Origin of the sequence: Cupriavidus basilensis, assembly GCF_029335485.1 — a bacterium.
Classification (GTDB): domain Bacteria; phylum Pseudomonadota; class Gammaproteobacteria; order Burkholderiales; family Burkholderiaceae; genus Cupriavidus; species Cupriavidus basilensis_E.
The window spans coordinates 1-54,961 of the sequence record NZ_JARJLM010000036.1; the positions used below are offsets into that span (position 1 = coordinate 1).

Here is a 54,961-nt window from a genome sequence, read left to right on the forward strand (position 1 = left end):
ACGATTGTGGCGCATGCCATGGCATGACCCTGCGTGGCGGCCTGGGGCCGCCGCTCGTCGCAGCGGCGCTGGCCGGCAAGCCACACGACGCCCTAGTGGCAACCGTGCTGCAAGGCCGCCCCGGCACCGCGATGCCCCCCTGGCAACCCTTCATGACGCAAGACGAAGCAGCATGGCTGATCGAACGACTTCAGGCGGGCGAAGCGCCCGCCGTACTACCTCCCGCAAGCACTGGACCGGCCCGCTGAAGCTGGCCGCCGCGCTCGCCCTGGCTGCCGCCGGCCTGGCTGGCTGCGCCGGCGGGGCGGACGGGATGATGCGCGGCACCGGTGACCTGGGCGTGGTGATCGAGCGCGCCGCCGGCCGCATCCAGGTCGTGGAAACCTCGGGCATGACCCGGCTGGCCACCGTGGCCGGGCTTGGCGACCTGTCGCACGCCAGCGTGGTGTTTTCGCGCGACGGCCGCTATGCCTATGTCTTCGGCCGCGACGGCGGCCTGTCGCGCGTGGACCTGCTGCGCGCGCGCGTGACGCATCGCGTGATGCAGGCCGGCAACAGTATCGGCGGCGCCATCCTGCAGGACGGCAGCGTGGTTGCAGCGCAGAACTATGCACCCGGCGGCATCCGCCTGTTCGATGCCGCCACGCTGGAGCCGCTGGCCGAGATCCCCGCCATCGGCCGCGACGGCCGCCGCTCCAAGGTGGTCGGACTGGCCGACCTGCCGGGGCGGCGCCTGGCCGCCAGCCTTTTCGAATCCGGCGAGATCTGGATTATCGACGCAGCCGATCCGCGCCATCCACAGGTCACCCGGCTCGACGCCGGCCGCGAGCCATACGACGGGCTGGTCACACCCGATGGCCGCTGGTACCTCGCTGGTCTCTTCGGCGAGGACGGGCTTGCGCTGGTGGACCTGTGGCAGACCCCGCCGGCGGCGCGCAAGGTGCTGGCGGGCTACGGCCGCGGCGAAACCCGGCTGCCCGTCTACAAGATGCCGCACCTGCGCGGCTGGGCGATGGCGCAAGGCCAGGCCTGGCTGCCGGCGGTAGGGCGCCACGAAGTCCTGGTGGCCGATCCGGCGCGCGGATGGCAGGAGAGCGGCCGCGTTGCGCTGGCCGGCCAGCCGGTCTTCGTGATGGCACGCCCGGACGGGCGGCAGGTCTGGGTCAATTTCGCCTTTCCCGACAACGACACCGTGCAGGTAATCGACACCGCCACGCGCCAGGTGGTGCGCACCATCAAGCCATGCCGGGGCGTGCTGCACATGGAATTCACGCCCAAGGGGGAAGCGGTATGGCTGTCATGCCGCGATGAAGACCGCGTCGAGGTCTACGACACCGCCAGTTTCGCCCGCCTCGCCACGCTGCCGGCCGACAACCCGAGCGGCATCTTTTTCACCGTGCGCGCGCAGCGCTTCGGCATGTAGATCCACACCGACCATGTACGACGAACGCCAACTCTACGACCACATCCAGCGGGATTTTCCGCTACAGCCGCGGCCCTTCCAATGCGTGGCCCAGGCGCACGGCCTGAGCGAACAGGCCGTGCTCGGCCTGCTGGCGCGCGATCTGGGCGCCGGACGCGTCAGCCGCATCGGCGCGGTCTTCGCCCCCAACACGATCGGCGTCAGTACGCTTGCCGCCCTCAAGGTGGAGCCGGCCTGGCTGGACCGGGTGGCGGCACGCATCAGCGCCAATGCCGCCGTCAGCCACAACTATGCGCGCCACGGGCACGCGTATAACCTGTGGTTTGTCGCCGGGGCGCGGCACCGCGCGGCGCTCGACGCGGCACTGGCAGCGATCGGCGCCGAAGCCGGCCAGGCGCCGCTGGACCTGCCGCTCGAGCGCGAATACCACATCGACCTGGGCTTCCCACTGTGCCGCGAGGTCCGCAAGCCATCGTGGCCGACGGTCAGGATGCCGCCCCTGCAGCGGCTGGACGACGACGACTGGCGCCTCGTGGCGGCGCTGGAAGCGGGCCTGCCGCTGACCCCGCGCCCTTATCACGCGCTGTCCCGGCAATGCGGCATGCCGCTGGATCGCGTTCTGGCACGGCTATCGCAGTGGCACGCCTGTGGCGTGATCCGGCGCTTCGGCGCGATCCTGCACCATCGGCGCTTTGGCTACAGCCATAACGCGATGTGCGTGTGGGATGTGCCGGACGGCCGGGTCGATGCGCTGGGCAAGCGCCTGGCGCGGCTCTGCGCGGTCAGCCTGTGCTACTGCCGCGCGCGGCGGCTGCCGCATTGGCCCTACAACCTGTTCGCCATGGTTCACACGCGCAGCGAGGATGAACTGCAGGCCGCGCTGGCGCTGTTCGACCAGCAATGCGGCCTGGCCGCCGCGCCGCGCGCGGTGTTGCTGGGCAGCCAGTGCTACAAGCAGCGCGGCACCCGTTATGCCGGCGCGCAGGTCAGCCTATGAGCGCAGCCCGCACTTTGGCCACCGGGGTATCGCCCGTAGTACTGGACGCGCTCGACCGCCGCATCATCAACGCCCTGCAAGGTGGCTTTCCGCTGACGCCGCGCCCCTATGCCGATGCAGCCAGCGCGCTCGGCACCGACGAGGCCACGCTGCTGGCGCGCCTGCAGGCGATGCTCGATGGCGGGATACTGACCCGCTTCGGTCCCCTGTACCAGATCGAACGGGCGGGGGGGCGCTTCGTGCTGTGCGCCTGCCACGCGCCGGCCGCGCGCACGGAAGCCGTGATCGCGGCCATCAATGCCCATCCAGAGGTTGCCCATCACTACGCGCGTACCCACCACCTCAACCTGTGGTTCGTGCTAGCGGTCGCGCACCCGGACGCCGTGGCGCAGACGCTCGCGCGCATCGAAGCCAGTGCCGGGGTGGCGGTGCTGGCCTTCCCCAAGGAGCGGGAGTTCTACGTCAATCTCTACCTGAGAGCATAAGCATTCATGCACGATAAGCTCCTCACGCAAGCATTGGATACCCCGTTCTCCGGCATTGCCGGCGCTGACGATGCCGCCTTGCCCGACGCGCTCGACCGCGCCTTGATGCGCGCCACGCAAGCCGGGCTGCCGTTGGTGGCAGCGCCCTATGCGGCGCTGGGCGCCGCGCTTGGCATCAGCGAGCGGGAGGTCATCGCCCGTTTCGAGGCGATGCGGGCCAGTGGCCTGATGCGCCGGCTGGGCGCGGTTCCCAATCACTACGCGCTGGGCTGGCGCGCCAACGGCATGACCGTATGGGACGTGGCCGACGAGCGCATCGAGGCGCTTGGCCAGCGGGTCGGCGCGCTGCCTTTCGTCAGCCACTGCTACCGGCGCCCGCGCCGGCTGCCGCAATGGCCCTACAACCTGTTCGCCATGGTCCACGCACGCACGCGCGCGCAGGCATTGCCGCTGGTGGCGCAGATCGGCGCCTTGCTGGGCGACGCCTGCCGGGCGAACGATGTGCTGTGGTCCACCCGCATCCTGAAGAAGACCGGGCTGCGCCTGCTGCAAGGAGACTAGATATGTTCCGCCTGTCCCGATTCATGGAAGCCCTGCGCGACGGCGGCCCGGTGCCGTCCCCGCGCAAGCCCGCCGGCCCGGTGGTCATCTGGAACCTGGTGCGGCGCTGCAATCTCAACTGCAGGCATTGCTATTCCACGTCGGCCGATACCGACTTCAAAGGAGAGTTGACCACGGCCGAAGCCCTTGCCGTGCTGGCGCAACTGAAGCAGGCACGCGTGCCGGCGCTGATCCTGTCGGGCGGCGAACCGCTGCTGCGGCCCGACCTGTACCAGTTGGCCGGGCGTGCGCGGGCGCTGGGTTTTCACCTGTCGCTGTCGTCCAACGGCACGCTGCTTGACGGCGCGCACGCGGCGCGGCTTGCCGGCGCGGGCTTTGACTACGTGGGCGTCAGCCTGGACGGGCTCGAAGCCACCCACGATCGTTTCCGGCGCTGTGCCGGCGCGTTCGCGCAGGCGCTGGCGGGCCTGCGGGCCGCCAGCGCCGCCGGCCTGCGCGTGGGCGTACGCATGACGCTCACCGAAGCCAACGCGGCGGAACTGCCCGCGCTGGTGGCGCTGACAGAGGCCGAGGGGATCGACAAGTTCTACCTGTCCCACTTCAACTATGCGGGCCGCGGCCGCGGCCACCAGGACGACGATGCCCGCCATGCCGGCACCCGCGCGGCACTGGACTGGCTGTTCGACCACGTATGGGCGCGCGCGCGGCAAGGCCGCGCCGGCGATTTCGTCACCGGCAACAACGATGCCGACGGCGTTTACCTGCTGCACTGGATCGCGCGGCGCTATCCCGCGCGCGTGGCCGACATGCGGAGGCGCCTGGTGGACTGGGGCGGCAACGCCACCGGCGTGAACGTGGCCAATATCGACAACCTCGGCAACGTCCACCCGGACACCATGTGGTGGCAGGTGACGCTGGGCAATGTGCGCGAACGGCCGTTCGGCGAGATCTGGGCCGATCGCAGCCATCCGCTGATGGCCGGCCTGGCCGCCCGGCCGCGCCCGCTGCAGGGCCGCTGCGCAAGCTGCGCGCAGCGCGCCATCTGCAACGGCAACACCCGTGCGCGCGCCTATGCCGTGAGCGGAAACCCCTGGGCCGAAGACCCGGGCTGTTACCTGACCGAGGCGGAGATCATGACGCCGCTGGCTGCGGAGGCCCTGGTGTGAACACTTCGATCCCGTCGTCGCGATGGTGCGCGCTGGCCGCCACGCTGATTGCCGTGCCCTATGCCGCCGCGGCGCTGGCCGCGACGCAGCCCCCGGATGCCGCCGCGCTCTACAGCCAGCACTGTGCCGCCTGCCATGGCCCCGAACGCCTGGGCGGCATGGGGCCCGCACTGCTGCCGGAGAGTCTGGAGCGCCTGCGGCCCCAGGAGTTGGCGGCGGTATTGCGCGAGGGCCGTCCCGCCACCCAGATGGCGGGCTTTGCTGGCAGCGTGGACGCGGCCGGGCTGGACGCGCTGGCGGCGTGGTTGCGCACTGCGCCGGCGGCGATGCCGGGTTGGACGGCGGCCGATATCGACGCGTCGCGCATCGTCTATCATGCGCCCGGCAGCCTGCCAGCGCGCCCGGTGTTCAGCGCCGATCCAGCCAACCTGTTCCTGGTGGTGGAGGCCGGCAGTCACCATATCAGCGTGCTGGACGGCGACAAGCTCGAACGCATTCACCGTTTCCGCAGCCGTTTCGCCCTGCACGGCGGCCCCAAGTTCAGCCCCGACGGACGCTATGTGTTCCTGGCCAGCCGCGATGGCTGGGTCAGCAAGTTCGACCTGTGGAACCTGACGCTCACTGCCGAAATCCGCGTCGGCATCAACACCCGCAACGTTGCGGTCAGCGACGACGGCAAATGGGTGCTGGCCGGCAACACGCTGCCGCAGACGCTGGTGCTGCTGCGCGCGGAGGACCTGGTGCCGGTGCGCGTGTACGACGTAAGGGGTGGCGATGGCACGGCCTCGCGCGTGTCGGCGGTGTACGATGCCGCGCCGCGCCAGAGCTTCATCGCCGCGCTCAGGGACATCCCGGCAGTGTGGGAGATCCCGTACGGCGGCGCCGTCGATGCCACATCATCCGCCGGCCAATTCACCCCCCGCGTGATCGCGCTGGACGAAGTGCTCGATGACTTCTTTTTCGACCAGGGCTACCTGCACATTCTTGGCGCCTCTCGCAACGGGCATGGCCAGGTGATTGATCTTGCGCAGGGGCGCAAGGTGGCCGACCTGGCTTTGTCCGGCATGCCGCACCTGGGCAGCGGCATCACGTGGGTGCGCCACGGCCGCGAGGTGATGGCTTCACCAAACCTGAAGCAAGGCCGCATCAGCGTGATCGACATGCGGACCTGGCAGACCGTCGGCAATATCGAGACCAACGGACCGGGGTTCTTCCTGCGCAGCCACGAGAACACGCCATATGCCTGGACCGACGCCATGATGAGTCCGCGCCGCGACACGTTGCAGGTCATCGACAAAGAGAGCTTGCAAGTGGTGGCCAGCGTCACGCCCAGTCCGGGCCGCACCGCGGCGCACGTGGAGTTCACCCGCGATGGCCGCTACGCGCTGGTCAGCGTGATGGAGCAGGACGGTGCCATCGTGGCCTACGATGCCACCACGCTGCGCGAGGTCCGGCGTATCCCCATGGACAAGCCGGTCGGCAAGTACAACGTATTCAACAAGACCACCCGTTCGTCGGGCACAAGCCATTGAGGAGCATGAGATGAACAGACCGCTGAAGCCGGGCAAGGTATGGCTGGTGGGGGTGGGGCCCGGCGATCCGGACCTGGCCACTGTCAGGGCTGCGCGGGTGCTCGGCCAGGTCCAGGTGTGGCTGGTGGATGATCTGGTGTCGTCCGACATGCGCCGTTATGCCAGGCCCGGCACGCAGATCATATCGGTGGGCAAGCGCGGCGGGCGTTGCTCGGTGAGCCAGGCCAGCATCCATGCGCTGACGCTGGCGCATGCACTGGCCGGCCGCGACGTGGCGCGCGTGAAGGGCGGCGATCCGCTGCTGTTTGGCCGCGGCGGCGAAGAGGCTGAATTCCTGCGCGCGCACGGTATCGCGGTGGAGGTGGTCAACGGCATCAGCAGCGGCATGGCCGCAGCGCAGGCGCTGGGCATCGCACTTACGCATCGCGCACACTGCCACGGCGTGACCTTCGTCACCGCGCATACCAGCGGCGACGGCGGCCCCGACTGGCGGGCACTGGCCGCCGGCGGCACCACACTGGTCATCTACATGGGCATGGGGCGGCTCTGCGCCATTCGCGACGCCTTGCTGGCCGCGGGCATGCGGCCCGACATGCCGGCCGGCGTGGTCATGCATGCCAGCGGCCCCGGCGAGCGCCGCTGGTCCGGCACGCTGGCCACGCTCGCCGAGGCGCTCGCGGCCGGCCTGGCCAGTCCGGCGGTGGTTCTGATCGGCGGCGTGGTGGAGCGGGCTGTGGCCACGCAAGCCGTGGCACGCATGAACGCCGCGTGACCGGGTCGCGATCGTCCGCGCCCGGCGCTCGCCCACCGTTGGCGGCGCGGCGGGCTGCACGCTACGGCGTGCGTATTCGCATGCTCTCCGGTATTCCCGGCGCAAGCCGTGGGCATTGGAAAAAACCACCGGATATGCCATACGCTTGCCCGTCGTCAATCAACATATAGTGTTTGACCGGTACGCTCTGTCCCACATCTAGTGTGAATATTGCCGGGAGAATGTATGGAGCACTGTACCGAAGCCGTTGTTGCCAGCCTGCCCAGGGAGGTCGTCAAGCGCGATGGCGAAAGAACCGCTTTCGCCATCGAGCGGATCCGGTCCGCGCTGCGCCGCGCCGGCGCCGCAACTGGCGAGTTCGCCGATGCGCAGGCAGGCGACCTCGCGGAGCAGGTGGCCAGGGTCCTGGCACACCGCTTCCATGACCAGACGCCGGGCGTCGAGCAGATCCAGGACGTGGCCGAGCAGGTGTTGGTTGCCGCCAACCACTGGAACACCGCGCGTGCGTTTATTGCCTATCGCGGCCAGCACGCCAGGCTGCGCCAGGACCGCAAGGCCCTGGTCGACGTGGAGGCGTCGATCAACGAATACCTGAGCAAGGCGGACTGGCGCGTGAATGCCAATGCCAACCAGGGCTATTCGCTGGGCGGACTGATCCTGAACGTGGCAGGCAAGGTCACCGCCAATTACTGGCTGTCCCATGTCTACGCGCCTGAAATCGGCGAGGCCCACCGCAACGGCGATATCCATATCCACGATCTCGATATGCTCAGCGGCTACTGTGCCGGCTGGTCGCTGCGCACGCTGCTGCATGAAGGCTTCAATGGCGTGCCGGGCAAGGTGGAGGCAGGCCCGCCCAAGCGCATGTCGTCCGCCGTGGGGCAGATCGTCAACTTTCTCGGCACGCTCCAGAACGAGTGGGCCGGTGCGCAGGCGTTCTCGTCGTTCGACACCTATATGGCGCCGTTCGTGCGCAAGGACGCCATGTCCTATGCCCAGGTGCGGCAGTGCATCCAGGAACTGATCTACAACCTGAACGTGCCGTCGCGCTGGGGTACGCAGACGCCCTTTACCAACCTGACTTTCGACTGGACCTGCCCCGAGGACCTGCGCGAGCAGGTGCCCGTCATCGGCGGCCAGGAAATGCCGTTCGCCTATGGCGAATTGCAGGAAGAGATGGACCTGATCAACCGCGCCTATATCGAGGTGATGACGGCGGGCGATGCCAAGGGCAGGGTGTTCACCTTCCCCATCCCAACCTACAACATCACGCGCGACTTCCCATGGGAGTCGGAGAATGCCACGCGGCTGTTCGAAATGACCGCCCGGTACGGGTTGCCGTACTTCCAGAATTTCATCAACTCGGAGCTGGAGCCGAATATGGTGCGCTCCATGTGCTGCCGGCTCCAGCTCGACCTGCGCGAGCTGCTCAAGCGCGGCAACGGCCTGTTCGGCAGTGCCGAGCAGACCGGCAGCGTAGGCGTGGTCACCGTCAATTGCGCACGCCTGGGCTACCTGCATGCGGGCGACGAAGCGGCGCTGCTGCGCGCACTGGACCGCCTGCTCGAACTGGGCAAGCAGAGCCTGGAGAACAAGCGCAAGCTGATCCAGCACCTGATGGACCAGGGCCTGTTCCCTTACTCGAAGCGCTATCTCGGCACCTTGCGCAATCATTTTTCGACGCTGGGCGTGAACGGCATCAACGAGATGATCCGCAACTTCACCGCGGACGCGCACGATATCACCTCGGAGTGGGGCCATGCGTTCGCGCTGCGCCTGCTGGAACACGTGCGCGAGCGCATCGTGGACTTCCAGCAGGAAACCGGCCATCTCTACAACCTCGAAGCCACGCCGGCCGAGGGTGCCACGTACCGCTTCGCTCGCGAAGACCGCAAACGCTGGCCGCAGATCCGCCAGGCCGGCACGGCCGCGCAACCCTACTACACAAACTCCTCGCAGCTGCCCGTCGGCTGGACCGACGACCCCTTCGAGGCACTGGCGCGGCAGCAGGTATTGCAGTCCCGGTACACCGGCGGCACGGTGCTGCACCTGTATATGGGCGAGCGCCTGTCCAGCGGCGAAGCCTGCCGCGAACTGGTGCGGCGCGCACTGACGCGCTTCCGCCTGCCGTACATCACGGTGACGCCGACGTTCTCGATCTGTCCCACGCACGGCTACCTCGCTGGCGAGCATCCGTTTTGCCCGCGCTGCGACGAGGAGATCCTGGCCCGCAAGCGGGTTCCGATCGCTGCCTGACGTGGATCATCCAGTTTTATCGTGCGCATTTTTTCAACCCACCCACAACGGAGTACACCCCATGACTGACCAATATCAATCCTCGCCAGCCATTCAAGCCGAACCTGGCGACGCCGTGCTGCGCGACGAGGAGCGCCAACCCTGCGAGATCTGGACCCGGGTGATGGGCTACCACCGGCCGGTCTCCAGTTTCAACACAGGCAAGCAGGGCGAGCACCGCGAGCGCCGCTTCTTCTCGGAGCCTCGTGGCATTGCGGCCTGACGCCTGCGCGGGGACGGCCAGGCATCGCCGCAACGCGGACCCGTTGCGCGTGGGCGGCATGACGGCGCTGACGACCATCGATTTTCCCGGTCGCCTCGCCGCAGTCGTGTTCTGCCAGGGCTGTCCCTGGCGCTGCGGCTATTGCCACAACCAGGCGTTGCTGGACACCGCCGCGCCGCCCGCCATCGCCTGGGCGGACGTGCTGGATTTCCTGCAGGCGCGGCAAGGCCTGCTCGACGGCGTGGTGTTTTCCGGGGGCGAGCCGACCCTGCAGGCGGGCCTGCCCGGTGCCATCGAGGACGTGCGGGCGCGAGGCTTCCAGGTCGCGCTGCACACCGCCGGCATGTACCCGGATCGCCTGGCCGCCATCTTGCCCCGACTGGACTGGATCGGCCTGGATCTCAAGGCACCCCTGCATCGCTATGACAGCGTTACGCGGGTACCGGGCAGCGGGGAGCGGGCGTGGGCATCGCTGCGCCGGTGGCTTGCCAGCGGCGTGGCGGGCGAGTGCCGCACCACCTGGCACGCCGGCCTGTTCGGTGTCGCCGAGCTGCACGCGCTGGCCGAACGGATCGCCGCGCTTGGCGTGACGCACTGGGCATTGCAGGAGTGCCGCGGCAGCGGCGCGGGCGCTTCGCTTGGCCGTCAGGATATCGACAGGCTGGCAGCGCATTTCAGCAGTTTCACCCTGCGCAAGGCATGACGGAAGCGCCGGCCTTGCGCTATGTCAACCGACCGGCGGTACGGGGCATGCAGGACGCGTGGCCCGTACTACCATGGACTGTGCGTAACAGGAACGCGAAAAGGAGGGAGCATGCTCACCAGGCAAGCATCGAACGGGAAAGGCAGGCTTGACTACCAGGGCCCCGAGGAATGGCGCATACCAATCATGGATGCCCTGCGCCGCGTGGTCGATCCGGAACTGGCGCTGGGCATCCTCGAGGTTGGCCTGATCTACGGCGTCACCGTATCCGACGGATCGGTGCGCGTTTCGATGACGATGACTTCGGCCGCATGCCCGGTGGCCGACATGATCCTGGACGACGTACAACTCGAGCTTGAGGGCGTGATGCCGTTGGGGTACCTGATCGAAGTGGAACTATGCTGGGAGCCCGCATGGACGCCGGAGCGCATGAGCGCCAGCGCGAAGCACGCCATGGGATGGTGAGCATGGCCGCGCGCCGCGCGCAAGGGCGCCGGCGCAAGACCTGGCCTCGGCTGGCAGTGCTGCTGCTGGCCGTATTCGCGTTGCTCGCGGGCATGCTCGGCGGCCTGTTGCGTGCGGGCGTGGCGTTGCCTGGGGCGGACGGCTATCGCCTGCTATGGCACGCGGTTTCATTCCACGGCGCGTTGATGACCGGCGGCTTCTTCGGCACGGTCATCGGCATCGAGCGCGCGGTGGCGCTTGGGCGTCCCGCCGCCTTCGCCGCGCCGGTGGCATCGGGGCTGGGTGCCTTGCTGATGGTGGCGGGATTCCCCGCCGCCGGCGCGTGGGCCTTGGCGGCCGGCGCGCTGGTGTTCGTGGGCGTCAGCGTGGCCGTGCTGCGGCGCCAGCCGGCTGCCCATACCGCCTTGCTGCTGGTCGCCTCCGTGGCCTGGCTGGCAGGAAACGCGGCGCTGGCTTCGGGCCGCTGGCTGGCCTCGGCCAACGCCTGGTATTTCATCTTCCTGGTAGTCACCGTTGCTGCCGAGCGGCTTGAAATGACGCGCCTGATGCGCCGCCGGCCCGGCGCGCAAACGGCCTTGCTTGCCATTCTGGCAGCGCTGATACTGGGTGCTGCCGCCTCGGCGCTGGCAGGGAACGCGGGCAGGACAGGTGGCGTCGTCTATGGCGTCTCGCTGGCGTTCCTTGGCGCCTGGCTGGCACTGTTCGACATTGCGCGCCGTACGGTGCGCAGCCGTGGACTGAGCCGCTATATGGCGGTCTGCCTGCTGCTGGGCTATGGCTGGCTGCTGGTGGCAGGCGTGGCATGGGCCGGCACCGCGGCCGGGCTGCCATGGCGTGACGCGGCGCTGCATGCGCTGGGACTGGGTTTCATCGTCAGCATGGTGATGGCGCATGCGCCTGTCATCCTGCCGGCGATCACGCGCGTCAAGCTGCAGTTCGGCAACAGCTTCTATGTGCCGCTTGCCTTGCTGCACTTCTCCCTGGCCGCGCGGCTGAGTTTCGGCCACCAGTTGCCGGCCGTCAAGGCCGCGGCGGCGATCGGCAACGTTGCTGCGATCCTGGTGTTTATTGCCGTGGTGGCCGCCGCAGCGCGGGCATGGCGGGTCCGCGCGGCGCCGCGTCTGCGGCAGTCCTGAACCTTCCGCCGGACGCGGCCGGCGCCGGGGCCGCATCGGCACCGGCGGCATGGGCCTCAGCTTTTGCCGGGATTCAGCACTGCCGCATGCGGCGGGGCCGAGCGCGTTCGCGCCAGCACGTCAGCGAGGGTATAGCTTTCAAGATGTTGCAGGAAGCTCCGGCGAGCGCCGTCCATGACGCAGCAAAGGGGCTCATCGCTCGCGAGCTTGCAGGCGCCACCGTCGGCCAGGCAGGCAAGCAGATCGAAATCGGGCTCCACGCTGCGAACCACGTCGCCAAGATTGATGCTCCCTGGCCCGGATGACAACTGGATGCCACCGCCTCTGCCGCGCACGGTTGCGATCCAGCCCTGGCGGCTCAGCTTGTGCGTCACCTTGACCAGGTGCGCCCTGGAGATGCCGTAGGCCTGCGCGATCTCGCTGTTGGTGCACAGCCGTTCAGGATGGCGCGCCACGTAGATCAGCAGCCGTAGCGCGTAGTCGGTCATGGTGGTCAGGCGCATCGTATGGCTGTGCGGTGGCAATACCGTCGACGGTTAAAAAAAGAAGCCTGCCCGTAGATCGTACGGACAGGCTTTCGGCAGGACAGCAACATCAAGGCCGCCGGGCGCCTTGCACCACAGCGCGGCGGCCTCATTGGTATCTTGCCCCAGGCCCGCCGGGACCGGCTTGTCCGCGGGCAAGCCAATCGCGGATCGTGCGGTTCGTGCGGTTCGAGGGCGCGCAGGTGATCTGGGTGCCGGATAACGGCAAGGTTCAGCCGCCGCTGCAGCCGCAGCCCGTGCCGTTTGCGCTGCCGCATCCTTGCGCGGTACCCGCTGGATGGACGGTGAAGTCGATCACCACGGCATCGTCCGCGCGCTGAACATAGGCAATGTGGAGTTGGTCTTGATAGCGCCGGCGCAGTTGTTCGATCAGGGGAAGGGGATCGTGGTCGTTGACGAAGCGCATCGACTCGCCTTCGCCCAGCGCTTCCAGCGCACCAAAAATCGCGGCATGGCGAAAGCGCTTGGCAATGCCGCGCGCGTCGAAGATGAAGGGGGAACTGGTCTGCATGGCAGGCTCCTTGGCATGGTGGTTACGCAGCAATGCTAACGAGGGATCGGCCTGCCGCGATTGACGCCGGTCAAGCAATTTCCGCTTCGGATTCCACGCCGGCAAACAGGACTCAAGCTCCGGCAAACCGGCGCTGAAGTGCCTGGACATCGTGGATCAGGACCTCTGGGCCAGCCACGCTGATCAAGGCGGCTTCGCTGAGCCGCTGCAGGGTGCGCGAAAGCGTTGCCGGCGACAGCCCCAGCTTGGAGGCGATGAGATTCTTGTTGACGGCGAAGCGCGTAAGGTTGCCCTCGCGCGGCCCGTTCAGAAGGTAGCCGATCACGCGCTGTTGCGAGTTGTGCAGGTTCACCGTCTCGATATCCTGCACCAGGGCGTGCAGGCGCATCGACAAGCCGGCAAGCATGCGCCGCGCAAAGGACGGGTCGCGATCGATGGCGGCGAATATATCCTTCTTGTCGAGCAGGATCAGCAGTGTGTCTTCGAGCGCTTGGGCATCCACCAGGTAAGGGCGGTCCAGAAACATGACAGCCTCCCCGAATGCTTCGCCGGGGCCGAAGAATTCGACGACCTTCTCCGGATTGCCGTTTATCGAAGGCAGTGCCAGCTTGATTTGGCCAACGGCAACAACATATAGTCCCGGCGCCGCGGCGCCACGCCGGAAGACATGGCTGTGCTTGGCGACCCTGACCTCATGGCAGGAACCGGCAAGCTCGGCCAGCTGCGCTGCGTCGAGGTTCCGGAACAGGGGCAGGCTGCCAAGCAGTCCGTCGAGATTGAGTTTGTGGCGCATGGCATGCCTCAGTGGCGATAGTTGCATCTGTTATCTGTCTGTCGAGGCAAGCCTCCAGGGCTTGCCGGCCGCGCGGGCCGGCACAGTGTGGCGTATCCGGAGCACGACGACAGGCTCGTAGCGCATAGGATTCCACGCCAGGCCCAGCCGGATCTTGTGGCAGATCAAGTCATCCTGCCTTAGCCTGCAAGCGTTGACGATCGGTGAAATGGAGCAGGGATGCCCGTGCTTGCTGCCACTAGCGTGCGCCTCTTCTTTGCGCCATGCGCAGGCCAATCCCGGCAAGGCGCTCGCGCGATAGCCGGACGGCGGCGGGATAAACTTCGTGCTCCTCCCGCAATGCGTGCTCGGGATAGCGGGTGGCGAACGCGCTGAGCTCTGGTGGAGCGGGGTGGCTTGCTCCCTGAGAGAGCGCCTCCAGCCACGGCTGCAGGCAGCACCACAATTCGGCCAGGTGCCCATGCTCGGCATCCAGCTCGTCGATACGCGCAGTCAGGCTGGCGTCACCCAGCTCCCGCAGCGCCGGGAACAGGTCTTCCTCCTCGTCGGCGTGGTGCAGCGGCGCCGCGATCTGGAAGTATCTCAGCACGCTGGCGGCGGCGGCTTGCGCGTCTTCATCCGCGCCGTGCAGCGTTGCGTGTTGCTCAAGCCTCTGGCACAAGCCAGCGAATCGCCGCACCTTCTCGTGGCAGGCCAGCAGCAGTTCAATCGGTGAATCGAAGCCAGGAAGGCTGGCGGCGGAAGAAAACATGATCGCGCTCCGGTTGGGCCAGGCCGTCTTCAATTGCCTGCTGCAGACTCGTCAAGTATCGCCCGAAGCGGGGTGTGCCCTTTTTGATATAGCGCAAAGGGGGCGCGGCGCCGGCTCACGGGTGGCTTCGCCAGTAGTGCAACCTTTTACCGCGATCAAAGACAAGACCGGTCTTCGCCGGCTAGCATGGCTGCGCCGGAATAGCGTGCAGGGGCAGGGGCATTTTCTGCCCGGCCCCGCTGGACCAAGTGCGGAGATTGACGCAATGCTGAGACGACTTCCCCCTTCCGATTTCTGCGAGGACGCCGGTGAGCCACCTCGCCTTTCCTGGTCGCGCCTTGCGGCATGGCAGGGCACATGAAAGCTGCGCAGCTGAAATACGAGAATGCTCCCCGGCCATCGGTGGTGCTTGGTTGCCTGTTGCCGGCGCCATGGCTTGGCGCCGCCGCGGGATTGCTGGTGGCATTCGGTCCCGCGGACGGCCTGCCATTCCGTTTTTCACCGACCGTGCTGGCGGCGGTTCATCTGCTCGCACTGGGGATGCTGGTTCCCGTCATGGTGGGGGCATTGTTCCAGATGATGCCAGTGGTCGCCGGGGTGCGGATACGCGGAACTGCCGGACTGGCGCCTTTGGTCGCGTTGATAGCGGGGAGCACGGCACTCGGGCTGGCAGGTGGATTCCTTACCGGCCGGCCACTCGGCTTTCGCGTGGCGATCATGCTGGGCGCGCCTTTCCTAAGCCTCGTCGGACTGGCATTGCTGTGGGCGGGAACACGCGTGGCTGCCATCGACGCCACCACGCGCACGCTGGCGTGCATAGGCGCTGCGCTGATTGCGACGGTTGCGACCGGCGCCGCGCTGGCAGGCGCGCTTGGCGGCCAATGGCAGGTATCACTGGGTCCGACGCTGCAATTGCATGTGGCCGTGGGGCTGGTTGGCTGGCTGGCCACGCTCGTTGCGGGTGTCGCGACCACGGTGGTGCCGATGTTCTGGCAAACCAGGCGTTTGCCGGCGAGCCTGGATCGGTTCCTGCCTTGGGGAATCTGGTTGCTTCTGCTGGGATACTGCGGTGTTGTGATCGACCTGCCACAGCTTGCAGGCGCAGGCGCGGTGCCGCTTCTGCTTTTCCTGGCGGCACTCGCCGTAGTTGGATTGCAGGGGGTATTGCGTGCGCGGCGCCGCCACGATCCAGGCTGGCGCCTTTGGGTTGCCGCCTGCTTGAGCGCCCTTGGCGCGGTGGCATTGTCGCTGGCGGCTCCCGCCTTGCCGGGGGCCGTCGCCTATCCCTGGTGGATCGGCACGGCGGTGCTGGTGGGGTGCGGGGTGCTGCCGGTAACGGCGATGATCGGCAAGATCGTGCCTTTCCTGATCTGGCTGCGTTTGCGCCGCCGGCTGCCATTGCCAGCCCGGATTCCCGCCATGCAGGCGATGATTTCGCCCGGCCAGCAGCGTTGGCAAGCCAACTTGCTGTTGCTCGCCTATGTCCTGCTGCTGGCGCTGCCCCTGGCGCCGCGATGGCTGGCTTTGCCGGGCGGAGCACTGTTTGCCGCCGCCAACGTCTGGCTTGGCCTGCAGTTGCTGCGGGCTGTGCGATGTTTTCGCCGCACCATGATCGCGGGCGGGCTGCCACCACGGCACCCGGAAGCGTGATCCCGCCCCCGGCGCATCACTCGCGCCTGGTTCAAGTTGCATCGACCGTTTCGAAGAATTCCTTTCAAACCATGAAGTCTGCAAGGCATAGCGACATAACGACACAGAACTTCGAGGCATTGTCGGAGTTCCGCTATCAACTTCGCCGCTTCCTCCGCTTCTCCGAGGAGGCCGCGCAGGCGGAGGGCATCACGCCTCTGCAGTATCTGCTGTTGCTGCACGTTAAAGGCATTCCTGGCCGCGATTGGGCGACCGTCGGGGAACTGGCCGAGCGCCTGCAAGCGGCTCCGAACGGTGTGGTTGGGCTGGTGTCTCGCTGCGAAGCAGCGGGCCTGGTGAAGCGCAGGCAGAACGATACCGACCATCGGCTGGTGGAGGTACATCTGCGCCAGCGCGGCGAACAATGCCTGATGCAACTGGCGGCGCTTCACAAGGCGCAGCTCAGCTCATTGCATTCCGCTTTCAATGTTTCCGAGCTAACGGCGCGATAGCCAAGCCTTATTCCACTCCATCTCGCGTACCGGGTGCTTCATGCGCCAGGGGATTCCTCAATGTGCGAAGCGAAGTTATATCACTATGTGATATATAATCGATCCATGCTTCAGCGTGGGATATGGGACATCATAGACGCCATGTTGATCACCGCGGTCTGGCGGAAGCTGCCGGCGCGTGCCTTGGCACGACATCTTGCTGCTGGTAGAAAGTACCGATGGCGTCGCCTTTCAAGGACGCCGGCGCGCGCCATGGATCTCTCGATGTGAGGAAGGGCGATGTCACTGTTCTCTCGGATTCTGCTGTGTTACGACGCGACACGGGAAGGGCGCCGGGCCTTGCGCTATGGCGCGGAACTGGCACAGCAACTTCACGCGGATACGCACCTGCTCGCAGTGCTGGAGAGTGCCCATTGGCTGCATGGCTTCGATGCCCTGGCGGCCGACGCGCTCTCGATTGAAGAGCGCGCCGCCAAGGAAATCCTGAGCGAGGGCGTCAGCAAGCTCAAGGCAAGCGGCGTGACAGCCACCGGCCACTTTGCGGTCGGCAGCCCGATAGACCAGATCGCTCGCGTGGCACATGCGTTAAAGGTGGACCTGATCGTGGTCGGCCATCGACGGTGTGGCCTGCTGGCGCGCTGGTGGGCAGGACCGGGTCATGGCTTGCTGCTGGACAGGGTTTCGTGCAGCATCCTGGTCGCGATCGATCCGTCCGATGCGGAGGTTCCCGAACTGGCGCAAAGCGAGGCAAGCAGCCAGGCTGACGCCGCCGGCCGTGCGCAGCACCAATGACATCCCGGCCTGGGATCATCGTGCTCAAGCTAGCCGCCCCCAATGCAAAGGCAGGCCGCCGCTGGTGTATCAAAGGCAATGACCGTGTCGAACCTGCTTCGTGAGCGGTACATTCAGTACCGCGGCTATCGCATCCTTGTGCGCAGCTTCCACTCCGGCTACCTGAACGAGAGCCGTTGGACCATTCAGGTCGACGTGGCCAAGGGCGAGGCCCCTCCCATGCTGCGGCATCGCGATGCGAACCATCGGTTCGCGTCGCTCGCCGAGGCAGAGCAGGCGGGCTTCGCGTGGGGCAGGGATAGGGTGGAAGAGATCCTTCTGTAGCGCTGCGGGTGCATCGCTGTCCACGCCGATTGCGTGGCCACCGGTCTGACAGGAAAGGACGGGGCGGATTCATTCGGGCGTCCGCCCCGATCGGGCCGATCAGGCGATCTTGGCCTGGTCGCCCACCGTGTCCTTGCCGGTTTCCATGCGGCCGGCGAAGCGACGGCTGTAGCCAGGCATGTTGTCCGCGAGGGCTCTTTGCAGGTCATGCAACCGGGCGCCATGCGCGCAGCAGTCCCACGGGTCACGAAAATCCCACGTGGACACCCGGCCCCAACTTCCGGAAATCAGTTGCCCAGCATGACGGAACGCAGACGGCTTTGCGCCTGGTTCACGCCTCTTGCATGCTCGTTCATCTCCTGCAGCAGCTTGTTGAGATCGGCCTGCACCGCCGGGCTCTGCACCTTTACCACAAGTCCGGAGATCTCGATCCGGGCCTTGTTTTCCTCCACGAAATCGACGATCTTCAGCCCGCTGGCGAACGCGGCATCGACTTGCGGGAATATTTCCTTGAAGGTGTTGGCCGGCAGCGTCACGGTCTTGTCGTATGCCTTGTCGTAGACCGCCTTCAAGTCGTCCGCTTGCTTCAATTGCGCATGCGCTGCGTCGGCCTTGGCCTGCTCGGCGTCCAGTGCGCCACGCATCCCGGACAGCATGTCGCGCGCGGCCTTCACCTCGTCGCGGTGCGCCACGATGTCGCCGAGGGAGCGCATGGCGCCTTTTTGCACGATGTTGCCTAGCGGTTTGACTGAATTGTTCATGCCTGCGTTGAAATCGGTGATCACTGCGTATTGCGCAGCGTAGTCGCCGAACGATGCCTTCTCCGCCGCGCTGAGTTGCGGCACGTGCACGCCTGGCTTGTCGACGATTCGCGTTTGCAGGAATTGCGTGAACGCCGCGCGCTGTTCGGGTTCCTTGTTGCCGCAGGCGGCGAGCACCAGCGGCAAGGCGGCGATAAGCACGGTGAGCGATCGGGATTGGAGCTTCATTGGCGGGGCTTCCTGGTTGGTATCTTCATCGATTGCTGCCCGCGAGCCGCGGATGCCATTGGCGCGGCAGGTGCGCGGCAGCGTGGCTCGGACGCTGCCACGGGGCATAGGCGGCCCCGGGCTGCGTCCTGTGGTCAAGACAGTTCCACATGCAGCCGCGCGAGCGTCTGCAGCAGCGTTTCATGATCGGGAGCGAGATCGCTGGCGGCGGCGAACGCCTCGCGCGCTTCGTTTTGCCGCTGCAATTGCCAAAGTACCTCGCCCTTATGGACCAGGCTCTCGACCCGGGCAGACAGGTTGCCTTCGGTGCCCTCGCCGAAGGCGGCCAGGGATTGATTGATATAGCCCAGCGCCTGCTCGGACTGGCCCAGGCGGAAGAGAGCCCAGCCCTTGCTGTCCAGGATATAGGGGTCATCCGGGGCATGGGCGAGGGCCTCGTCGATCAGGGGCAGGGCACGCTCGACCATCCAGTTCGCATCGGCCAGGGCGTAACCGACTCCGTTCAGCTGGTCCTGCTCAAGCGGTGCCAGGCCGAGGGCGAGATCCAGTTGCCTGCTGTCCCGGCTGGCGATCGACAGGTCGATCAGCTTGCGGCGGATGCGCGCCTGGAAATCCGCGCCGAGCGTTTCGCTGTCGGCCGCATAGCTGGCCAACATCTGCCGGAAGACGGCCGCCGGCCCGGCGTCGGCAGGCATGGCGGCGATGGTGTCGGCCTCGCGCTTGCACCAGGCGTAGTCGGCCGGCTCGAGCGCTCCCAGGGCGTAGTCCAGGCTGAGGGTGCGGGCCTCGTGGCTCTGCGCATAATAGGTGTCGCCCCGGCTGTCCGATTTGCTGCAGAACAGGTAGCCGTCCTTGAGGTCGAGCACATAGGGCATGCCTGGCAACGGTTGTCCGCGCAGCGAGTCGCGCATTGAGAACGCTTCGCCGAAATTGCCGTCGCCGACGATCGGGTTGAGGATCCACTTGCTCCTCGCGTAACGTTTCGGCAGACGGACCGAGACGGTATTGCCCCGCTTGTCGGTGATCCCGAAAATGACGCTGTCCTGCTCTTGCGACTGGGGTGCGATGCCGGCGATCCGGTGGCCCGGCAGGAACAGCCGGTAGCGCGTCTCCGGCATGACGTCTCCGCTGGCCGGATCGCGCAGCACGAAATGATGCACCTGCGCGCCTTTGCCGAGCGTGCCGGGTGCGCGGTAGTCGCGCGCCAGCGTCATTGCGGGAATGGCCGCCAAGGCCAACAGGACTGCGCCCTTCAGGTAAAGCGTTCTGCTTCTCATTGCCTTCGATGTCAAGATGGAGCGGGGTGATGCGCTGGCGGCTTCAAGCCTGCCAGATGAGCCGGTGATTTTAGCGTTTTTTTCATTTGTGGCAGGAATTGATCTGGGGGAGAGCTACCGGGAAGGCGTTTTTGCGCTGAGCTTGACCTCATCGGCATCTCATGCGGCGAGGCACGCCTTGCAAGTGGAAGGCGGGGTGAGCCTGGCGCAATGATTGGGGCCGCTGGTCCCTTATCATATTGTCGCCACGCCGGTGGAAGTCGATCCGTTCCGCCGCCCGGCGCAAGGGGAGTCGATTCCGTAGCGGAAGTCGCGGCAGGTATCGCCTGCGGAGTGGCTCAGCGCCTTCGTTGGTGAGGAGGCTGTCCGCGTGCTCCGTGCCTGAATTGACGGAAGCGCTGACGCATTGCGCAATCGGGCGATGCCGATCGTCCTGGCAAGAGTGGGCCTGCGAGCCAGACGAGCCTCCTCGCCACGGCCTGATCGTGTCTGCGCTTTGATCTTACAGGTGGCCAACGTTGCGAGCCGGAGCAAATGGCCCGGCACGGCGTGATCCTGGCCTCCTTTCCTGACAAACTCCGTCTTGCGGTTCGATGGCAGCCAGATCAGTCGTCCGGCTTGCCTGGCACTTCGCCCGCCTTCTCTGGGGGAGCGATGCCCCAGTCTCCGTATGCGAGCCAGTCCTCTCCAAGCAATTCAACCGGGTGCTGTGTGCGACTCGAGCCATTTCCACATCCCATCGAATCAACGGGACAATACTTGTCGCATCCCCAGCAAATTCGCTCGGGATGATTCGGATACAAAGGAAATTTCTTTGCCATCTTTCTGGGAATCCGTTACCTGAGACAGACCTTAGGCCGTTTTGAGGGATGCGCACGTGACCAGGATCAATGGGAGTGCAACTACACCTGCGGGCCCGAGCCGTGGCTGGAGGGTGCGCGCCGCAGCCCGGTCTACCAGATGGCAGTGGACTGGAAGGTGGCGCTTCCCATGCATCCGGAGTACCGCACCCTGCCAATGGTCTGGTACGCGCTGCCGCTCTCGCCAATCACGGCTGCGGCCAACGCGGGCGAGGTCGGCGTCAACGGCGAGATTCCCGACGTGAAGCCGTTACGCATCCCGGCTGGAGACCGAACTGCACGTACCCGAGCCGGGGGAGGAGGCGGGGCAAGGCGACGTAGCAACATCGCTACATCCGGCCGTCATGCAGTACGCCTCCGCTCAGGTCGACCATTTCGGGCTTGACCTCGGCGTAGCGCAGCAGTCTCCCGCCATGCTCGACGATGAAGGTGCGCGCGTCAGCTTCTTGTCGGAAGCTGGCGACGGTCGGCCCCATCGAGCCATGGCGCTTGCTGCCCAGCACGTAGAAGCCGGTCTTGGCGTCGAACCAATGCCCGCGCGGCTGTTCCCAGTCGGCCCGCCCCATGTCTTGCACGAACACCGCTTGAATGGCTTTGACCTGCTCGGGCTTGAGCAGGGTACTGAACATCTCGACTGTATCGCAGCACCAATGCGGCTTGGGATCGCCGGCGTAGTAGATCTGGGCCTTCGGCCCGGGGTAGTCGCCCAGCAACATGCCATCCAGGTCGCAGGTGCTGGCGGCGTCGATCTCGGCGGGGGTGATGGATGCGCTGGTTTGCCGGCCGCAGGCGGCCAGGCCCGACGCGCCAGCCAGCATGAACAGCAGCAGTCGGCGACGATTGAGTTTCATGTGCGGAACCTCCAGGTGGCCAGCGCCAGCGGCGCGACGATCCAGGCCAGCATCGCCCCACCCATCAGCCAGAGATTGGCCAGTGCGGGCGGCATGATGCTGGCGAGGCCGGGAAGGCCGCGCAGCTGATCCAGGGAAAAGACGTTAAGGATACGGAACACATCGGTCGGGTTGAGCAGCAGCAGATAGCCCAGCACGTCGCCGCCGAACTCGCCCCCGCCGGCAACCAGCAGGCCCAGCAGCAGCAGATCGAACACCAGCACGAAGCCGAACCACAGCGCAATGGACAAGCCCGAGGCGCGCGTGCGTTCCCGGCTCACCACCGAAACCAGCATGGCGAGACTCAGGAACGCCAGACCCAGCAAGGTCGAGCTGAGCATGAAGCCCAGGTACTGGTAGAGCCCGGGCCAGCCGAATTGCCGGTAAAGCAGCACGGCCATCAGCGCAAAGCCGGCCAGCGTAGAGAGCGTGAGCGCTGCCGCCAGGCCCAGATATTTGCCCAGCAACAGTTCCAGCCGGGTCAGCGGCAGGGCCAGCAGCAGCTCGAGCGAGCCGCGCTCGCGCTCGCCGACGATCGCATCGAAACCCAGCAGCAAAGCGATCAACGGAATCAGGTAGATCACCAGGCTGACCAGGCTGGTGATCACGAACTCGATGGAGCGCGGCCCCAGCGTGCCCTGCTCGGCACCGCCAAAGTAGCTGATCACCAGCGAGAACACGGTGAACACCAGGGCCACCGCCAGCACCCAGCGGTTGCGCATGCGGTCGCGGAACTCCTTGGCCGCAAGCGTGGCGATCTGCCGCCATTCGATAGGCATCATGCTCAGCTCCCCAGCCCGAAGAAGACGTCTTCCAGGGAGGGCTCGTGGATCTGCAGATCCAGCAGGCGGCCCCCCAATGGCTGCAGCGCGGCCAAAGCAGCCATCTTCAGCGGGCGTGGGCAACGCAGGGTCAGCGTTTGCGCCTGCATCCCGTCTTCGACCTGCGCACCCAGGGTTCGCAGGGACGCAAGCCGCTGCCGGAGTTCAGCCCGCGCGCCGGGCTCGACGCGTAGCGCCAGGGTCAAGGGCAGGTCTACTTGCTCGCGCAGCGCCGCTACACTGCCGATCGCCTGGATACGCCCGCCGGCCATGATGGCGAGGCGGTCGATGCGCTGCTGCAACTCGGCCAGGATGTGGGACGTGATCAGAATCGTGACGCCTTGCCCGCGCAATTCCTCCAGGACGGCGTAGAACGTGCGGATGGCCGCCGGATCCAGGCCGTTGCTGGGTTCGTCCAGGAAGAGCACGCGCGGTGCACCTAGCAGCGACTGGGCAAAGCCGAGGCGCTGGCGCATGCCCTTTGAATACTCGCGCACCGGCTTGGCCGCCGCATCCGCGAGGCCCACCCGCGCCAGCAGCGACCCACAGCTCGCCGGCTCTGCGCCCTTGAGCCTGGCGAAGAAACGCAGCGTCTCCAGTCCGTTGAGGTTGTCGTACAGCACCAGGTTCTCAGGCAGGTAGCCAACCATGCGGCGCGCGGCGCGGAAAGCGCGCCCGCGCACCGAAGCGCCCGCCACGCGAATCTCGCCGGCGCTGGCCGGAATCAGTCCAAGCATCATCTTGAACAAGGTGCTCTTGCCTGCGCCGTTGTGGCCGATCAGGCCAAACAGCTCGCCGGCACCCACATGCAGGTCCACGCCGTCGACGGCATGGACAGCGCCATAGTGCTTGCTGACACCGCGCAGTTCGATGGCGGCGTCAATGGCCGGGATGTTGCTTGTCACGCCAATTACTCCAGTTCTTGTTGGCCGGCCGCATGCGCGGATAGGCATCGACAATGCTGGGCACGCGCAGCACCGGGAATTGCCGGCTCACGAAGCGCAGCGCCTGTATTGCCGGGCTGGCCAGCAGCAGCTGCAGGCTCGGGTGGCGCCAGCTCAGCCGGTCCACCATGTCGTTTGCTTCATAGGGCAGGTCGCCGATGCCGTCGCCGTCGCGGTCCCAGCCGAGATAGTTGCTCCAGTAGTTGCCCGAGGCGCGCTCGGCGGCGTTGCGGCCGCCCCAGGCCTCGTCACGCGCGCCGACGTAGCGCACCTGCTCGCGGTTGGCGATGAAATCGTTGCCCTGTACGACGTTGCGGGTGGAGCCGGCCGAGAGATGCACGCCGACGCGGTTGTCGATGACCAGGTTGCCGCGCAGCGTCGTGTATTCGACGTCATAGATGAAGAATCCGCGGTTGTTGCCCGCAACAATATTGTTCTCCACGCGCGAGTCCTGCAGCGTGCGGAGCATGATGCCGTGGTCGGAATTGCCCCAGGTGCGGTTATTGCGCACGATCTGGTCGCGCACCTCCATCAGCGCCAGGCCACCGCGGTTGTCATGGCTGTCGTTGTCCTCCCATAGGTTGTAGTAGGAGTTCATGTAGTGCGTACCATAGCGGCTGTGGTGCAGGCGGTTGCTCCTGAAGACCGCGTGGTGCGAGACATCGACGTAGAGCGCATCGCGCACAAAGCTGATGTTGTTGCCGATGATGCGGGCCCCCTGGGTGTTGTAGAGCTCCACGCCGTTGCCGCGCTGCGCGGAGTTGTAGTCGCGCTTGCCGGTGATGGTGTTGTCTTCGATGCGAACGTTGTCAGCCTTCTCGATCCACAAGCCAAACAGGTTGTATGTGAGGTCGCAATGCCGCACCACGGCGCGGTGCGCGCCGGGCCAGATATAGATGCCGGCGTTCTGATCCTTCAAGCTGTCGCCGGAGTCGCGCACGATCAGATTCTCGATGACAACATCGGGGGCAGTCACACGCACGGTATCGCCATGCTGGCCGCCGCTGAGCGTGGGCCGGTCGAGCCCGCGCAAGGTCAGCGCCTTGCCGACGGTGAAATTTCCGACATAGATGCCGCGTTCGATTTCCAGTACATCGCCAGCGCGAGCGGCATCGATCGCCGCCTGAAGTGACTGACCGGGCCTGACAGGCAATGTAGCTGCCTGGGCAGAGGCCAGTGCACCAGCCAGCAGGAGCGGTATCAGAACACACTTCATGCGATCAATAGGCCCATGGCCTTCAACGTCAGGAACAGCGCCGCGCCGATCAGCAGATTCTTGAAACCCACATAGCTGAGCATGTCCATCAGGCTTGCGTGACGGTAGCGATCCTGCCACCAGGGACCGTTCTTGACATAGCGGCGTCCCGACAGCCGGATCAGCACCTCATAGACGCTCCACCCGAACCACCAGCCGATGATGGCACCCGACGACAGCCGGCCCATGGCGGCCAGTACCCAGGCCAGGCTTACCGCAAGCGCCAGCGAAATGCCGGCCACCTGCAATGCGCGTGCCGAGGTCCAGCCCTCGCGGCTCCAGGGCCAGAAGTGGTCGAGCAACCCAGGCACCAGCCGGCGCCAGCCACGCACGCCAGCCTGGTGCGGCGACGATACCGGATCGGTCGGCATGCGCGGGTCAGGGCCCTGCGCGACGCGCGAGTTCATGGGCACAGGCTGGATCGGGATGAAATAGCCGTCGCGGCCGATGGGCGTGATCTCCAGGCCGGCACGCTCACGGCGCTTGCGCTCCTTCGCCAGCGGCGGGCAGCCCTTCACGTCGGTATAGAGCACCATGCAATCCAGGCAGTGCAGGCATTCACGATGGTCGATGCGGCCGTTGGCATCGATCGCCAGCGAACCGCAGCCCACCGCGCACGCCTTGCAAGTGTTGCAATCCTGCTTGCGGCGCAGGCCAAACCAGCGGAACGTGCTGGGCATGGCGAGCGCCGCGCCAAGCGGACAGATGTATTTGCAATAGGGGCGTTCGACAAATAGCGACAGGCCCAGCAAGGTGCAGACAAACAAGCCATAGGGCCAGGCGCGGTGGCCGATGCCGACCAGGAAGGTGGTCTTGAACGGCTCGACTTCGGCCAGCTTCTCTGCCAGGCCCATCGAGAATACGGAGACCGCCAGCAGACCGAAGAAGATGCCGTACTTGAGCCACTTCAGCCGATCATGCCATGCGCGCGGCAGGTGGCGTTGCCAGCGCCTGAAGCCAATCCACCCGCCAACCTTGTAGATCGCCTCCGAAAGCGAGCCGAACGGACAGAGCCAGCCGCAGAACAGGCCACGTCCGAACAGGAACACGGTGAGGATGATGAAGATCCAGAAGCAGAAGATGAAAGGGTCGGTGAGGAACAGGGACCAGGTCCACTGGAACAGCAACGAGTGGAACCACGTCAGCACCTGGGTGATCGACGGCTGGGCCATCGCGCCAAAACCGACGAAACCGATGCTCAGGCCCCACGCGCTGTACTTGAATACGTTGACCGGCCATTTGTTCTTGTGCGTGGCGCGGCGGGTCAGACGCTCGCGCAGCGCATAGGCCACAGTCACCGCAAGCAACAGCGCAACAAACAGTGCAATCTGCGGCGCGCGCGTGCGCCATACCCGCTGCCATGGTGCGACGGCTTCCTCGACCTGCGGACGGCCGCCTTGCAACAGGGCATCGGGCAGCCAGTATGGCGCATCGAAGCTGACAAAGCTGCGCGTACCGGTGGCGCGGTCGACTCGATTGCCAAGCAAAGACAGCTTCCACGGATACGCCGCCGAAAATGCCGGTGAGCGGATCACGAAGATGGCCGACTCGGTGTAAGCCGGCGCGCCGGCGGCGGTCAAGCCGTAGAGGTTCAGGTAGTCAAGGTCACGGAAAGTGAAGGAGTCGGAGCCCTGCTTGATCTGCACCCGGTCATAGATACCGCCGCGCACGAAACCCGAGCCCTTGAATGATTCCGTTCCAGCCGTGCGGACCACGAAGATTGCGTGCTCGCCCTCCTTTAGCTGGGCGCGCAGGTTTTGCCACCCCAGTTCGCCAAGCAGGTTTGTAGCCAGGTCGGGGTGATTGAGGTCGCCGAACCAGAGCTCGATGAAGGGTTCGGCGGCGCGCTCCAGCCCCAGCTGTTCAGGCCGCACCAACAGATGCTGGATACTGCCTTGCCTGACCAATTCAGCCCAGCTCAAGCGCTGCCCCTTCACGGCAAATCGCGCAGGATCACGCCGCGTCGGCGCCAGGATGCCGACCTGACGCGCCACTGCGGCCGTGGCAGCCGTCAATACCTGGTTCTGCGCGATCACGGTCACGGTGGCACCCGAGATCGCGTCCACGCCCAGCACACCTTCGTCCGGACGCGACTGGCCGACTTCGATCTTGTCCGCCACCGATTTGCCAAGATACTGCTTGTTGAAATTCAATAGCGCGGATTCAGGAATCCCCAACAACAGAATCGGCTCGGAATGCTTGAGCACTTTGATGCCGGTAAAGCGGCCCTGCCTGTCCATGCCGATCAAGGTGACAACCGGCTTGCCCGAGTAGCCCGGCGTATCGGTGATGTCGGTGGACAGCATCACGTAGCCAAGCAGCGTCTTCTTGCCGTCCTCGGACGCTCCGTAGGCTTCGACATAGGGCGGCTGCCCCATGCGCTCAGAGAAACGCTTGGCACCGGGAAACACATCCGCGCAAGGCACGAGCGCGCACAGCGCCTTGGCGTCGGCGAGATCGGCCGGCAGCGCGGCTTCATAGGCGCCGGTACTCGACATCGCCGGGTGCATGCCCAACGCCAGGAATAAAAGGAACGCAGCCACCCAGACCGCGAACCGTTGGCTTCCGAATTGCATCTTCCCATCCATAAGAGCGCGCGTACGCGATTGGCGCACGCGTGCGATCAAGCTAGGGCTCAGGCCTCGACAATCATGCGGCTACGCATTTCCAGGTGCAGTGCATGGCAGAAGTGCGTGCAGTAGCACCAGAACACGCCAGGCTTGTCAGCCACGAAGGTCACGGATGCTGTTTCCTGCGGGTTCACGATGAAGTTGACGTTGTACTTGGGGATGGCGAAACCATGCGTCAGATCTTCGATCTTGTCCAAGTTGGTCAGGATCAGCGTAACCTCGTCGCCTTTCTTCAGCTTGAACTCGCGCAGGCTGTAAGCGGGGGCTTGCGAAGTGAGCTTGACCGTTACCTTCTTGCCGTTACGGAACACGCCGGACTGCTTGGCGTCCTTGATGGCCAAGGGGAAGTCGTCCAGAGAGTAGACCTGCTTCGGACGTAGTAAATCGCGCTTGAAGATGATGAAGTCGTGCGGCTCGCTGCGAATCGGGTGGTCTTCCACCAACATCATCTTGTCGCCGGAGATATCGATGAACTGCTCGTTCTCCGGATGCAGCGGACCCACCGGCAGAAAGCGGTCCTTCGAGAACTTGCAACCAACGCCCAGGAACTTGCCATCGGCCGCCACGGTTTCGGACTGCGAGGCACTCAAGTGGCCCGGCTGGTAGTGCACGTCCAGCCGGTCCAGTACGTACTTGGCGTTCTTGTCTCCCTTGTGGAACTGGATCGCCTTATCGATGTTCCATTTCACGATCTGGCTATCCAGGAACAAGGTGGTGTAGGCGTTGCCGCGGCCGTCGAAGGCGGTATGCAGCGGCCCCAGACCCACCTCGACTTCCGCCACGATCGCGTCATCCAGCGCTGCGAGCTTGCCGTCGAACCAGTCGAGGATCCTGGACAGCTCGATCACCGTGACGGTGGGCGACAGCTTGCCCGCGCAGATGAAGTACTTCTGGTCAGGACTGGCGTTGACGCCATGCGGGTTCTTCGGCACCGATACATAGGCAGTCAGTGCCGTCTTCGGGTCCTGGTTGGCAGCGTGCGTGCCGTCCACGACCGGGACCTTGGAGTCGCCGATGGTCTTGAACCTGCCGGCCTTGATCGCGGCTTCAATCCGCGCCACGTTGAAGAACAGGCAGGCGTCGCGCTCGGCGGACATCATGTCCTCGTAGTGAACACCCATTTCCGTGTTGTACTGGTTGGTCGCCGCAAGCTTGCCGTCGTAGGACGTCGCCACCAGGTCGCAATTGCCGTCGATCAGCACCTGCCATCGCACGTCCATGCTTTCGGCATCCACGCAAGTGAACAGGGAACGGTACTTGCTGTGATCTTCGGTGCCGACGTTGTTCGGTAGCGGAATGCCAAACTCGCCGCCGCAGAACACGCGGCTGGTGTAGTTGATCTTCTCGTCCACCGGATCCCGCTTGTCAGGGAAGATGCCGTGGAAGCCCTGCACGTTAGGCAAATCGGTGATCTTGTCACAGACAAAATAGTCGAGCCGGATACGGGCAAGACGTGCATTGATCTTGTCGTTGACCCACGCATAGCGGCCGTCATAGTTGCCGTCCTTGTAAGAAGCGTGGACGTGGTGCGTATCGCCAACCGTGTATTTCAAGCTGCCGTCGGGCTTGGTGCCCATCACCTTCTTCGACTCATTGGTGATGCCCCAGCCGACCAGCGCATCCGGCACGAAGCACGGCACACGATGAATTTCGCGCCCTGAAGGCATGCCCAGTATGCGCACGTCACCGGCATGTCCACCGCTCCAGATACCGTAGTAGGTATCGAGCTCGCCCGGTTTCGGATGCAGGCCGGCAATAACGTGCTCGCCAGCAGGCGCCGCACCGGCGGCTGCGGCGGCGGGCACGGACGAAGCGCTCTTGTCCGTACAGGCCACCACGGATGCCAGCCCGGCCAGCGCTGTTGTGTTAATGAAGCGCCGCCGCCCGGGCGCGCTGGGAACGTCATTCCGCTGTGTCTTATCCTTGGTCATCATCAGTCCTTAAACCAACTTTAATAGAGGCCGGGCAACGGTGCCGATTCACATGTCGCGCATCGCTCCCGTTGGCAGGTAGCATCTTCGGAGCAGTAGCCGGGAAGGCACTTGATCTGGGTCAGGCATTCTTAAAATGAGTATTTTTAATGCTTCTTTTTCGAAACCAAGAAGACAGAATGCATGGCGTGCTCGTTTCCAGAGCGCTTTCAACTCATTCAAGGAGATCGCCATGCTCAAGAGAAATCTATGCCTGATGCTGGCCTGTACTGCTGTCCTGCTTGCTTGCGGACAGAAGAAAGACGCCGCCTCGGCACAGGCCGAGGCCGCCGCACCCACACCCGCGCAGAGCGTTGGGCTGACCGCCGCGTCTCCGCCGGCCACCCCAGAGAACACACTTGGCAAGAGCACCTTCGGCAAGGTCTGCTCAATGTGCCATGTCCCCGGCGTGGCTGGTGCGCCCAAGGTGGGAGACAAGGCTGACTGGGGGCCACGTATGGCCCAGGGCAATGAAACGCTCTACAAGCACGCACTGGAAGGATTCAGTGGCAACACAGGCATGATGCCGGCACGCGGCGGCAGCACCTCCCTGGCCGATGACGCGGTCAAGGCGGCAGTGGACTACATGACAGCACAGGCACGCTGAGGTCTTTGCCATGCGAACCGAACATCCTCGCAATCCTGGCCGTCGCCGCTACCTGGCAGGCATACCTTTGCTGGTTACCGGGATGTTCCTGCGGCCGGCGCTGGCTGACCCGCGCGTGCAACGCGCTTCGCGCACGCTGCTGGGCACTCGAGTCGATATCGTGGTCCAGGGCCACGGATCCAGGGCAACCGAGCCCACCATCGCTGCGGCCTTTGCCGAGATGGCCCGGCTCGAACAACTCATGAGCCGCTACCGGGCTGACAGCCAGGTCAGCGCATTGCAGCGGGCTGCCGGACGCAATCCGGTGCGGGTCGCACCTGAATTGCTGGCAGTGCTGAAGCTGGCGGCCCAGGTATCCGCGCGCAGCCAAGGGGCCTTTGACATTACGGTCGGGGCATTCTCCGGCTGGAATTTCGATCAAACGCAGGCAGTGATCCCCAGCCGTGACGAACTGGCCGGCGAACGCCATCTGGTGAACTACCGCGACGTCGTGATCAATGAAGCGGATAGCACTGCCTATCTACGCCGGCCCGGCATGAAACTGGACTTGGGCGGGATCGCCAAGCTGCCGATATTGCAAGCCGGCCTGCAGGTGCTGCATCGCCAGGGCCTGCACGACGCGATGATCAATGGCGGAGGTGACGTGCTTGTCACCGGTCAATTGCAGGGCCGCGACTGGCGAGTCGGCCTGCGCGATCCGCGTGCACCGGAGCGGCTAGTCGGTGTGGTCGCGCTAAGCAACGGCGTCGTGGCATCGTCGGGTGACTATGAGCGTTGCTTTATCCGCGAGGGCCGGCGCTATCACCACATCCTTGACCCGAAGACCGGACTGCCAAGCCATGGCCCGCACGGCGTCACCCTGGTGGCCAGCAGCGCCGAACGCGTCAGCGGACTAGGCGCGGCCATCATGGTGTCCGGCGCGGGGGCAGGGCGTCGGCTACTCGCAACGATGACGGATGTTGATGCGGCAATCGTGGACTCTCATCGGCCCCCTTGGCTATCGGCCGGCATGGCCGACCGCCTGCGCGCCTGACATGCCGGCAAGCAGGCACACGCATCGAGCAACGGCCTGGCTCCATGGCGCCAAGCACTGCGCTCTCCATGGATTTCGGCGGTACTCGCAATCCATGGCCGACCTGACGCCTTTCCGGTCGTGGCAGTCCACTCTTTCCGCCCCGCCCAAACCAGGGCGGCCATCCTTCCATCCCACACTGATCGAGGAGCACGACTGATGCGTGCGTTGCCTGCTTTTGCACTCGGCCTGCTCAGTTTTTCGTTGCTGGCGCTGAACACAATGTTCTGGTGCGCACCGCTTTTCGTTCTCGCGGTGTTGAAGTTACTATTGCCGTTTCCCGCGGTGCGGCGACGCATTGACCCGGTCCTCAACGGCCTCGCCACTGCCTGGATCACTTGCAACGATGCCTGGATCGGCCTGCTGCTACACGGACCCTGGGATGTGGAAGGTGTGGACGAACTGCGCTATGCTGGCTGGTATCTGGTGAATTGCAACCATCGCTCCTGGGTCGATATCTTTGTGCTCCAGCGCGTCTTGAACCGACGCATCCCGCTGTTGAAATTCTTCCTGAAACAGCAGTTGGTCTATGTGCCGGTGATCGGCCTGGCATGGTGGGCGCTGGATTTTCCGTTCATGCGCAGGCATTCCAAGGCGGCGCTGCGCAAGCGTCCGGCATTGCGCGCGCAAGACCGCGAGACCACGCGGCGTGCCTGCGCCAAGTTCGCCCTGGTGCCGACCAGCGTAATGAACTTCGCCGAGGGCACGCGCTTTACCCCGGCCAAGCACCAGACCCAGTCTTCGCCCTACCGGCACCTGCTCAAGCCGAAGGCCGGCGTACTGGCGCTGGCGCTCAACACGATGGGCCCGCGGTTCAGTGCGCTGCTGGACGTCAGCATCGTCTATCCCGACGGCACTCCAAGTTTCTGGCAACTGGCCTGCGGCCGATCCGGGCGCGTCGTCGTGCGTACTCGCGAACTGCCGATCCCGTCCAATCTCTGTAGAGGTGACTACGACGGAGATGCCGCGTTCCGCGCCGAGTTTCATCGCTGGCTCACCCAACTGTGGGAAGAAAAGGATCGGCAAATCGAAACAATACTGGCCCAAGCCGGACGCTAACGCAGCGGCGAAGAGTGTGGCCATGTCCCGGTCAGTGCGGGGACGATCCGGCGTCAAGAAATCAAGGACCCGGAAAGCCAGAACGGGTAGCCTGCGCCTGCGGCAGGTTGGGGGAGGGGGCACATCGTTTTGGATAGTGCCGCGCTTGAGTCCAATGACTTGCCATCCCCGTTTCCGCTTGTCGCCGATGTCCGGCAAGGACATCACGTGCCAAGGCCACGCAGGCCGCAACCGGCGCCGTTACGGGCGGCAAGACACGCGTGAACGGACACCGTTCTCAGCCGCTCCGGACAGAGCCAGAGGGATGCGATTCGCGCGCGGGCTTTGTCTGCCTCGTTCAGGCTGCGAGCATACTTGTCAGGCTAGCGGCCGAAGCGCGTCCACAACCACCGGTCCACGGACCAGTCGCCCGCGCCTCGGCTCAGCAGTACCAGCAGCATCGCCGCCCACTGAATGTGCGTGGGCCAGGCCTGTGGATAGACAAACACCTCGATGACCGCAGTCATGCCGAGCAACACCAGCGCTACGGGCCGTGCGGCCAACCCGAGAACAAGTAGCACGGGCGTCGTCAACTCAATTGATACCGCCAGATAAGCGGCCAGTTCGGGCGGCAACAGAGGTACCCGGTACTCCTCCCTGAACAGCTCGAGGGCGGTATCCCAGTTAGCCAGCTTGCTCATCGCCGAGCTCCAAAAGACTGTGGCCACCGCGAGTCGCAGCGGGATCGCAAGGACTGAGTACGGAATACGCTCAAGGCACGCGACCGCGTGCAGCGCGCGCTGGACCGCGGTCGTGCGGGTGTGAGCGGACGGTGCTGGATTTGTCATGACGAAACGTCCCGGGTGCATTGATCGAAGGTCTGGGCAGCGATGCTGAAGCGCGTGAAGCATCCGCCGGCCAGAAGCGTGGCGAGCAAACTGTGTATCTCTGCCGGCGTTGTCTCGTCGAGGCAAGCATGGAGCGGCCGCCCCGCGAAAAGAGATGCCGCGATGCGCCATTGGCAGCCGTGGAGCCGGTCGATAGCGATGCCGGACTCCGTATGGCGGATAAGCAAGCAGACCGGATCGCCGGCAATGTCGATTGCCTCTAGAGCGTCATCGTCGTGGGCCAGCACCGCGCACCAGATAGCGTCCACCGGGTACTCGGATCGCATCAGTTGTGCCGCGGGATGCCTCTCGAAACACGTGCGCCCCATCTCGGCGTCCGTGAGGCACGTGAGTTGCGCCAATGCAAGGGGTGTGGCCTCAGGGGCATGCTGCACGGTGTTAATGGTCCATTCGAGCCGGGCAGTATCTGGCAGATAGGAAAGTGTCGCGGCTCGCGGCAGTTGCTCCAGGAAGTCCGGGAATGTCGAGCCGTATTCATCCAGCCACGCGCTCTGCGGTGGAGAAGCTTCCAGGAAGAGCCTGGCGGCTCCCTCGAAGAATTCCTCGCCGACGAGCGCCTGGACAGCCGGGTAGGAGAGGCGCAGTGCCGTGGATAGCACGCTGATGGCGGTGTTACGGTAGATGTTCAGCCGCGCTTGCGGTGCCAGGCCACCCGCGACTACGTAGGCCGTCACGCCATTATCGGCGCCGCGTAGCAGGCTCTGGCCGAATGCGCGCTGGAGCTCAAGCAGAGTAGGGGCGGTCTGCGTCATGGCGTTGGTGCTCCAGAGCTGTTTCGGCAATAGCAGCCTCACTCATCAGGACATCGAGCGCCGGCACATTGGTGTCCCATTCGATCAGCGTGGGAATCGGTCCGAACCGCTTGAGGGCTGCGCGATAGAGCTTCCAGACTTCCGGTGCAACACGCGAGCCATGGTCGTCGATGAGGATCGTTGGCCCCTGCTCGATTTGCCTGACGCTGTGACCGGCAAGATGGATCTCGCCGACCACCTCCGGCGGCAGCGCTGCAATGTAAGCTGAGGCATCCCAGCCATGATTGCTTGCACTGACATAGACGTTATTGACGTCGCACAGAATGCCGCAGCCAGTGCGGCGCGCGACCGCGGAGAGAAACTCCCACTCCGGAATGGTGGAGTGACGAAAACGAAGGTAGGTCGAGGGATTCTCAACCAGGATGCGCCGCCTCAGGTGGGTCTGGACCTGATCGACGTGGCGGCATACGATGTCCAGCGCCTCTTCGGTCATGGGCAGGGGCAACAGGTCGCCAAGATACGTCCCGCCGGCGACGCTCCATGACAGGTGCTCCGACACCAGTCCGGGCTCGATCCGCTCGACGACATTCCGTATTCGCGCAAGATGGGCCGGAACTAGCCCCTCGGCACTGCCCAGGGACAGGCCGACCCCATGCAGCGAGATGGGGTAGTCCCGGCGAATCGCGTCCAGGTAGCGCGCCGCCGTGCCTCCGCCCATGTAGTTCTCGCTATGTACTTCGAACCAGGCGACGCCAGGCCGTTCTCCGAGGACCTCTTGATGGTGCCGGAAGCGCAGTCCGACTCCCGCGCTGGCCGGAATCAGACCGAATGCGCCTTGCTTTGCCGCAATTGACGTACGCATCTGCAGGCACTCGCTTATGTGGCCTTCAGCTTGCCGCCTTGAATCTTGGTGCAGTCTCCTGCTGGCAACAGCACGAAAGATCTCGAATCGCGAGCTTGGGTGGATTGCCCGGCACAGGAATGGGCTCCTTCGGCGCAATCGTTCTTGGCCACGGCGTTGATCCCATAGCACTTTTCGAGCTTGCCCTTCTCCATCCTGGCCATGTTGTCCTTGACGATCTGCGGCATACCGCTCATGTCCTTCATGGCCTGTGCCTGAGCTGGCGCGGCCTGCATGGCGAGCGCCAGGCCAATCGCTGTCGACAGGGACGAGGCGGCCAATACATGCTTGTTCATCTTGCATCCTCCGCACGCTTTTGCGGCCCCGGGGATTGGGGTCGTGTGAAGAGATTCGGCGTGGCAAGGTAAAAGGTTACCTGCGGTATGAATATTTTTTGCGCGACAGAATTTCATCTTCGAAGCAAAATCCGAACATGCCCCAACATCCGGATCGTCGTGGCGCTCTCCACAGCCTCGTGAAGGAGGCTGCGGACTCGCTTGCGCCTGATCGCCAGCCGGAGCTGCCGGCAACTCGCCCCGACGGGACGCCCGATTGGTCTATGGAAATGGAGCGGGCACAAGGTGGCGACCGCGGCGCCTACCGCCGTCTTCTGGAGGACATCACGCCCTACCTGCGGGCGCTCGCCGCGCGCCAGATGCACAACCGGAGCGACATCGAGGACGCAGTACAGGACATCCTGCTAACGGTGCATTCGGTACGCCATACCTATGACCCTAGCCGCCCGTTCGGCCCCTGGCTAGTCGCCATTGCCAACCGGCGCATCGTCGACGGACTACGCAGGAGAGGGCGCACGGGGATTCACGAAACGCCGTTTGAATCCGAGAACGAAACCTTTATGGATCCAGCCGCGAACCTGCAGGAAGAAGCGGTGGATGCGCGTACCGTACGCGAGGCCGTTCAACAGCTGCCGGCCGGACAGCGCGATGCGCTTCGCATGCTGAAGCTTGAGGAGATGTCCCTGAAGGAGGCGTCGGCAGCTAGCGGTATGTCGGTCGCGGCGTTGAAAGTGGCCGTCCACAGGGCTTTGAAAACGCTGCGTAGATTGATAGGCCCCGCGAGGTAGCGAAAGATGATTCCGACCGCCGACTTGATCGACTCTCTCGTTGAAAATGCACCGCCCATACGACGGCTTCGCTCACCTGTCGTGCGCGCAGCGTGCTGGCTGCTGTTTGCTGTGTTGGTGCTCGCGCTTGTCGCCGTTGGTCATGGCGTGCGGTCGGATTTGGCGCTCAAGCTTCATCAGCCCGCGTTTGTGATCAGCATTGCCAGTGCATTGGCGACGGGCGCGATGGCAGCGGTAGCGGTATTCCTTGCCAGCATCCCGGGCCGGTCTCGGCGATGGCTGCTATTGCCGGCACCGGCAATGCTCGTCTGGATCTCCACAATCGGCTACGGCTGCCTGACTGGCTGGATAAGCATCGGCCCGGATGGTCTGAACCTTGGCGAGACAGCACGCTGCTTTGCGACATTGGCAATGGTAAGCATACCGCTGTCGCTAGCGTTGCTGATCATGCTGCGCTATGTGGCGCGGTTGGCGCCAGCGTCGATCGCAATGGTGGCCAGCCTGTCGATCGCCGCCATGGCAGCGACTGCCCTTTCACTCCTCCACCCGTTGGATGCTACGCTTATGGTCCTTATCTCGAATCTCGGCGTCGCAGCCCTTTTTTTACTGGCTGGTGGCCTATTGGGTCACCGGCTCTTCGGGTGGGTAGCTACGGTGTGAGGGCCTTCATGCAAGAATCATGCGGGCTGTGCGGATGCGGTGTGCCAAGAAGATTAAGAAACGCAATGGCGTGTGTATCACTCCGATGATTGCGGACCTTGCGAAAGCGCTCCCGGCACTGTTAGAAAAATGTCGTGAAATGCATCCGAGCCCGCGAGCCGAATCGTCAATGCCTGCAGTCAACGATCAAGTTCAGTCATCGTCGTCGTGCCAACGATGCCAATCGCGGTGTCGCTCGCGCCATTCGCGTTCTCTCCAGCGTCTTTCACGCCATTGCTGTTCGCGCCATGCACGGGCTTGCCAATCGTCGTAGTAGCCGGGCGCAACCACGACCGGCTGGGGGGCGACATAAACGGGCGCCGGCTCATAGTAAACGGGCGGGGGAGGCGCAACCACGGCCGGCCAAGGCAGGCCGATGCCAATTCCTACGTCGACTCGTGCCTCGGCGACGCCTGAGATAAGGCCGGCGGCGCCAGCCAGCAGGCCAATTGCCAAGATCTTTCGCATGATGCTGCTCCTGATGATTCTGCAAGTACTCTATGCCGCCATTGTTCAGTTGCGTATTCGCAGAATTAAAGACGGGTTACCGTCTGTAACGATGCGCATGCTGCAGCGTTGACGCCTTGGCCGATGGAAGGGCGCCAATCGTGTAAGCAGGTGTATCAGGAGCGCATGCACCTATTGCCGACCCATAGCGTTGCCGCTGCAGAATACATATGACATCAATATTGCTTGTCATTAAATAAAAACATTTAACGTCTTATGGGATGTTTCAATCTACTGACAACTTTCGCCTTCAAGCGTTAAATAGATCTCTTTTTCGGTCAATATTTGCATCCGAGCAACACTTTCTCTCCTGGCTAAACTTTCGGGCGAAGTGGGCTGTGAACTTGCTGGTCGTCTCTCTATAATCCGGAATGCAAATTATTTGTATTCGTCTTTCGATGCGAATGCAGATGTACCGACCATAAGAAATCGCGCGCGACGCGCACCAGGGATATGACAACAAGAGCCAGCCGCGCGCAACGGCATCAGGGGAGGAGACGTGGGCGTGGATTGGCCAGCTGGGCCGCGACGGCCACGTGTAGCTTCCAGCCTAGTGGCAAGGCGGTGGACGGCTTCTTCCGCGATGGCCGCGCGGCCTCGCTGGCCGATCAGGCCGAGTTGCCGTTCACCACGCTTTTCGAGATGGCCAATGCCTCGGCGGACGAAGTGCTCGCGCGATTGCTGACGCACCCCTACCTGGCTGAGTTCACTGCGGTCCCGATCCGCACGCGTTTGTGCGGCCCATTCAAGGTGCCGGCCCTGCGCGAGATCGCGCTGACCGCACCGTATTTCCACAATGGCGTGTTCGAGACGCTTGAGGAAGCCGTGACGTGGTACATCACGCGCGATACCGATTCCACGCGCTGGTACCTCAAGGCTGACGGCACCCCCGGCATCCCTTGCAACGACCTGCCCACGGCTTATGTCGGCCATATCAACGTGGCCGAAGTGCCCTACATCCCCCGCCTGGCCCCGACTCTGACCAATAGCGAGATCGCCGATCTGGCGCGTTTCCTGTGCGCCCTGACCGACGGGTTCGATGTCACCAATCCGGCGGCCTGCCAAGTACCGGCGCAATGCCAGTCCACCGCGGCCAGTGTGGCCGCTACGCGCGCCGGAGCGGCTGCGCTTGCCACGCAAAGCAACTAAACAGGAAGGAGAGAGATGAAACGAACCATGATTGCCGCGGCGGTGCTCGCCGCGGTGGGGACGCCTGCGCTTGCCGCACCGGGCAATGCCAGCCCGGTGGTGGTGCAACAGCTCGAGCGCAGGATTGACGACATGGCCAGCCAGCTCGACGCCCTCAAGGCCGAACTCAAGGCCATGAAGGCGCAGAACACGGCGCTGGCGACGCAGCAGCAGACGCAGGCCAGGCAGCAAGCCGACCAGACCGCCCAGGTTGCGCAGCTGCAGGCCTCGCAGGAAAGCCTGCAGCAGGTCGCCGCCAAGCCGTCGCCGCTGGATAACCTGAGCGTGTTCGGCTACGGCGAGATCAACTATTCGCGTCCGACCCGCAACACCAACGATACCCGCGCCGATATCGGGCGTGCCGTGTTCGGCTTCGGCTACCGCTTCGACGAGAAGACCCGCTTTGCCTCCGAGTTCGAGGTCGAGCACGCAATTGCCTCTTCGTCCGATCCCGGCGAGTTCGAGGTGGAGCAGTTCTACGTCGACCACATGTTCACCCCCAAGGTCGGCATGACCGCCGGCCTGTTCCTGATGCCGGTCGGTCTGATCAACGAGCATCACGAGCCCACCGCGTACTATGGCGTCTACCGCAACTTCGTCGAGACCCTGATCATCCCCAGTACCTGGCGTGAAGGCGGTTTTGCCCTGCACGGCAATACGGATATTGGTCTCGACTGGAACGTGGGCCTGACCACCGGGCTCGATCTGGCCAAGTGGAATTTCGCGACACAGACCCCACTCTACAATTCCGCGCTGGAACTGCAAACCAATAGCGTGGCGCCAATGCAGGCGACCCACCAGGAAATGGCCCTGGCCAATGCGAAGAACGCCTCGCAGTATGTGTCGCTGAACTATCGCGGCGTGCCCGGGATGCTGCTGGGTGGCTCGGTGTTTACCGGTAACGCAAACCCGGCGCCAGGCGCCGGCAGCCAGCGTGCGACCCTCTGGGAGACCCATGCGCGCTGGACACCAGGCAAGTGGGACCTGTCCGCGCTCTATGCGCAGGGCAGCATCAGCAATACCGCCAAGGTCAACGCCCAGTTCCCCGGCACCGCGAACCCGATGCCAGCCTCCTTCTACGGCTGGTACCTGCAGGCTGCATACAGCCTGTGGCAGCACGGCAGCTATCGTGCTGTGCCGTTCGCGCGCTATGAGCGCTACAACATGGGCGCCAAGTATGACGGCATCGCCCCGGACTTCTCGGCGCAGGCAACGGGGTTCCCCAAACCGTACGATACGGTCTGGACGGCAGGTCTGAACTTCTACCTGAACCCGAACGTGGTGTTCAAGGTCGATTACCAGCGCTTCCGAACCAACCGCGATTTCAGCCGGTTTGACCTGGGTCTGGGCGTTTATTTCTGACCGTTCACCCGCTACCCCGGCACACCGGCGCCTTCACTGTGCGTCGATTTGCCGGCGACAAAGGAAGCATCGATGCGTTACCAGTCTGTTCCTACCGTTCTCGTCTGTGCCGCCGCGGCGGCCACTGCGGGATTCGTCGTGACCAAAGTGCACGCGGCGGAATACATGAGCGTGGCCGACAGCCAGAGAGTGATGTTCGCCGACGCCACTGAGTTCGTGCCGCTGGTAGTGGCGCTTAACCCGGACCAGCTCAAACAGCTCGCGGAACGAGCGGGCGGGCCGCCGCGCATGGGTGCATGGCGGATCTGGCAGGCACGTCAGGGCAGCAACCTGCTCGGCTATGTGGTGGCAGACGCTGTCATCGGAAAGTTCGAACTGATCAACTACGCGGTTGCGCTGAGCCCGGCTGGCGAGATCCGGGACGTGGAGATCCTGGCCTATCGAGAAAGCCACGGCTACGAGGTTCGCAACAAGCCTTGGCGTAGCCAGTTCACCGGCAAGTCCGCCCAGTCCCCGCTGCGCATCGGCGATGATATCCAGAACATCAGCGGCGCCACGCTTTCGTGCACCCATATCACCGACGGTATTCGCCGCATCGCAGTGATGGCGCAGATGGCGCTGGCGAAGGGCTGAGCGCATCGTGGGCAATGTCGCCGATCTTGCGCAATGCCGCCGCGCTCGCCCTTTGTTGGGCACGCTGGTTGAGATCCAGGCGCGCGGCGCCGGCGCCGCCGAGGCGGTGCGCACAGCATTCGGTCAGATTGAAGAGATACATCGCCTGATGAGCCGTTACGAACCAGCCAGCGATATTGGCCGTTTCAATGCGGCCCCGGTGGGCTGGCCGATCGAGATGGATGTGCGCACGCTTGCCGTGCTTGCCGTCGCGGCCGAGTTGCAGGTGGCGAGCGATGGCGCCTTCGATTGTGAGCGAAGTCCGGCGCAGTCGCCCTCCGGCTGCCCCGGCTGGACCCTCGAAGGCGCGGTGCTGCGTAAGCATCGGCAAGTGCGTCTCGACCTGGGTGGTATCGCAAAGGGCTACGCGGTGGATTGCGCTATCGAAGCCTTGCGCAGCTTCAGCCTCGACTACGCGCTTGTCAACGCGGGCGGCGACATGCGTCATGCCGGTGCAGCGCCGGCACGGGTTGCGCTGCGCGAGCCGGGTTCGCCGGCACGCACCGCCATGATGTGGCAACTCGATAACGCGGCGCTCGCGAGTTCAAGTGTGGGGGGCCTGGCGCCACCGCCCGGCGCGGCGCCGCGCATTTTCAGCCGACGGGAACCCTTGGAGCTGCCGGCAGCAGCCGGCGCCACCGTGCTGGCACCTTCGTGCATGCTGGCAGATGCCCTGACCAAGGTGGTCCTGGTCTGCCGCGCGCCGCGGCATCCGCTGCTGGCGCGGTATGGCGCCTGTACGCTGCTCTATCGCGATGGCAAACTACGCGGCTAGCAAATCCCCATCCGAGCCGATGTCCAATCTCCACTCCCACCAGCCTCGCTGGACTTTCCGCATCAGTCGACAGCGGCTTTGGGCCTTGTATGCTGCGTTCACGCTGCTGTTGCTGACCGGCTTGACGTGGCTACTTGTGCGCTTTCTGGCGGCTGAGCCCGAGACGCTGGCACCGTGGCAAGCGTGGAGCATGAAGTTGCACGGTGCGGCGGCGCTGATCGTCATGTTTCTGCTTGGAATGATCTGGTCGGCGCATATCCGTCACGCTTGGATCCGGCGTCACAACCGCCTGGCAGGCGGGCTGTTTGGAGCCGTCATCGTACTGCTGGTCGCCAGCGGTTATGGCCTCTACTATTTCAACGGTGAAGGCCTGCGCAGTCTGACCGAGTGGCTACACTGGCTTTGCGGCGTCGCCATTGGCGGGCTGTTCTGGGTTCACTTGGCCGCAGGGCGTCGTTCTGTGGCTGGCCGCAAGTGAGCCCACGGCTCCGGTCGGATACCGCATCCACTTCTCCACTTGCTGGTTTCTCGCCGCACCCACGCGACCCGCCGCGTAATCCGAATGGCATGGGTCGATGATCATTTGCCTGCGCCATCGCAATCTGTGCCCTCTAGCCGCCTCGAAAGCCAGCGGTGACCATGGCTCGATCCCAAGGACAAGGGGCAAATCCTAGAACGTCGTGCACTGGAAGAAGCCGCGATGCCCGAAGCAAGTTGTCGAAGTTGGGTAACGGCTGTAGCGCTCAGTGCTTTCCTTGGCATCCAGGCTCAAAACGCAGTCCCTCCATGGGTCGGAGTTGCCCTTATATCCGAGCTTCTCGCACGCCGGGCCATACACACTGATCATTTGGTCGACTTGGCGTTCCGCCTGAGCGGTGCGTTCGGCTTGGGTCGTGCAACCGACGAGCAGGGCGGTCAAAGCAATGTGCAGCAATATGCGCATGACAACCTCCATCTCACTCTATGTATTTGAGGTGGAAATTGCCTCCCAAGTTTCCGTTGAAGTCGATCGGGCGGACCAGTGGGCATGGATGCGCCAAGGGGGAATCGAATAGAAGGGACTCCCCCGTCCCGAGTCTGCGCCACCGGCCAGCGCCGGTGCTTACCAGGCACTGATCGGTCAGTTCGGAATGCAAGATTTATAGCCGCTCTGCGGAGCGGCCAGCGATGCTGGCCTACCCTTGCATGCTTTGCTGGCGCGGCTGCAAGCGAACCGATCGCGCGGCGCGCCTAGTCGGAACCCGACGGCCGCCGAAGCCATTTACCTCTGTGGCCGTACCCGGTGCTTACATGCGATAGCGGAGAGTCGCCATCACACTGCGCGGCGCACCCGGCATATTCAGGTTCGCGTTCGAACCGTGCGCCGACACGATGTAGCTCTTGTTGAACAGGTTGTACAGGTTCAGTTGCGCCTCGAACGGTCCGTGGCGATACCAGGCCATCATGTCCGCCGTGACGTAGCCCGGCAGCGTGACCGTGTTGGCCTGATCGGCCATCCGCGGGCCCACCATGTTCAGGCCGCCGCCAACGCCGAAGCCATGGCCCAGGGCCTTGGTCAGCCAGAAGTTGCCGGAATGGCGCGGCGTGAGCGTCGCGCGCTTGCCCTGGAAGGCGGCCGTCGACCTGGTGACCGCTGCATCCAGGTAGGCATAGCCGGCCAGCGCGCGCCAGCCGCTGCCGAGCTCGGCGGCGGCGCTCAGTTCCGCGCCGTCCGTGCGCTGCTCGCCGACCGGGATCAACGCCGTGCCGGTTGCATTCGCGATCTTCATATTGTTCCGCTCAAGCCGAAATACCGAGATCGTCGTGCTTGCCTTGCCGTCGAGCCAGTCGTATTTGGCGCCGACCTCCGTATTGTTGGTCTTCTCGGGCGCCAGTTCGGCGTTGTTGGCCGCCAGCGCGAAGGTTTCGCCCGACGGCTGGAACGACCGGCTCCACGACACGTAGTACGACTGCGCCTTCGACGGCTGCCAGACCAGGCCCGCGCGGGGGCTCCAGGCGTTGTCGGTGCGCGACAGATTTGGCTGGCCGGCCAGGCGCTGCATCGCGTCCTGCTGGAAATTGTCGTAACGCACGCCGAACAGCGCCTTCCACTGCTCGGTGAAGGCGATCATGTCTTGCGTATAGAACGCCAGGGTCTTGGCGGTGGCCAGGTTGCTCGTGGCGGGCGTGCCACCGATCAGGCGCGGCAGCGTCGGCAGCACCGGATTGAACAGGTCGAAGCGCCCCGGAACAGCGCGGGAGTAGTTCACCAGGTCCTTGTTCTGCTGGCCAACCTCCATGCCGTACAGGATTTCATGCTTGGTGCCGAAGATCGTCGCCTTCTGCGTCAGGTCGGTCTGATTGAACCAGCCGTGCTCCTCCCGAAAGACGTTGGAGTGCGACATCGTCAGCGTCTTGGTCGCTTCGATGACCGAGTTGGTCAGCGTGTTATTGCGGTCGAGCGAGTAGTGGTAATACCGCGTGGCGTTGCGGATAGACCAGTTGTCGTTGAAGCGATGGTTGATCGTGGCCGTGCCCGAGTACACGCGCGATTGGGAGTAGTCGGCGTCGCGCGCATTGGCCGCGCCGTAGTACCGGGACGCCGGTACGTCGACCGGCCTGCCGTTGTACGCCGGGATGCCGAAGTCGGTCACCCGGCGGTCTTCCAGATAGTCGGCCTGCAGCAGCACGGTGGTCTGCGGCGCGATACGCAGTTCCAGCGACGGCGCGACGGCCGCGCGGTCCAGGAACTGCTGCGAGCGGTAGCTGTTCGCTTTCTCCACGGCGCCCGTCACGCGGAAGGCGGCGGCGCCGTCGGCAAACACGCGGCCCACGTCGGCCTCCGCGCGCCGGTCGGCCCACATGCCGTAGCTCAGGGCGAAGTCGGTCACGTCGAGCCCCGGCTTCTTGGTCACGCGGTTGATCAGGCCGCCCGACGAGCCGCGACCGTACAGCACGGCTGCCGGCCCCTTGATGACCTCCAACCGGTCCACGTTCGACAGGTCACGGAAGTACAGCGCGTCATCGCGAATGCCATCGACGAACTGGTCGGCGATCGCCGAGAAACCGCGGATCGACACTTGGTCGCGCTGCCCGTCGCCCGTGGAGAACGACACGCCCGGCACATTCTTCAGCGCGTCCTGCATCGAATTGGCGTGCTGGTCGCGCATGACGTCGGCCGTCACCACATTCACGGTCTGCGGAGTATCGCGCAGTGGTGCCTCGGTCTTGGTCGCACTGACGGCGGTCGGCGGGTTGTAGCCCTCGCCCAGTTCTCGGCTCACATCGGCCTTGATGGTGACTTCCGGCAGGCTCTGCGCGGTGGTCGCCCGGCTGGCTTCCTGTGAATTGGCGATGCCGACGAGCATCGGCTGGCAGGCGAATGCGGCAAGAACGGCGCACTGCGTCGCGTGAAGATTTAGGCTCATTTTCCCTGTAATACGTTGTAATGAATATTAGAATGCGACGCATTATTATTTGCAAGCATGGCTGCGGTCAACGCATATCGTGTACACGTGTGCGGAAGGGGTGACGTACAGGCATCGCAATATGCCGAAAACATCACCATTGAGCGCTGGAAGCCATCCGTCGTCCGACGGCTCCCCCTCTCGGCCGAGCGGTGACGGCAACAAGGCCGTGTCAACTGGACATGCCGCGGCCAACCATCGCCTCGACAGCCCGTTCGAGGTAGCCCGTAATTCCACAACGATCGCTGCCGTGACCAGATTGAAGCCGCTGGCGCGGTACCGCTCTTGGTGTTCGAAGCAGTGCGCATGGATCTCACCGCGAAGATAGAAGAAGGCTCCGAGCGCGCGAGGGCATTGCGCGCCTTGCCCTTGTTGAGCCTGGCATGGGACAGCGACGCAGCCAAACCAGCGTGAACAAAGGACAGCGGTGATGGAGCCCGCAGGCTCAATGACGCCAGGTTCTTCGGGAGGGATCACGCCTCGGCCCAACGCAGCCGGCGCCTTCTCCTCGCGCCTTGCATATTGGCGGCAGTCGCGCGGCTTTCGCTGACGTCGAACGTGCGGCCCGCACGCACTGGCGATATCGCCGGGTTGCATCCAGACCTAAAGGCATTCGTGATGGCAGGAAGCGCGGCAATCCGGCAGCGCGAGGCACGTCGCATGCTGCGGGCGGGGGCGGGCGTCCTGCTAAACATGAAAGCAGGCGTTGGCTCCGCCTGCGCACGCTGGATCAGCTCATCGTCTGGCGGTGTGTTGAACAGGTTGGAAAGTCTGAAGACTCGATTCTGCGCGGCCTCGCCAATATCGACGCCGGACCCCAACAGATAGGTCCGATAGACTAGAATTATTCAAAGTCGCCCCTATGCGGAGGAGGCTATCGCCACTGTGCAAAATTCAATGCGCAGAGGTAGGTAAGATTGGATGCGCAGTGGGCACCTAAGATAATAAATGGGGCGCCTGCAATGCTTATATTGAGTGCCTTTTCGCGTTGAAGCATTGGGCAGCCGGGGTGTTGCGAAAAAGAAGGAGGTGCTCAATGAACGCTTCGCGTCGCTTCTCTGCCTTGGAATCACCCACGCGGTTTATCCATGTGCCGAAAGGCCTTCTCCCAACCCGGTTCGTGCTCCGCCATTTACGCGGCGTCATATATGGCGTCGGCCTCCTTGTACTGTCGTTCGGAGCCTCCCTTGCAGGTGGAGAACCGATCATTCCACCAACATCCACGGTCGCGTCGACCGTTCCGACCAACCACGACCTCAATCCCTACGGCATTGCTTTCGTGCCTGGCGGCGTACCGTCGGGGAGTGCACTGAAGCCGGGGGACGTCTTGGTGTCCAATTTCAACGCCGCTTCCAACAAACAAGGCACGGGAACGACCATTGTGAAGCTTGTGACCGACGGCAAGCCAGTCACCTTTTTCCAGGGGCAAAATCGGGGGCTCACCACCGCCCTGGCTGTGCTGAAGAGCGGGTTCGTGCTGGTCGGCAATCTTCCGACGACGAATGGCACAGCCATCACCTCGAACAGCTCACTATTGGTGATCACTCCTCAAGGAAGGCTTCTCAGCGAGCTGAACGATCCAATCCTCCTGGACGGGCCGTGGGACATGACGGTCGTCATCGATCAAGGACCGCAGGTCACGGCGTTCGTATCGAACGTGTTGAACGGAACGGTGGCAAGGATCGATATCAACATTGGCGCGAGTGGCGCGACGCTCTTGAATAGCTCGCATATCATTGCGTCCGGCTACTCGCACCGAACCGATCCCGCAGCGCTCGTTGTTGGCCCAACAGGACTGGCCTATGACGCGGCCCATGATGTGCTTTATGTCGCATCAACCAACGACAATAAGGTGTTCGCAGTATCGCGCGCTGCGGCGCTCGCGCGCGACAATGGACCGGGAACGGTAATCTATCAAGACATTGACCACCTTCGCGGGCCGTTGGCATTGGCGCTTGCGCCGAATGGAGATCTGGTGACAGCGAACGGCGATGCCATTAACCCTAATGCGCAACATGCCAGCGAAATCGTCGAGTTCACGCCCGATGGGCGTTTCATCGCGACGATGCAGGTCGACCCGTCACCTGGCTCCGCATTCGGCCTCGCATTCGGACTGAGCAGCAGTGGCCAGCCACAATTCGCGGCGGTGAACGACAACACGAATACGGCAACCGTCTGGACGTTGCGCCCGATCGGCGGCAATTGACCAGGAAGGCGCATCAATACTCCCGCCGCTAAAGCCTTAGGCTTGTAGCGGGGGTTTCCGGGTTCGGCGACTCATGCACCGTGCGGTTGCCCGCCCGGTGTCATACTCGATCCATGATGCGCAACACCGTTCGTCCCTGAACATTCTTAGAAAGGTGTTCATGCCTCTGGACAGGATTGGAGCTCGGTCAATCGGCCGGCTTGATATGTCGAAATGCGCGCAGGAGCGCCAGATCATAGGTAATCTTGAGTAGGCCGCAGGCGACCAGCGGTGCGCCGACCCAGCCCATTGCCAACAGCGCGCCCGCGAGGGTCGGACTAAGCGCGGAAGCCAGGCTCCTGGGTACTGCGGTCAGGCTCGCGGCAGCCGGTCGCTCGGGGGGCGTTACCACGGCCATCACATAAGCGGTACGGGTCGGTACGTCCATCTGGGACAGTGCGCTGCGCACCAGCAGCAGGGCCAGGGTCGCCATCAGGGATGTGGAAAATGCAGCCCCGATCAGGCAGAGGCTGGATGGAATATGGGTGAACACCATTGTGTTCAGCAAGCCGAACTTGCGAGCCAGCGGCACGGCAACGAGTTGGGAGCCTGCGGTGAGCAACCCCGCCCAGAAGAAGAACTGGCCGGCGATCCCCGGGGAAAGACCGAAGCGCTGCATCAACCACAGCGCCAGCAAAGAGTTCACCACCAGGCCACCAGCGAAGGCGTCGACGCTGAAGAGCAGTGCAAGGCGGGTGACGATCCGGCGAGACGGGCCAAGCGGTACTGTCGCCGAGACGGTCTCCGGGTGTAGCTCTGGCAAGCGGGCATAGATAAACCAGAGCGCGACGCCGGTCAAAGCATAGAAACTGAACATGGCGCGCATTGCGCTGAGGAACGATATTCCCAAGTGCGTGGTGAGCCAGTCCGGAAGGGCCGCGGCCAGCGCACCAATGGCGGCAGAGAAGGCGCCGGTCAGACTGTAACGGGCGAAGAGCGCCGTGCGGGCATCAGAGGTAGACGAGTCAGCCAGGCGAGCCTGCTCCAGTGGCAGGAATACGCTGACGTCCCCAGAGCTTGGGTTGAGCGTACCGACGAATGCAACGAGCAACAGCGGCCATAGGGAAGACAGACCGGCAAAGCCGATGCCGGTCGCGGCCATCAATGCAGCCGCCAACACCAGCAGGCGGCGTTGCGGGAAGCGATTGCCGAGGACTCCGACCAGTATCGTTGCCAGTGCAGAGCCGGTCAGGGTGGCACTGCTGATGAACCCGACTGCCAGTTGTCCGAAACCGAGCGCAAGAAGGTACGCAGGCAACAGAACGGCGATGAACCCGTCACAGAAGGCGCGTAGCGCGCGGCCGATGAGAAGCGGTAGAGCGCTGGCATGGACCCCTGCGGGCAGTAGCAGGCGCGCGAGCCAACTTTGGCGGGTAGTGAAAGCCGGGTCCTTAAGCGTGTACATCGCAAAGGTACCATCCACGCTGCGTGTCATAGTCGGCTGTGCGGTAGGGGAAACGGTCTAACCCGGCACGTTCGCGCGTGATCGGCTTCATGAGGATTTCCCGTGCAGCAGGGGATCTTATCCGACCAATGGGCACCGTCAGTGGCGATCTTGCCAACAAGCCCCTTCTTGATGCCGGCGACAGACAGGCGCTTGAATGCGCCTTCGGCCAGGACCGCGGTAGCAGAGCGGAGGATCGCGATGCCGATCCATATCCTGGCACTCGCGATTGGAGACTGACCGGGGCCGGATTTGCCTTCGCCAGTCGCGACGTTCCTGCCTTCGCTTGCCATTGCGGGTTGCTGGCGATGCTTCTGGTTTGCTCTGATGTGATCATTGGTTTTACTATTTCTTGGTGCTTTTCTTCGGTGCTATTTCGCACTGGGGTTTCCAAATGAGAAGGCGTCGAACAAGGTCACGCTGTCCGCCTTGGTCCATACGCCGACCGCCCCGGCGCCGCTGATGTGATCGTCCGCTACATCGATGTAGCGTTTGCCGTCCAGCGCGACCTGGATGCGGTTCCCAAGGAATTCCACGCGCAGCGTATGCCAGACCCGGGCAGCGACTGGGGCCTCCTGATACAGAATGGTGTGCCTGCGGCCGCCTGTCGTGTAGTACAGCGAGACATTGTTCTCCAATGCATTCGCCCGCGCGACATAGTAGTTATCGCTGTCCTTCCAGCGCCAGACGACGCCGCCGGCTTGGTCCTCTCGCCCAGCGATGGGCTTGAACTTGACCTCCACGAAGCCGTCGGCGATGGAAACAGCTTGCTTCACGCACCAGGGGAAATCCCCGGAGCCCGATTGCTTGAGCACGTTGGCGCCGCTCTGCGCGGCCGGGTCTGCCTCGACGGTCCATTTCGGCGTGCCGCGACCGGTGACACCCGCCACCCATCCTGCGGGCAACGCACCTTGCTTGTCCTGGTTGAACATGATCGTTTCTCCAGTTGACGGCATGGCTGTCAGCAGCATCCATACAAAGAGCAGGATCGCTTTCACGGGGTACCTCCCGGGCGACATCGCAAAGAAGTTCATGCAGGCATCTTCGCTGGCCACCGATGCGTCTCCGCCCGGCAATGCAGGCACCAGGCATACAGGGCGTCATACATCACCATGCCTCGGAAGCCTGTGTCTTCCAGCCGGGCGGCACTGTCCTGGCCGACTTGATGACCGTGTACGCAATAGACGATCACCGGCCGGCTGGTGTCGAGCGCGGAGATCCAGCCATCCATGTCATCGGGATTGCGCCAAGCACGGGTGCGATTGCCGGATCCAGCGAGGCAAGTTCCGCGGCGATGGCATTCAATCGTTTCATCGCGCCGCCATAGTTGTTCTCGTAATGGCTGACGATCAGTTTTTCCGAGAGGCCAGTGAGCTTGCCTGGATCGACGCCCAGCGGCTTCATTTCATAGATCATGATGGATGCCTTGTTCGTGCGGCTCATGCGTGGAGAAGCGGGTAGGCGACCAGGCCGATCAGTGCGGCGCCGACGACGATGACTGGCTCAGGCAACTTCTTGAATTTCCAGAGCAACGCGACCGTGACAAGCGCAAGCAAGACAGTGGGCAGATCGATAATCGAGCGTCTAGCCAGGACGATCACGGCGCCCGTGATGGCCCCAACCGCCGCCGCCGTCACGCCATCGACGAAGGCGATGATGCCGGGGCGCTTCCCGTACTTCTTGAAGTAGGGAGCCGGGATCACGGTAAACAGGTAGCAAGGCAGGAATGTGCCTAGCGCGGCCACGGACGCCCCCGGCAGGCCGGCAACCAGATAGCCGATGAACCCGACCGTGATCACCACGGGGCCCGGCGTGATCATGGCCACTGCCACTGCGTCGACAAACTGCTTGTCGTTCAACCAATGGTGCTCGGTCACGACGCCGCCGTACAGGAACGGCACGATGGCAAGTCCGGACCCGAATACGAAGGCGCCGGCCTTGGCGAAGAACACGCCGATCTGCGTCAACAGCGGCCAGTCCACGGTGCTGACGATCCCGCTCACCGCGGGCACTTGCGTCGCCGCAATGGCGGTGAGGCCGCCTTGTCGCAGCCACTTCGGTGGCGCGCGCCAGAACCACACTACGATCCCGGCCGCCAGGAACAGCCAGGCGATCTCGGATTCGGTCACCACGGTCACCGTTGCCAACACCAGGTAGATCACCCACAGCAGCTTGTCCTTGCCCACACTTTTGTTGGTGAGCTTGTAGGCGCTGATCGCAATGATCCCGATGACCGCCGCGCCAACCCCATAGAACACCGACTGCATCCAGGTCAGCCCGCCAAAGCGGACGTAGGCCCAACCCAGCGCCACCACCATCAGGAATGACGGGATGACGAATGCAATGCCGACCAAGGTCGCTCCGACGATGCGGTAATGCACATAGCCAAGATAGATGGCGAGTTGCGCAGCCAGCGGACCGGGAGCCAACTGTGCCAGCGCCAGGCCTTCCTTGTAATCGGCATCGGTAATCCACTTACGTGCATCCACCAGGTCCCGGTGCATGTAGCCGGCGAGGGCAACGGGGCCGCCGAAGCCCAGCGTACCCAGGCGCAACATATAGAACACAAGTTGCCGGAACGAATAGCTCGGCCGTTCGGCCGCCGGCGCTTGCGGAATGTCGGTTCGCTGCGGGTTGCTCATGGAGCTTCCTTGAGATGGACTCGGTGACGGCTAGCGTTTCCGGTGATTCAAAAAGTGGGCATGCAGGGAATCCAGCACCAGGCCGATTTCGGCCAACAGCGCATCGTCGTCGGCCAGCCGCTCGCGGGCGCCGGCCAGAATCGCCTCGAACCCGCTCGCTTCGGGGACGGTCGGGCCGCCGACATCCAACGCGTGGACCATCCCCGCCAGGCGCTGCAATCCTGGATTTGCGTCCAGGCCAAAGCTTGCAAGCAGCACCTCGAAGGAAACCTTGTCGCCGACATGGGTGAATGTCGCGTCGTCGAAATCAAAGCCCAACGCGTCGGAGGGGCAGTCGCTTGGCGATTCGAGCCACTGAAAACGGGCGTGGGGATCGATGAAGCGCTGGATCAGCCAGGCGCACGCCACCCTGTCGACCCAAAGATGGCGGCGGGTCGCCCATAGCCGCCCCTGGTATTGCGTGGGGTCGCGCCGCGCGATCGACCCGGCCGCAGGATGCGGCTCGCCCGGCGACAGGATCGTTTCAATGGCGCCCGTAAAGTCTCGCCACTGCGCTTCAGCACGCAAGGACGCCTCGTTGGGGAAGAAATCGACCTTGCGAATCGCTTCATAATTGCGTCCGAGCCGCCGCAGCAAGCGATTGAGCTCGGCTTCACTTAGTCCGGAAAGCGTCTGGCGAGCTTCCGAGACGGAGGCGAGGAAATCGGCATAGTCGCCCGATCGGTCGAACAGTGCGCGGTAGACGGCGGCGTCGTCGTCCTCTTGGGGATGTACGGTCAACAGCCAGGCTTGGCCATCCTGCAGCTGGGTTTCGTCGGCCAGTTCGCGGAACTGCTCCACTTGCTCGGCCCTGGCCGGCAGCAGATAGGCCCCGTCGCGCAAGGCGGCTCCGCCTAACGCCTTGAGCGTGCGCCAAATCCGCATGCGGGCGGTCGCGCCCGATGTGGGAAGGCTGACGATCAGCAGGATCCAGGAATCTTGGGATGTGGTCATGGAAGGCAGCATAGGGGGGCTTAGCACGAGTTTCAATGATGTAGAGATCATTACAAAAACGGAGGCAGCCTTGTAGAGTGCCGTCTTTAGATGGATCGATCCTGGATTGCTTGGCGTCGCCTCGCAGACCAGCCTGGAAGCTGGGCAAACGTGGACGGGACACCACATCCGGTGTCGCTCGCGACCGCTCAAGTTGGGAAAAGCGTTTCGACTGGAAGCCAGTTCACCGAATTCTGAAGCCGGCTACTCGAAGGCGGCATGGGGAGGGGCAATAGGCCCTGCGGCGAGCCAGAGCAGGACATTCGGTATCGCCGGCCACAAGACGAAGGAGATCATCACACCGCACAAGGGGGGGGCCACTGAAAAGTAAGCACCTGTCCTGGCCTCGCTCCTCAACATGGGAAACAGCGCTGCCGGCCCGGTTGCCCCGGCGCCTGGCCGGAGGGTTACCGCGCTAGCGGTCTGGTCCACTGACCGGAAGTTGCCGACCACCATGGCCGGCCGAGCGGCCGTCGCCGACCCATTTCGAACACTCGGCTCAACCCAATCAAACGGCTGCAATGGTCGACGAGCCGTCCGCCGCCGTGTCGGCCAACGCCGGCTCGTCGGCCAATGCGGTCAACCTGACCCAACCGGCAGCCGCCGCCGTTGCGCCGATATTGCAACGGTCCCTTGCGTCAATTGCTTTGAAGATTCGCCAGGACGGTCAGGGGGCGTACCCTTGCGGTGCCGGCGGCGGGGAGTAGGGCTTGTAATTGGCAGGTGGCGTCGCGGGCGGTGCCGCGAGCATCTGGCCGTAGACCGGGACCCGGTGTCCGCTGGCGTACATGCACTGAATGTAGGCAGCGTCGTATTGGTGCTGCGCACTGTCTCCTGAGTCGCTGGAATTGCTGGCACCGACCGCCGAACTGCCCATCGCCGCCGTGTTGGAGGCTTGATGCGAGCTCACACCGCCGACCTGGCCCAGCGCGAACTGGCGGCAGTTATGGTCATCACCGAGAAACTGGTCGAGCGTCTTGCTACTGCCTGGGAGCACCATCACGCTGGGACTCGACGGCATTGCCGTACAGGCGCCCACAACTAACGCGGCCGCCATCAGGAGGGGAACGGAACGCGGCTTCATCTATGCCTCGGCATTACGGCGACGGCTGGGCCGGCACTGTTTGCCAGCCGCCAGGACAGTCCTTGATATATGGGTAATAGCCACTGGGCTGGTCGCAGCGGTACCACCATGCGTTAGCCGACGCACCGTCCGACCCATCACCTTGCTCGATGTATTGCGCTGCGGGCGTGTAGTAACCGGGGTAGGCATTGGGGTATGGCCAGCCGTCGTATGGATATCCCCACCAGCCCGGCCAGCCGCCGCCTACCACGAAGACCACGTGCCTGTGCCCATGGTGAAAACCGTCATGGTGGAAGCCATCGTGACCGTGAAAGCTGCCGTGCATGCCACCGCCGCCACCACGACCGCCGCCCCGACCGCCGGCCAGCGAGGGACCGCCGGCGGCCATCGCCGCCCCTGCCACTAGTGCGAGGGCGATCTTGCAAAACCTGCGCCCGTTCATGATGTGTCTCCTGCTTTGCTGCCCGACTTCCGGGTCACTCGGGACCCGCGCCGGACCGTTCGCTCTGTATCGTTTAGTTTGCTTAGATACCCCGTGCACGTATCTCCGCTTGTATTGAATATCAAATTGACGCATCCGGCGCCGGCCATGGAGCCCCGGAAAATGTGGCGTCGTTGCCGCTATTACCGGCACGGCACCCGGCCACGCCTGGCCTGAGGGGGGTGCCGCGTTATCGTGTAAACGGCTGAGAGGTCGGATTTATTCCATCAACCAGCCCCTCGACTTCCTATCATGCTTTCATGATTTCGGCCAAGGTTCTGAACGAGCAACTCGGCTACCTGACTGCTGGCGGTGTGCTGCAACGCATGCCAGAGAAGGCGGTTTTCCCATGTGGATCCCTAGGGCGCAGGCGTCGAGTCCGTGCCCCGCATATCCCCACAACCATCAAGGAGAATCAGCATGACCGCGACCCGTCCCGCCGATATCGTCAGCCCCATCACTGACAACGCACTTCCCAACCGCGTGTCCGCCGCCGACGCCCGCGTTGCCGGCCGCTACGGCCACGACAAGCCGACTGCCGAGAACAGTATCGTCCTGCTGGTCGATCACCAGATCGGGCTGATGGCGGGGATGCGCGACACCACCTCGCTGGCCGAACTCAAGAGCAATGTAGTCGGTCTTGCCCGCACGGCGAAGGCGTTGGGCCTGCCCACGCTCATCACCTCGTCGAACGCGCAGTGGCAAAACGGCGACAATCTGCCGGAGATCAAAGAGATCTTTTCCGACCAGCCAATCTACCGCCGCACCGGCATCATCAACTGCTATGAAGATCCGACCTTCCGCAAGGCGCTGGAGGATCTTGTCGCCCAGACCAGCCGCCGCCACATCATTATCGCTGGCGTGACGATCGGCACCTGCTGTGCGCTGCCGACACTGTCGATGCTGAACGACGGTTACAGCGTATACCCGGTGGTTGATGCGTGCGGCGCTTGGAACCGCTATGAGGCGGATGCCGCCATGTCGCGTATGGCCAATGCTGGCGCGGAACTGGTCACGACATTCGCGCTTGCCTGCGAGTTGCAGGCCGACTGGAAGCTGTCCAGTGCAAATGCGATGCTCGAACCGTTCAACCAGAATCTTTCCGAATATGGCTTTGTGCTCCAGAACTTCTGGAACAACGCCAACGGCCATGTCGTCCCCGATCCGTTCGGGATGGTGAAGTAGGGGAGTGCCGGCGCGCGGAAAGCGACGCAACGTAGTGCGGCGTGAGCGTACCGCCACGCGAAAGGGTATTGATGTGGATGCCTCTCTCTCCGAGCGCTATGGCCAACGGTTCGTAGCATGCAAGGGCTACGGAGCGATGTGAATAGGTAGGTTTGGTTGTGCTTGCAGCCTAGATGAACAAGCTGTGCCGTTGGAGCCCCCCATGACCGCTCCTGAACAGCCCTCAGCGGAGGGCTAAGATATGCGGCATTCGATTCGCCGTGCGTCAAGAGGCTTACGAGGAGGACATCAGCCAGCGCTCGTGGGTTAACGCTGATGAGCTTCGATCGAGATAGAAGCAGTAAGCCGCGATCAATGGTGATCAATGGTATGTAGGAAAAGTAGCCAGTGGCTTACGGGCCACAATTGGATGGGCTTACGGGAATTTCCACATACAATTGCGCCGGAGCACTGCTACGTTGTGGGCGACTTCGAGTGGGTGTGCCAGGTTTGCAATGATCGGTAGTTGTTTTTCGCGGATCCAACATTCTGGTGCCGGGCTACGGCAGCGGAGAACGGCAAGCCGCACTGCATTCTATTGATTTAA

The 54,961-nt window shown here is 63.9% G+C and carries 57 protein-coding genes and 5 pseudogenes; 32 read left to right on the top strand and 30 right to left on the bottom strand.

What is annotated here, in order from left to right:
* The 13 genes from P3W85_RS02115 to P3W85_RS02175 form a co-directional block, all read left to right on the top strand.
* Nucleotides 1-248, top strand: a 248-nt coding sequence (locus P3W85_RS02115; protein ID WP_276263550.1) for a c-type cytochrome, incomplete at its 5' end; no start/stop codon positions are given.
* Complete coding sequence (locus P3W85_RS02120) at nt 173-1,423, top strand: cytochrome D1 domain-containing protein (RefSeq protein WP_276263551.1); 1,251 nt, start codon at nt 173-175, stop codon at nt 1,421-1,423. The genes P3W85_RS02115 and P3W85_RS02120, both read left to right, overlap by 76 nt.
* 13 nt (nt 1,424-1,436) lie before the next feature.
* Nucleotides 1,437-2,420 (top strand): siroheme decarboxylase subunit beta, encoded by a 984-nt coding sequence (locus tag P3W85_RS02125; RefSeq protein ID WP_276263552.1) that lies wholly within the window; start codon nt 1,437-1,439, stop codon nt 2,418-2,420.
* Nucleotides 2,417-2,905, top strand: a complete 489-nt coding sequence (locus P3W85_RS02130) for an Lrp/AsnC family transcriptional regulator (protein ID WP_017230335.1) — start codon at nt 2,417-2,419, stop codon at nt 2,903-2,905. Before P3W85_RS02125 ends, P3W85_RS02130 begins: the two co-directional genes overlap by 4 nt.
* A gap of 6 nt (nt 2,906-2,911) precedes the next feature.
* Nucleotides 2,912-3,466, top strand: a complete 555-nt coding sequence (locus tag P3W85_RS02135) for a siroheme decarboxylase subunit beta (protein WP_276263553.1) — start codon at nt 2,912-2,914, stop codon at nt 3,464-3,466.
* 2 nt (nt 3,467-3,468) lie between these two features.
* The gene (gene nirJ / locus P3W85_RS02140) at nt 3,469-4,632 is read left to right on the top strand and encodes a heme d1 biosynthesis radical SAM protein NirJ (protein ID WP_276263554.1); all 1,164 of its coding nucleotides are present in this window, start codon (nt 3,469-3,471) and stop codon (nt 4,630-4,632) included.
* A 53-nt stretch (nt 4,633-4,685) separates the two neighbouring features.
* The gene (locus tag P3W85_RS02145) at nt 4,686-6,164 is read left to right on the top strand and encodes a cytochrome D1 domain-containing protein (protein WP_276263602.1); all 1,479 of its coding nucleotides are present in this window, start codon (nt 4,686-4,688) and stop codon (nt 6,162-6,164) included.
* 10 nt (nt 6,165-6,174) lie between these two features.
* Nucleotides 6,175-6,936, top strand: a complete 762-nt coding sequence (gene cobA, locus P3W85_RS02150) for a uroporphyrinogen-III C-methyltransferase (protein WP_276263555.1) — start codon at nt 6,175-6,177, stop codon at nt 6,934-6,936.
* A gap of 225 nt (nt 6,937-7,161) precedes the next feature.
* Nucleotides 7,162-9,192, top strand: coding sequence for a ribonucleoside triphosphate reductase (locus P3W85_RS02155; protein ID WP_276263556.1), 2,031 nt, complete (start codon nt 7,162-7,164; stop codon nt 9,190-9,192).
* A 61-nt stretch (nt 9,193-9,253) separates the two neighbouring features.
* Nucleotides 9,254-9,454 carry an anaerobic ribonucleoside-triphosphate reductase gene (gene nrdD / locus P3W85_RS02160; protein WP_276263557.1) on the top strand — a complete coding sequence of 67 codons (201 nt, stop codon included), beginning with the start codon at nt 9,254-9,256 and terminating at the stop codon, nt 9,452-9,454.
* A 58-nt stretch (nt 9,455-9,512) separates the two neighbouring features.
* Nucleotides 9,513-10,157, top strand: a complete 645-nt coding sequence (locus P3W85_RS02165) for an anaerobic ribonucleoside-triphosphate reductase activating protein (RefSeq protein WP_276263603.1) — start codon at nt 9,513-9,515, stop codon at nt 10,155-10,157.
* Nucleotides 10,158-10,268: 111 nt separating this feature from the next.
* Nucleotides 10,269-10,622, top strand: coding sequence for a metal-sulfur cluster assembly factor (locus P3W85_RS02170; protein WP_276263558.1), 354 nt, complete (start codon nt 10,269-10,271; stop codon nt 10,620-10,622).
* Nucleotides 10,571-11,758, top strand: coding sequence for a hypothetical protein (locus P3W85_RS02175; RefSeq protein ID WP_276263559.1), 1,188 nt, complete (start codon nt 10,571-10,573; stop codon nt 11,756-11,758). Before P3W85_RS02170 ends, P3W85_RS02175 begins: the two co-directional genes overlap by 52 nt.
* Before the next feature lie 56 nt (nt 11,759-11,814).
* On the opposite strand, the gene P3W85_RS02180 is transcribed toward P3W85_RS02175, so the two are convergent.
* The 4 genes from P3W85_RS02180 to P3W85_RS02195 all read right to left on the bottom strand — a co-directional run bounded on the left by P3W85_RS02180 (nt 11,815) and on the right by P3W85_RS02195 (nt 14,358).
* Complete coding sequence (locus P3W85_RS02180; protein WP_017226766.1) at nt 11,815-12,261, bottom strand: RrF2 family transcriptional regulator; 447 nt, start codon at nt 12,259-12,261, stop codon at nt 11,815-11,817.
* Between the two features lie 253 nt (nt 12,262-12,514).
* The gene (locus tag P3W85_RS02185; protein ID WP_017226767.1) at nt 12,515-12,814 is read right to left on the bottom strand and encodes a DUF2249 domain-containing protein; all 300 of its coding nucleotides are present in this window, start codon (nt 12,812-12,814) and stop codon (nt 12,515-12,517) included.
* 112 nt (nt 12,815-12,926) lie between these two features.
* Nucleotides 12,927-13,607, bottom strand: coding sequence for a Crp/Fnr family transcriptional regulator (locus tag P3W85_RS02190; RefSeq protein WP_017226768.1), 681 nt, complete (start codon nt 13,605-13,607; stop codon nt 12,927-12,929).
* Between the two features lie 238 nt (nt 13,608-13,845).
* Nucleotides 13,846-14,358 (bottom strand): hemerythrin domain-containing protein, encoded by a 513-nt coding sequence (locus tag P3W85_RS02195; RefSeq protein WP_035811540.1) that lies wholly within the window; start codon nt 14,356-14,358, stop codon nt 13,846-13,848.
* Nucleotides 14,359-14,715: 357 nt separating this feature from the next.
* Between P3W85_RS02195 and P3W85_RS02200 the strand changes: the two genes are divergently transcribed.
* The 4 genes from P3W85_RS02200 (at nt 14,716) to P3W85_RS02215 (ending at nt 17,615) form a co-directional block, all read left to right on the top strand.
* Nucleotides 14,716-16,008, top strand: coding sequence for a hypothetical protein (locus P3W85_RS02200; protein ID WP_276263560.1), 1,293 nt, complete (start codon nt 14,716-14,718; stop codon nt 16,006-16,008).
* A gap of 71 nt (nt 16,009-16,079) precedes the next feature.
* Nucleotides 16,080-16,499, top strand: coding sequence for a MarR family winged helix-turn-helix transcriptional regulator (locus P3W85_RS02205; RefSeq protein WP_035811536.1), 420 nt, complete (start codon nt 16,080-16,082; stop codon nt 16,497-16,499).
* A gap of 279 nt (nt 16,500-16,778) precedes the next feature.
* On the top strand, nt 16,779-17,291 hold the full coding sequence (locus P3W85_RS02210; RefSeq protein ID WP_017226772.1) for a universal stress protein: 513 nt from the start codon (nt 16,779-16,781) through the stop codon (nt 17,289-17,291).
* Nucleotides 17,292-17,375: 84 nt separating this feature from the next.
* Nucleotides 17,376-17,615: a hypothetical protein gene (locus P3W85_RS02215; protein ID WP_276263561.1), complete on the top strand. Its 240-nt coding sequence runs from the start codon at nt 17,376-17,378 to the stop codon at nt 17,613-17,615.
* Nucleotides 17,616-17,902: 287 nt separating this feature from the next.
* Here P3W85_RS02215 and P3W85_RS02220 read toward each other — a convergent pair whose 3' ends face one another.
* Nucleotides 17,903-18,604 carry a DUF3053 family protein gene (locus P3W85_RS02220; protein ID WP_035811542.1) on the bottom strand — a complete coding sequence of 234 codons (702 nt, stop codon included), beginning with the start codon at nt 18,602-18,604 and terminating at the stop codon, nt 17,903-17,905.
* Nucleotides 18,605-18,738: 134 nt separating this feature from the next.
* Nucleotides 18,739-19,881 carry a hypothetical protein gene (locus tag P3W85_RS02225; protein WP_276263562.1) on the bottom strand — a complete coding sequence of 381 codons (1,143 nt, stop codon included), beginning with the start codon at nt 19,879-19,881 and terminating at the stop codon, nt 18,739-18,741.
* Between the two features lie 16 nt (nt 19,882-19,897).
* Here P3W85_RS02225 and P3W85_RS02230 point away from each other — a divergent pair, with 16 nt between their 5' ends.
* Nucleotides 19,898-20,095, top strand: a complete 198-nt coding sequence (locus P3W85_RS02230) for a hypothetical protein (protein WP_276263563.1) — start codon at nt 19,898-19,900, stop codon at nt 20,093-20,095.
* 391 nt (nt 20,096-20,486) lie between these two features.
* Here the strand turns inward: P3W85_RS02230 and P3W85_RS02235 are convergent, their stop codons facing one another.
* Entirely contained in the window at nt 20,487-20,702 is a 216-nt protein-coding gene (locus tag P3W85_RS02235; protein ID WP_276263564.1) for a DUF3079 domain-containing protein, read from the bottom strand.
* Nucleotides 20,703-20,796: 94 nt separating this feature from the next.
* On the opposite strand from P3W85_RS02235, the pseudogene narH reads away from it, so the two are divergent.
* Nucleotides 20,797-21,003, top strand: a pseudogene (narH, locus tag P3W85_RS02240) (nitrate reductase subunit beta); the annotation flags it as partial.
* Between the two features lie 67 nt (nt 21,004-21,070).
* Here narH and P3W85_RS02245 read toward each other — a convergent pair.
* The 6 genes from P3W85_RS02245 to nosZ are packed head-to-tail and all read right to left on the bottom strand — an operon-like array spanning nt 21,071 to nt 29,215.
* Nucleotides 21,071-21,592, bottom strand: coding sequence for a nitrous oxide reductase accessory protein NosL (locus P3W85_RS02245; protein WP_017226786.1), 522 nt, complete (start codon nt 21,590-21,592; stop codon nt 21,071-21,073).
* Nucleotides 21,589-22,413 (bottom strand): ABC transporter permease, encoded by an 825-nt coding sequence (locus P3W85_RS02250; protein ID WP_017226787.1) that lies wholly within the window; start codon nt 22,411-22,413, stop codon nt 21,589-21,591. The genes P3W85_RS02245 and P3W85_RS02250 overlap by 4 nt, the downstream gene beginning before the upstream one ends.
* Nucleotides 22,414-22,415: 2 nt before the next feature.
* Nucleotides 22,416-23,357, bottom strand: a complete 942-nt coding sequence (locus P3W85_RS02255; RefSeq protein ID WP_017226788.1) for an ABC transporter ATP-binding protein — start codon at nt 23,355-23,357, stop codon at nt 22,416-22,418.
* Nucleotides 23,332-24,612 carry a nitrous oxide reductase family maturation protein NosD gene (locus P3W85_RS02260; RefSeq protein WP_276263565.1) on the bottom strand — a complete coding sequence of 427 codons (1,281 nt, stop codon included), beginning with the start codon at nt 24,610-24,612 and terminating at the stop codon, nt 23,332-23,334. The genes P3W85_RS02255 and P3W85_RS02260 overlap by 26 nt, the downstream gene beginning before the upstream one ends.
* Nucleotides 24,609-27,227 carry a NosR/NirI family protein gene (locus P3W85_RS02265; RefSeq protein WP_276263566.1) on the bottom strand — a complete coding sequence of 873 codons (2,619 nt, stop codon included), beginning with the start codon at nt 27,225-27,227 and terminating at the stop codon, nt 24,609-24,611. The genes P3W85_RS02260 and P3W85_RS02265 overlap by 4 nt, the downstream gene beginning before the upstream one ends.
* A 59-nt stretch (nt 27,228-27,286) precedes the next feature.
* Nucleotides 27,287-29,215 (bottom strand): TAT-dependent nitrous-oxide reductase, encoded by a 1,929-nt coding sequence (nosZ, locus tag P3W85_RS02270; protein ID WP_035811537.1) that lies wholly within the window; start codon nt 29,213-29,215, stop codon nt 27,287-27,289.
* Nucleotides 29,216-29,444: 229 nt separating this feature from the next.
* On the opposite strand from nosZ, the gene P3W85_RS02275 reads away from it, so the two are divergent.
* From P3W85_RS02275 to P3W85_RS02285, 3 genes are all read left to right on the top strand, one after another.
* Entirely contained in the window at nt 29,445-29,858 is a 414-nt protein-coding gene (locus P3W85_RS02275) for a c-type cytochrome (protein WP_276263604.1), read from the top strand.
* Nucleotides 29,859-29,868: 10 nt separating this feature from the next.
* Entirely contained in the window at nt 29,869-30,891 is a 1,023-nt protein-coding gene (locus P3W85_RS02280) for an FAD:protein FMN transferase (protein WP_346430226.1), read from the top strand.
* A gap of 198 nt (nt 30,892-31,089) precedes the next feature.
* Nucleotides 31,090-31,989 (top strand): acyltransferase, encoded by a 900-nt coding sequence (locus P3W85_RS02285; protein WP_276263567.1) that lies wholly within the window; start codon nt 31,090-31,092, stop codon nt 31,987-31,989.
* A gap of 362 nt (nt 31,990-32,351) precedes the next feature.
* Here P3W85_RS02285 and P3W85_RS02290 read toward each other — a convergent pair whose 3' ends face one another.
* From P3W85_RS02290 to bufA1, 4 genes are read right to left on the bottom strand one after another with little or no spacing between them, the layout of a single operon-like run.
* Entirely contained in the window at nt 32,352-32,816 is a 465-nt protein-coding gene (locus P3W85_RS02290; RefSeq protein ID WP_430869475.1) for a DoxX family protein, read from the bottom strand.
* Nucleotides 32,813-33,628: an HvfC/BufC N-terminal domain-containing protein gene (locus tag P3W85_RS02295; RefSeq protein ID WP_276263568.1), complete on the bottom strand. Its 816-nt coding sequence runs from the start codon at nt 33,626-33,628 to the stop codon at nt 32,813-32,815. The genes P3W85_RS02290 and P3W85_RS02295 overlap by 4 nt, the downstream gene beginning before the upstream one ends.
* A complete protein-coding gene (gene bufB / locus P3W85_RS02300; protein ID WP_276263569.1) occupies nt 33,600-34,490 on the bottom strand; it encodes an MNIO family bufferin maturase in 891 nt (296 codons plus the stop codon). The genes P3W85_RS02295 and bufB overlap by 29 nt, the downstream gene beginning before the upstream one ends.
* Before the next feature lie 14 nt (nt 34,491-34,504).
* Nucleotides 34,505-34,825, bottom strand: a complete 321-nt coding sequence (bufA1, locus tag P3W85_RS02305; protein ID WP_017226799.1) for a BufA1 family periplasmic bufferin-type metallophore — start codon at nt 34,823-34,825, stop codon at nt 34,505-34,507.
* Nucleotides 34,826-35,094: 269 nt separating this feature from the next.
* Between bufA1 and P3W85_RS02310 the strand changes: the two genes are divergently transcribed.
* Both P3W85_RS02310 and P3W85_RS02315 read left to right on the top strand, forming a co-directional pair.
* Nucleotides 35,095-35,613 (top strand): sigma-70 family RNA polymerase sigma factor, encoded by a 519-nt coding sequence (locus tag P3W85_RS02310; RefSeq protein WP_430869476.1) that lies wholly within the window; start codon nt 35,095-35,097, stop codon nt 35,611-35,613.
* Nucleotides 35,614-35,619: 6 nt separating this feature from the next.
* Nucleotides 35,620-36,273, top strand: coding sequence for an NrsF family protein (locus P3W85_RS02315; protein ID WP_276263571.1), 654 nt, complete (start codon nt 35,620-35,622; stop codon nt 36,271-36,273).
* A 192-nt stretch (nt 36,274-36,465) separates the two neighbouring features.
* Here P3W85_RS02315 and P3W85_RS02320 read toward each other — a convergent pair whose 3' ends face one another.
* Nucleotides 36,466-36,780, bottom strand: coding sequence for a hypothetical protein (locus P3W85_RS02320; RefSeq protein ID WP_276263572.1), 315 nt, complete (start codon nt 36,778-36,780; stop codon nt 36,466-36,468).
* A 492-nt stretch (nt 36,781-37,272) separates the two neighbouring features.
* Between P3W85_RS02320 and P3W85_RS02325 the strand changes: the two genes are divergently transcribed.
* The 5 genes from P3W85_RS02325 to P3W85_RS02345 all read left to right on the top strand — a co-directional run bounded on the left by P3W85_RS02325 (nt 37,273) and on the right by P3W85_RS02345 (nt 41,294).
* The gene (locus P3W85_RS02325; RefSeq protein ID WP_276263573.1) at nt 37,273-37,968 is read left to right on the top strand and encodes a cytochrome c peroxidase; all 696 of its coding nucleotides are present in this window, start codon (nt 37,273-37,275) and stop codon (nt 37,966-37,968) included.
* 15 nt (nt 37,969-37,983) lie between these two features.
* Nucleotides 37,984-39,369 (top strand): porin, encoded by a 1,386-nt coding sequence (locus P3W85_RS02330; RefSeq protein ID WP_276263574.1) that lies wholly within the window; start codon nt 37,984-37,986, stop codon nt 39,367-39,369.
* Between the two features lie 72 nt (nt 39,370-39,441).
* Nucleotides 39,442-40,002, top strand: coding sequence for an FMN-binding protein (locus P3W85_RS02335; protein ID WP_276263575.1), 561 nt, complete (start codon nt 39,442-39,444; stop codon nt 40,000-40,002).
* Between the two features lie 7 nt (nt 40,003-40,009).
* Nucleotides 40,010-40,816: an FAD:protein FMN transferase gene (locus P3W85_RS02340; RefSeq protein ID WP_276263576.1), complete on the top strand. Its 807-nt coding sequence runs from the start codon at nt 40,010-40,012 to the stop codon at nt 40,814-40,816.
* 19 nt (nt 40,817-40,835) lie between these two features.
* Entirely contained in the window at nt 40,836-41,294 is a 459-nt protein-coding gene (locus tag P3W85_RS02345) for a hypothetical protein (protein ID WP_276263577.1), read from the top strand.
* A gap of 192 nt (nt 41,295-41,486) precedes the next feature.
* Here the strand turns inward: P3W85_RS02345 and P3W85_RS02350 are convergent, their stop codons facing one another.
* From P3W85_RS02350 to P3W85_RS45450, 3 genes and pseudogenes are all read right to left on the bottom strand, one after another.
* On the bottom strand, nt 41,487-41,759 hold the full coding sequence (locus P3W85_RS02350) for a hypothetical protein (RefSeq protein ID WP_276263578.1): 273 nt from the start codon (nt 41,757-41,759) through the stop codon (nt 41,487-41,489).
* 343 nt (nt 41,760-42,102) lie between these two features.
* The gene (locus P3W85_RS02355) at nt 42,103-44,223 is read right to left on the bottom strand and encodes a TonB-dependent receptor (protein WP_276263579.1); all 2,121 of its coding nucleotides are present in this window, start codon (nt 44,221-44,223) and stop codon (nt 42,103-42,105) included.
* 177 nt (nt 44,224-44,400) lie between these two features.
* A pseudogene (locus P3W85_RS45450) lies at nt 44,401-44,648 on the bottom strand (Tn3 family transposase); the annotation flags it as partial.
* Nucleotides 44,649-45,298: 650 nt separating this feature from the next.
* On the opposite strand from P3W85_RS45450, the gene P3W85_RS02365 reads away from it, so the two are divergent.
* Nucleotides 45,299-46,468, top strand: a complete 1,170-nt coding sequence (locus tag P3W85_RS02365) for a hypothetical protein (RefSeq protein ID WP_276263580.1) — start codon at nt 45,299-45,301, stop codon at nt 46,466-46,468.
* A 187-nt stretch (nt 46,469-46,655) separates the two neighbouring features.
* Here the strand turns inward: P3W85_RS02365 and P3W85_RS02370 are convergent, their stop codons facing one another.
* Nucleotides 46,656-47,942 (bottom strand): MFS transporter, encoded by a 1,287-nt coding sequence (locus P3W85_RS02370; protein WP_276263581.1) that lies wholly within the window; start codon nt 47,940-47,942, stop codon nt 46,656-46,658.
* Nucleotides 47,943-47,989: 47 nt separating this feature from the next.
* Here P3W85_RS02370 and P3W85_RS02375 point away from each other — a divergent pair, with 47 nt between their 5' ends.
* On the top strand, nt 47,990-48,349 hold the full coding sequence (locus P3W85_RS02375; protein WP_276263582.1) for a hypothetical protein: 360 nt from the start codon (nt 47,990-47,992) through the stop codon (nt 48,347-48,349).
* Here P3W85_RS02375 and P3W85_RS02380 read toward each other — a convergent pair.
* The 8 genes and pseudogenes from P3W85_RS02380 to P3W85_RS02415 form a co-directional block, all read right to left on the bottom strand.
* Nucleotides 48,323-48,949, bottom strand: a complete 627-nt coding sequence (locus tag P3W85_RS02380) for a family 16 glycoside hydrolase (protein ID WP_276263583.1) — start codon at nt 48,947-48,949, stop codon at nt 48,323-48,325. The genes P3W85_RS02375 and P3W85_RS02380 overlap by 27 nt on opposite strands.
* A 32-nt stretch (nt 48,950-48,981) precedes the next feature.
* Nucleotides 48,982-49,068 (bottom strand): annotated as a pseudogene (locus P3W85_RS02385) (chromate resistance protein ChrB domain-containing protein); the annotation flags it as partial.
* A gap of 134 nt (nt 49,069-49,202) precedes the next feature.
* A pseudogene (locus tag P3W85_RS02390) lies at nt 49,203-49,367 on the bottom strand (superoxide dismutase); the annotation flags it as partial.
* Between the two features lie 23 nt (nt 49,368-49,390).
* The gene (locus P3W85_RS02395; protein WP_276263584.1) at nt 49,391-50,593 is read right to left on the bottom strand and encodes a chromate transporter; all 1,203 of its coding nucleotides are present in this window, start codon (nt 50,591-50,593) and stop codon (nt 49,391-49,393) included.
* 30 nt (nt 50,594-50,623) lie between these two features.
* A complete protein-coding gene (locus P3W85_RS02400) occupies nt 50,624-51,586 on the bottom strand; it encodes a chromate resistance protein ChrB domain-containing protein (protein ID WP_276263585.1) in 963 nt (320 codons plus the stop codon).
* A 267-nt stretch (nt 51,587-51,853) separates the two neighbouring features.
* Nucleotides 51,854-51,970, bottom strand: a pseudogene (locus P3W85_RS02405) (EamA family transporter); the annotation flags it as partial.
* 322 nt (nt 51,971-52,292) lie between these two features.
* A complete protein-coding gene (locus tag P3W85_RS02410) occupies nt 52,293-52,709 on the bottom strand; it encodes a glycine zipper family protein (RefSeq protein ID WP_276263586.1) in 417 nt (138 codons plus the stop codon).
* Between the two features lie 13 nt (nt 52,710-52,722).
* Nucleotides 52,723-53,151 carry a hypothetical protein gene (locus P3W85_RS02415; RefSeq protein ID WP_276263587.1) on the bottom strand — a complete coding sequence of 143 codons (429 nt, stop codon included), beginning with the start codon at nt 53,149-53,151 and terminating at the stop codon, nt 52,723-52,725.
* A 459-nt stretch (nt 53,152-53,610) separates the two neighbouring features.
* Here P3W85_RS02415 and P3W85_RS02420 point away from each other — a divergent pair, with 459 nt between their 5' ends.
* Entirely contained in the window at nt 53,611-54,375 is a 765-nt protein-coding gene (locus P3W85_RS02420; protein WP_276263588.1) for an isochorismatase family protein, read from the top strand.
* Nucleotides 54,376-54,961: the final 586 nt, after the last annotated feature.

Excerpts from the sequence above, each read along its gene's own strand:
- nrdD (WP_276263557.1), top strand. The coding sequence starts at position 9,254 with ATGACTGACCAATATCAATCCTCGCCAGCCATTCAAGCCGAACCTGGC.
- P3W85_RS02180 (WP_017226766.1), bottom strand. The coding sequence starts at position 12,261 with ATGCGCCTGACCACCATGACCGACTACGCGCTACGGCTGCTGATCTAC.
- P3W85_RS02120 (WP_276263551.1), top strand. The coding sequence starts at position 173 with ATGGCTGATCGAACGACTTCAGGCGGGCGAAGCGCCCGCCGTACTACC.
- P3W85_RS02235 (WP_276263564.1), bottom strand. The coding sequence starts at position 20,702 with ATGGCAAAGAAATTTCCTTTGTATCCGAATCATCCCGAGCGAATTTGC.
- P3W85_RS02200 (WP_276263560.1), top strand. The coding sequence starts at position 14,716 with ATGAAAGCTGCGCAGCTGAAATACGAGAATGCTCCCCGGCCATCGGTG.
- P3W85_RS02125 (WP_276263552.1), top strand. The coding sequence starts at position 1,437 with ATGTACGACGAACGCCAACTCTACGACCACATCCAGCGGGATTTTCCG.
- P3W85_RS02280 (WP_346430226.1), top strand. The coding sequence starts at position 29,869 with ATGCGAACCGAACATCCTCGCAATCCTGGCCGTCGCCGCTACCTGGCA.
- P3W85_RS02365 (WP_276263580.1), top strand. The coding sequence starts at position 45,299 with ATGAACGCTTCGCGTCGCTTCTCTGCCTTGGAATCACCCACGCGGTTT.
- P3W85_RS02220 (WP_035811542.1), bottom strand. The coding sequence starts at position 18,604 with ATGAAGCTCCAATCCCGATCGCTCACCGTGCTTATCGCCGCCTTGCCG.
- P3W85_RS02205 (WP_035811536.1), top strand. The coding sequence starts at position 16,080 with ATGAAGTCTGCAAGGCATAGCGACATAACGACACAGAACTTCGAGGCA.
- P3W85_RS02275 (WP_276263604.1), top strand. The coding sequence starts at position 29,445 with ATGCTCAAGAGAAATCTATGCCTGATGCTGGCCTGTACTGCTGTCCTG.
- P3W85_RS02350 (WP_276263578.1), bottom strand. The coding sequence starts at position 41,759 with ATGCGCATATTGCTGCACATTGCTTTGACCGCCCTGCTCGTCGGTTGC.
- P3W85_RS02315 (WP_276263571.1), top strand. The coding sequence starts at position 35,620 with ATGATTCCGACCGCCGACTTGATCGACTCTCTCGTTGAAAATGCACCG.
- P3W85_RS02245 (WP_017226786.1), bottom strand. The coding sequence starts at position 21,592 with ATGAAACTCAATCGTCGCCGACTGCTGCTGTTCATGCTGGCTGGCGCG.
- P3W85_RS02250 (WP_017226787.1), bottom strand. The coding sequence starts at position 22,413 with ATGATGCCTATCGAATGGCGGCAGATCGCCACGCTTGCGGCCAAGGAG.
- P3W85_RS02175 (WP_276263559.1), top strand. The coding sequence starts at position 10,571 with ATGGACGCCGGAGCGCATGAGCGCCAGCGCGAAGCACGCCATGGGATG.
- cobA (WP_276263555.1), top strand. The coding sequence starts at position 6,175 with ATGAACAGACCGCTGAAGCCGGGCAAGGTATGGCTGGTGGGGGTGGGG.
- P3W85_RS02410 (WP_276263586.1), bottom strand. The coding sequence starts at position 52,709 with ATGAAGCCGCGTTCCGTTCCCCTCCTGATGGCGGCCGCGTTAGTTGTG.
- nirJ (WP_276263554.1), top strand. The coding sequence starts at position 3,469 with ATGTTCCGCCTGTCCCGATTCATGGAAGCCCTGCGCGACGGCGGCCCG.
- P3W85_RS02415 (WP_276263587.1), bottom strand. The coding sequence starts at position 53,151 with ATGAACGGGCGCAGGTTTTGCAAGATCGCCCTCGCACTAGTGGCAGGG.
- P3W85_RS02355 (WP_276263579.1), bottom strand. The coding sequence starts at position 44,223 with ATGAGCCTAAATCTTCACGCGACGCAGTGCGCCGTTCTTGCCGCATTC.
- P3W85_RS02335 (WP_276263575.1), top strand. The coding sequence starts at position 39,442 with ATGCGTTACCAGTCTGTTCCTACCGTTCTCGTCTGTGCCGCCGCGGCG.
- P3W85_RS02195 (WP_035811540.1), bottom strand. The coding sequence starts at position 14,358 with ATGTTTTCTTCCGCCGCCAGCCTTCCTGGCTTCGATTCACCGATTGAA.
- P3W85_RS02295 (WP_276263568.1), bottom strand. The coding sequence starts at position 33,628 with ATGACGCAGACCGCCCCTACTCTGCTTGAGCTCCAGCGCGCATTCGGC.
- P3W85_RS02130 (WP_017230335.1), top strand. The coding sequence starts at position 2,417 with ATGAGCGCAGCCCGCACTTTGGCCACCGGGGTATCGCCCGTAGTACTG.
- bufB (WP_276263569.1), bottom strand. The coding sequence starts at position 34,490 with ATGCGTACGTCAATTGCGGCAAAGCAAGGCGCATTCGGTCTGATTCCG.
- P3W85_RS02225 (WP_276263562.1), bottom strand. The coding sequence starts at position 19,881 with ATGAGAAGCAGAACGCTTTACCTGAAGGGCGCAGTCCTGTTGGCCTTG.
- P3W85_RS02395 (WP_276263584.1), bottom strand. The coding sequence starts at position 50,593 with ATGAGCAACCCGCAGCGAACCGACATTCCGCAAGCGCCGGCGGCCGAA.
- P3W85_RS02325 (WP_276263573.1), top strand. The coding sequence starts at position 37,273 with ATGACAACAAGAGCCAGCCGCGCGCAACGGCATCAGGGGAGGAGACGT.
- P3W85_RS02320 (WP_276263572.1), bottom strand. The coding sequence starts at position 36,780 with ATGCGAAAGATCTTGGCAATTGGCCTGCTGGCTGGCGCCGCCGGCCTT.
- P3W85_RS02285 (WP_276263567.1), top strand. The coding sequence starts at position 31,090 with ATGCGTGCGTTGCCTGCTTTTGCACTCGGCCTGCTCAGTTTTTCGTTG.
- P3W85_RS02400 (WP_276263585.1), bottom strand. The coding sequence starts at position 51,586 with ATGACCACATCCCAAGATTCCTGGATCCTGCTGATCGTCAGCCTTCCC.
- P3W85_RS02190 (WP_017226768.1), bottom strand. The coding sequence starts at position 13,607 with ATGCGCCACAAACTCAATCTCGACGGACTGCTTGGCAGCCTGCCCCTG.
- P3W85_RS02155 (WP_276263556.1), top strand. The coding sequence starts at position 7,162 with ATGGAGCACTGTACCGAAGCCGTTGTTGCCAGCCTGCCCAGGGAGGTC.
- P3W85_RS02265 (WP_276263566.1), bottom strand. The coding sequence starts at position 27,227 with ATGCAATTCGGAAGCCAACGGTTCGCGGTCTGGGTGGCTGCGTTCCTT.
- P3W85_RS02135 (WP_276263553.1), top strand. The coding sequence starts at position 2,912 with ATGCACGATAAGCTCCTCACGCAAGCATTGGATACCCCGTTCTCCGGC.
- P3W85_RS02330 (WP_276263574.1), top strand. The coding sequence starts at position 37,984 with ATGAAACGAACCATGATTGCCGCGGCGGTGCTCGCCGCGGTGGGGACG.
- P3W85_RS02210 (WP_017226772.1), top strand. The coding sequence starts at position 16,779 with ATGTCACTGTTCTCTCGGATTCTGCTGTGTTACGACGCGACACGGGAA.
- P3W85_RS02260 (WP_276263565.1), bottom strand. The coding sequence starts at position 24,612 with ATGAAGTGTGTTCTGATACCGCTCCTGCTGGCTGGTGCACTGGCCTCT.
- P3W85_RS02310 (WP_430869476.1), top strand. The coding sequence starts at position 35,095 with ATGGAGCGGGCACAAGGTGGCGACCGCGGCGCCTACCGCCGTCTTCTG.
- P3W85_RS02230 (WP_276263563.1), top strand. The coding sequence starts at position 19,898 with ATGGAGCGGGGTGATGCGCTGGCGGCTTCAAGCCTGCCAGATGAGCCG.
- P3W85_RS02170 (WP_276263558.1), top strand. The coding sequence starts at position 10,269 with ATGCTCACCAGGCAAGCATCGAACGGGAAAGGCAGGCTTGACTACCAG.
- bufA1 (WP_017226799.1), bottom strand. The coding sequence starts at position 34,825 with ATGAACAAGCATGTATTGGCCGCCTCGTCCCTGTCGACAGCGATTGGC.
- nosZ (WP_035811537.1), bottom strand. The coding sequence starts at position 29,215 with ATGATGACCAAGGATAAGACACAGCGGAATGACGTTCCCAGCGCGCCC.
- P3W85_RS02370 (WP_276263581.1), bottom strand. The coding sequence starts at position 47,942 with ATGACACGCAGCGTGGATGGTACCTTTGCGATGTACACGCTTAAGGAC.
- P3W85_RS02290 (WP_430869475.1), bottom strand. The coding sequence starts at position 32,816 with ATGACAAATCCAGCACCGTCCGCTCACACCCGCACGACCGCGGTCCAG.
- P3W85_RS02185 (WP_017226767.1), bottom strand. The coding sequence starts at position 12,814 with ATGCAGACCAGTTCCCCCTTCATCTTCGACGCGCGCGGCATTGCCAAG.
- P3W85_RS02420 (WP_276263588.1), top strand. The coding sequence starts at position 53,611 with ATGACCGCGACCCGTCCCGCCGATATCGTCAGCCCCATCACTGACAAC.
- P3W85_RS02165 (WP_276263603.1), top strand. The coding sequence starts at position 9,513 with ATGACGGCGCTGACGACCATCGATTTTCCCGGTCGCCTCGCCGCAGTC.
- P3W85_RS02345 (WP_276263577.1), top strand. The coding sequence starts at position 40,836 with ATGTCCAATCTCCACTCCCACCAGCCTCGCTGGACTTTCCGCATCAGT.